The 54241-nt window shown below is 66.4% G+C and carries 57 protein-coding genes (2 of these 57 cut by a window edge); 19 read left to right on the top strand and 38 right to left on the bottom strand.

All coding sequences use genetic code 11. From position 1 onward, the window contains the following. The 5 genes from AC5Y4D_RS02855 to AC5Y4D_RS02835 all read right to left on the bottom strand — a co-directional run. Window positions 1-235: the beginning of a zinc-binding dehydrogenase gene (locus AC5Y4D_RS02855; RefSeq protein WP_499946311.1), read on the bottom strand. 734 nt of this gene lie to the left of the window's left edge; only the first 235 of its 969 coding nucleotides appear in the window; the start codon lies at window positions 233-235; the stop codon falls past the left edge of the window. Window position 236: 1 nt separating this feature from the next. Then, window positions 237-1448 carry a cytochrome P450 gene (locus AC5Y4D_RS02850; RefSeq protein ID WP_500036285.1) on the bottom strand — a complete coding sequence of 404 codons (1212 nt, stop codon included), beginning with the start codon at window positions 1446-1448 and terminating at the stop codon, window positions 237-239. Further along, window positions 1445-2149 (bottom strand): NIPSNAP family protein, encoded by a 705-nt coding sequence (locus tag AC5Y4D_RS02845; RefSeq protein WP_500036284.1) that lies wholly within the window; start codon window positions 2147-2149, stop codon window positions 1445-1447. The genes AC5Y4D_RS02850 and AC5Y4D_RS02845 overlap by 4 nt, the downstream gene beginning before the upstream one ends. A gap of 10 nt (window positions 2150-2159) precedes the next feature. Continuing rightward, complete coding sequence (locus tag AC5Y4D_RS02840; protein WP_500036283.1) at window positions 2160-2690, bottom strand: hypothetical protein; 531 nt, start codon at window positions 2688-2690, stop codon at window positions 2160-2162. A gap of 80 nt (window positions 2691-2770) precedes the next feature. Further along, entirely contained in the window at window positions 2771-3934 is a 1164-nt protein-coding gene (locus AC5Y4D_RS02835; protein WP_500036282.1) for a CaiB/BaiF CoA transferase family protein, read from the bottom strand. Between the two features lie 103 nt (window positions 3935-4037). Between AC5Y4D_RS02835 and AC5Y4D_RS02830 the strand changes: the two genes are divergently transcribed. Beyond that, window positions 4038-4712: a DUF427 domain-containing protein gene (locus AC5Y4D_RS02830; RefSeq protein WP_500036281.1), complete on the top strand. Its 675-nt coding sequence runs from the start codon at window positions 4038-4040 to the stop codon at window positions 4710-4712. 13 nt (window positions 4713-4725) lie between these two features. On the opposite strand, the gene glsA is transcribed toward AC5Y4D_RS02830, so the two are convergent. The 4 genes from glsA to AC5Y4D_RS02810 are packed head-to-tail and all read right to left on the bottom strand — an operon-like array spanning window position 4726 to window position 9017. Continuing rightward, window positions 4726-6006, bottom strand: coding sequence for a glutaminase A (gene glsA / locus AC5Y4D_RS02825; RefSeq protein ID WP_500036280.1), 1281 nt, complete (start codon window positions 6004-6006; stop codon window positions 4726-4728). A 56-nt stretch (window positions 6007-6062) separates the two neighbouring features. Further along, window positions 6063-7211 (bottom strand): acyl-CoA dehydrogenase family protein, encoded by a 1149-nt coding sequence (locus AC5Y4D_RS02820; protein WP_500036279.1) that lies wholly within the window; start codon window positions 7209-7211, stop codon window positions 6063-6065. Between the two features lies 1 nt (window position 7212). Further along, on the bottom strand, window positions 7213-8127 hold the full coding sequence (locus AC5Y4D_RS02815; RefSeq protein ID WP_500036278.1) for an LLM class F420-dependent oxidoreductase: 915 nt from the start codon (window positions 8125-8127) through the stop codon (window positions 7213-7215). Between the two features lie 5 nt (window positions 8128-8132). Further along, a complete protein-coding gene (locus AC5Y4D_RS02810) occupies window positions 8133-9017 on the bottom strand; it encodes an acyl-CoA thioesterase (RefSeq protein WP_500036277.1) in 885 nt (294 codons plus the stop codon). A gap of 147 nt (window positions 9018-9164) precedes the next feature. Between AC5Y4D_RS02810 and AC5Y4D_RS02805 the strand changes: the two genes are divergently transcribed. From AC5Y4D_RS02805 to AC5Y4D_RS02795, 3 genes are read left to right on the top strand one after another with little or no spacing between them, the layout of a single operon-like run. Further along, a complete protein-coding gene (locus AC5Y4D_RS02805; protein WP_500036296.1) occupies window positions 9165-9977 on the top strand; it encodes an SMP-30/gluconolactonase/LRE family protein in 813 nt (270 codons plus the stop codon). A gap of 35 nt (window positions 9978-10012) precedes the next feature. After that, window positions 10013-10840 carry a thioesterase family protein gene (locus AC5Y4D_RS02800; protein WP_499946321.1) on the top strand — a complete coding sequence of 276 codons (828 nt, stop codon included), beginning with the start codon at window positions 10013-10015 and terminating at the stop codon, window positions 10838-10840. Further along, entirely contained in the window at window positions 10837-11379 is a 543-nt protein-coding gene (locus AC5Y4D_RS02795; RefSeq protein ID WP_499946322.1) for a TetR/AcrR family transcriptional regulator, read from the top strand. The genes AC5Y4D_RS02800 and AC5Y4D_RS02795 overlap by 4 nt, the downstream gene beginning before the upstream one ends. Before the next feature lie 51 nt (window positions 11380-11430). Here AC5Y4D_RS02795 and AC5Y4D_RS02790 read toward each other — a convergent pair whose 3' ends face one another. The 3 genes from AC5Y4D_RS02790 to AC5Y4D_RS02780 are packed head-to-tail and all read right to left on the bottom strand — an operon-like array spanning window position 11431 to window position 14665. Beyond that, a complete protein-coding gene (locus tag AC5Y4D_RS02790) occupies window positions 11431-12792 on the bottom strand; it encodes an FAD-binding oxidoreductase (protein ID WP_500036276.1) in 1362 nt (453 codons plus the stop codon). Next, the gene (locus AC5Y4D_RS02785; RefSeq protein WP_499946323.1) at window positions 12789-13547 is read right to left on the bottom strand and encodes a glucose 1-dehydrogenase; all 759 of its coding nucleotides are present in this window, start codon (window positions 13545-13547) and stop codon (window positions 12789-12791) included. The genes AC5Y4D_RS02790 and AC5Y4D_RS02785 overlap by 4 nt, the downstream gene beginning before the upstream one ends. Beyond that, complete coding sequence (locus tag AC5Y4D_RS02780) at window positions 13547-14665, bottom strand: NAD(P)H-dependent amine dehydrogenase family protein (RefSeq protein ID WP_500036275.1); 1119 nt, start codon at window positions 14663-14665, stop codon at window positions 13547-13549. The genes AC5Y4D_RS02785 and AC5Y4D_RS02780 overlap by 1 nt, the downstream gene beginning before the upstream one ends. A gap of 157 nt (window positions 14666-14822) precedes the next feature. Between AC5Y4D_RS02780 and AC5Y4D_RS02775 the strand changes: the two genes are divergently transcribed. Next, a complete protein-coding gene (locus tag AC5Y4D_RS02775; RefSeq protein WP_499946325.1) occupies window positions 14823-16238 on the top strand; it encodes a PE family protein in 1416 nt (471 codons plus the stop codon). Here the strand turns inward: AC5Y4D_RS02775 and AC5Y4D_RS02770 are convergent. Beyond that, complete coding sequence (locus AC5Y4D_RS02770) at window positions 16179-16862, bottom strand: TetR/AcrR family transcriptional regulator (RefSeq protein WP_499946326.1); 684 nt, start codon at window positions 16860-16862, stop codon at window positions 16179-16181. The genes AC5Y4D_RS02775 and AC5Y4D_RS02770 overlap by 60 nt on opposite strands. A 162-nt stretch (window positions 16863-17024) precedes the next feature. Here AC5Y4D_RS02770 and AC5Y4D_RS02765 point away from each other — a divergent pair, with 162 nt between their 5' ends. Beyond that, entirely contained in the window at window positions 17025-17150 is a 126-nt protein-coding gene (locus AC5Y4D_RS02765; RefSeq protein WP_499946327.1) for a hypothetical protein, read from the top strand. On the opposite strand, the gene AC5Y4D_RS02760 is transcribed toward AC5Y4D_RS02765, so the two are convergent. From AC5Y4D_RS02760 to AC5Y4D_RS02745, 4 genes are all read right to left on the bottom strand, one after another. Further along, window positions 17147-18571: an NAD(P)(+) transhydrogenase (Re/Si-specific) subunit beta gene (locus AC5Y4D_RS02760; RefSeq protein ID WP_499946328.1), complete on the bottom strand. Its 1425-nt coding sequence runs from the start codon at window positions 18569-18571 to the stop codon at window positions 17147-17149. The two genes, AC5Y4D_RS02765 and AC5Y4D_RS02760, sit on opposite strands and share 4 nt — an antisense overlap. Continuing rightward, on the bottom strand, window positions 18568-18897 hold the full coding sequence (locus AC5Y4D_RS02755; protein WP_499946329.1) for an NAD(P) transhydrogenase subunit alpha part 2: 330 nt from the start codon (window positions 18895-18897) through the stop codon (window positions 18568-18570). The genes AC5Y4D_RS02760 and AC5Y4D_RS02755 overlap by 4 nt, the downstream gene beginning before the upstream one ends. After that, window positions 18898-20004, bottom strand: a complete 1107-nt coding sequence (locus AC5Y4D_RS02750) for a Re/Si-specific NAD(P)(+) transhydrogenase subunit alpha (RefSeq protein WP_499946330.1) — start codon at window positions 20002-20004, stop codon at window positions 18898-18900. It lies immediately after the preceding gene. A gap of 116 nt (window positions 20005-20120) precedes the next feature. Next, window positions 20121-20570, bottom strand: a complete 450-nt coding sequence (locus AC5Y4D_RS02745) for a nuclear transport factor 2 family protein (RefSeq protein WP_499946331.1) — start codon at window positions 20568-20570, stop codon at window positions 20121-20123. A gap of 137 nt (window positions 20571-20707) precedes the next feature. Here AC5Y4D_RS02745 and AC5Y4D_RS02740 point away from each other — a divergent pair, with 137 nt between their 5' ends. The 6 genes from AC5Y4D_RS02740 to AC5Y4D_RS02715 all read left to right on the top strand — a co-directional run bounded on the left by AC5Y4D_RS02740 (window position 20708) and on the right by AC5Y4D_RS02715 (window position 30033). Next, window positions 20708-21928, top strand: coding sequence for an acyl-CoA dehydrogenase family protein (locus AC5Y4D_RS02740; RefSeq protein WP_499946349.1), 1221 nt, complete (start codon window positions 20708-20710; stop codon window positions 21926-21928). Continuing rightward, complete coding sequence (locus AC5Y4D_RS02735; RefSeq protein ID WP_499946332.1) at window positions 21921-22769, top strand: tyrosine-protein phosphatase; 849 nt, start codon at window positions 21921-21923, stop codon at window positions 22767-22769. The genes AC5Y4D_RS02740 and AC5Y4D_RS02735 overlap by 8 nt, the downstream gene beginning before the upstream one ends. A gap of 75 nt (window positions 22770-22844) precedes the next feature. Then, window positions 22845-24488 carry a PE family protein gene (locus AC5Y4D_RS02730; protein ID WP_499946333.1) on the top strand — a complete coding sequence of 548 codons (1644 nt, stop codon included), beginning with the start codon at window positions 22845-22847 and terminating at the stop codon, window positions 24486-24488. A gap of 121 nt (window positions 24489-24609) precedes the next feature. Beyond that, window positions 24610-26250, top strand: a complete 1641-nt coding sequence (locus tag AC5Y4D_RS02725; protein ID WP_499946334.1) for a PE family protein — start codon at window positions 24610-24612, stop codon at window positions 26248-26250. A gap of 140 nt (window positions 26251-26390) precedes the next feature. Further along, complete coding sequence (locus tag AC5Y4D_RS02720) at window positions 26391-28226, top strand: PE-PPE domain-containing protein (RefSeq protein ID WP_499946335.1); 1836 nt, start codon at window positions 26391-26393, stop codon at window positions 28224-28226. Window positions 28227-28317: 91 nt separating this feature from the next. Continuing rightward, window positions 28318-30033, top strand: a complete 1716-nt coding sequence (locus AC5Y4D_RS02715; RefSeq protein ID WP_499946336.1) for a PE family protein — start codon at window positions 28318-28320, stop codon at window positions 30031-30033. On the opposite strand, the gene AC5Y4D_RS02710 is transcribed toward AC5Y4D_RS02715, so the two are convergent. The 9 genes from AC5Y4D_RS02710 to AC5Y4D_RS02670 form a co-directional block, all read right to left on the bottom strand. Further along, entirely contained in the window at window positions 30030-30998 is a 969-nt protein-coding gene (locus AC5Y4D_RS02710) for an NADPH:quinone oxidoreductase family protein (protein WP_499946337.1), read from the bottom strand. The two genes, AC5Y4D_RS02715 and AC5Y4D_RS02710, sit on opposite strands and share 4 nt — an antisense overlap. A gap of 28 nt (window positions 30999-31026) precedes the next feature. Further along, window positions 31027-31887, bottom strand: coding sequence for an SDR family NAD(P)-dependent oxidoreductase (locus AC5Y4D_RS02705; RefSeq protein ID WP_499946338.1), 861 nt, complete (start codon window positions 31885-31887; stop codon window positions 31027-31029). Window positions 31888-31926: 39 nt separating this feature from the next. After that, window positions 31927-33357, bottom strand: coding sequence for an aldehyde dehydrogenase family protein (locus AC5Y4D_RS02700; protein ID WP_499946339.1), 1431 nt, complete (start codon window positions 33355-33357; stop codon window positions 31927-31929). 104 nt (window positions 33358-33461) lie between these two features. Next, a complete protein-coding gene (locus AC5Y4D_RS02695; RefSeq protein ID WP_499946340.1) occupies window positions 33462-34403 on the bottom strand; it encodes a class I SAM-dependent methyltransferase in 942 nt (313 codons plus the stop codon). Next, a complete protein-coding gene (locus AC5Y4D_RS02690) occupies window positions 34400-35332 on the bottom strand; it encodes a class I SAM-dependent methyltransferase (RefSeq protein ID WP_499946341.1) in 933 nt (310 codons plus the stop codon). The genes AC5Y4D_RS02695 and AC5Y4D_RS02690 overlap by 4 nt, the downstream gene beginning before the upstream one ends. Window positions 35333-35385: 53 nt before the next feature. Further along, complete coding sequence (locus AC5Y4D_RS02685) at window positions 35386-36030, bottom strand: TetR/AcrR family transcriptional regulator (RefSeq protein ID WP_499946342.1); 645 nt, start codon at window positions 36028-36030, stop codon at window positions 35386-35388. Window positions 36031-36032: 2 nt separating this feature from the next. Further along, window positions 36033-37001, bottom strand: a complete 969-nt coding sequence (locus tag AC5Y4D_RS02680) for a pirin family protein (RefSeq protein WP_499946343.1) — start codon at window positions 36999-37001, stop codon at window positions 36033-36035. 502 nt (window positions 37002-37503) lie between these two features. Beyond that, window positions 37504-38049: a Dps family protein gene (locus tag AC5Y4D_RS02675; RefSeq protein ID WP_499943907.1), complete on the bottom strand. Its 546-nt coding sequence runs from the start codon at window positions 38047-38049 to the stop codon at window positions 37504-37506. A gap of 76 nt (window positions 38050-38125) precedes the next feature. Then, complete coding sequence (locus AC5Y4D_RS02670) at window positions 38126-39037, bottom strand: DNA-3-methyladenine glycosylase family protein (protein WP_499991321.1); 912 nt, start codon at window positions 39035-39037, stop codon at window positions 38126-38128. 98 nt (window positions 39038-39135) lie between these two features. Between AC5Y4D_RS02670 and AC5Y4D_RS02665 the strand changes: the two genes are divergently transcribed. Beyond that, window positions 39136-39480, top strand: coding sequence for a nuclear transport factor 2 family protein (locus AC5Y4D_RS02665; RefSeq protein WP_499943921.1), 345 nt, complete (start codon window positions 39136-39138; stop codon window positions 39478-39480). On the opposite strand, the gene AC5Y4D_RS02660 is transcribed toward AC5Y4D_RS02665, so the two are convergent. From AC5Y4D_RS02660 to AC5Y4D_RS02650, 3 genes are all read right to left on the bottom strand, one after another. After that, window positions 39477-39851 carry a DUF427 domain-containing protein gene (locus AC5Y4D_RS02660; protein ID WP_499991323.1) on the bottom strand — a complete coding sequence of 125 codons (375 nt, stop codon included), beginning with the start codon at window positions 39849-39851 and terminating at the stop codon, window positions 39477-39479. The genes AC5Y4D_RS02665 and AC5Y4D_RS02660 overlap by 4 nt on opposite strands. Window positions 39852-39942: 91 nt before the next feature. After that, on the bottom strand, window positions 39943-40968 hold the full coding sequence (locus AC5Y4D_RS02655; RefSeq protein WP_499991325.1) for an NAD-dependent epimerase/dehydratase family protein: 1026 nt from the start codon (window positions 40966-40968) through the stop codon (window positions 39943-39945). Further along, window positions 40965-41471 carry a nuclear transport factor 2 family protein gene (locus AC5Y4D_RS02650; protein WP_499991327.1) on the bottom strand — a complete coding sequence of 169 codons (507 nt, stop codon included), beginning with the start codon at window positions 41469-41471 and terminating at the stop codon, window positions 40965-40967. Before AC5Y4D_RS02650 ends, AC5Y4D_RS02655 begins: the two co-directional genes overlap by 4 nt. An 82-nt stretch (window positions 41472-41553) precedes the next feature. Here AC5Y4D_RS02650 and msrA point away from each other — a divergent pair, with 82 nt between their 5' ends. Further along, window positions 41554-42069 carry a peptide-methionine (S)-S-oxide reductase MsrA gene (gene msrA / locus AC5Y4D_RS02645; protein ID WP_499943902.1) on the top strand — a complete coding sequence of 172 codons (516 nt, stop codon included), beginning with the start codon at window positions 41554-41556 and terminating at the stop codon, window positions 42067-42069. Here the strand turns inward: msrA and AC5Y4D_RS02640 are convergent. After that, complete coding sequence (locus tag AC5Y4D_RS02640; RefSeq protein ID WP_499991328.1) at window positions 42066-43394, bottom strand: cytochrome P450; 1329 nt, start codon at window positions 43392-43394, stop codon at window positions 42066-42068. The genes msrA and AC5Y4D_RS02640 overlap by 4 nt on opposite strands. Window positions 43395-43519: 125 nt before the next feature. Here AC5Y4D_RS02640 and AC5Y4D_RS02635 point away from each other — a divergent pair, with 125 nt between their 5' ends. Beyond that, window positions 43520-44125, top strand: a complete 606-nt coding sequence (locus AC5Y4D_RS02635; RefSeq protein ID WP_499943900.1) for a TetR/AcrR family transcriptional regulator — start codon at window positions 43520-43522, stop codon at window positions 44123-44125. Here AC5Y4D_RS02635 and AC5Y4D_RS02630 read toward each other — a convergent pair. Then, a complete protein-coding gene (locus tag AC5Y4D_RS02630) occupies window positions 44122-45012 on the bottom strand; it encodes an alpha/beta fold hydrolase (protein ID WP_499991333.1) in 891 nt (296 codons plus the stop codon). The two genes, AC5Y4D_RS02635 and AC5Y4D_RS02630, sit on opposite strands and share 4 nt — an antisense overlap. A gap of 10 nt (window positions 45013-45022) precedes the next feature. After that, window positions 45023-46186 (bottom strand): sulfotransferase family protein, encoded by a 1164-nt coding sequence (locus AC5Y4D_RS02625; protein ID WP_499991334.1) that lies wholly within the window; start codon window positions 46184-46186, stop codon window positions 45023-45025. A gap of 112 nt (window positions 46187-46298) precedes the next feature. Between AC5Y4D_RS02625 and AC5Y4D_RS02620 the strand changes: the two genes are divergently transcribed. Together AC5Y4D_RS02620 and AC5Y4D_RS02615 are read left to right on the top strand one after the other, a co-directional pair. Beyond that, entirely contained in the window at window positions 46299-46874 is a 576-nt protein-coding gene (locus AC5Y4D_RS02620; RefSeq protein WP_499991336.1) for a TetR/AcrR family transcriptional regulator, read from the top strand. Continuing rightward, complete coding sequence (locus tag AC5Y4D_RS02615; protein WP_500036274.1) at window positions 46871-47989, top strand: DUF1214 domain-containing protein; 1119 nt, start codon at window positions 46871-46873, stop codon at window positions 47987-47989. Before AC5Y4D_RS02620 ends, AC5Y4D_RS02615 begins: the two co-directional genes overlap by 4 nt. A gap of 63 nt (window positions 47990-48052) precedes the next feature. Here AC5Y4D_RS02615 and AC5Y4D_RS02610 read toward each other — a convergent pair whose 3' ends face one another. From AC5Y4D_RS02610 to AC5Y4D_RS02595, 4 genes are all read right to left on the bottom strand, one after another. Then, window positions 48053-49093, bottom strand: a complete 1041-nt coding sequence (locus tag AC5Y4D_RS02610) for an LLM class flavin-dependent oxidoreductase (protein WP_500036273.1) — start codon at window positions 49091-49093, stop codon at window positions 48053-48055. Then, a complete protein-coding gene (locus tag AC5Y4D_RS02605; RefSeq protein WP_499943895.1) occupies window positions 49093-49608 on the bottom strand; it encodes an SRPBCC family protein in 516 nt (171 codons plus the stop codon). The genes AC5Y4D_RS02610 and AC5Y4D_RS02605 overlap by 1 nt, the downstream gene beginning before the upstream one ends. A gap of 110 nt (window positions 49609-49718) precedes the next feature. After that, window positions 49719-50831 carry a fatty acid desaturase family protein gene (locus AC5Y4D_RS02600; RefSeq protein ID WP_499943894.1) on the bottom strand — a complete coding sequence of 371 codons (1113 nt, stop codon included), beginning with the start codon at window positions 50829-50831 and terminating at the stop codon, window positions 49719-49721. Window positions 50832-50860: 29 nt separating this feature from the next. Next, window positions 50861-51958 (bottom strand): flavin reductase family protein, encoded by a 1098-nt coding sequence (locus AC5Y4D_RS02595; protein WP_500036272.1) that lies wholly within the window; start codon window positions 51956-51958, stop codon window positions 50861-50863. A gap of 70 nt (window positions 51959-52028) precedes the next feature. Between AC5Y4D_RS02595 and AC5Y4D_RS02590 the strand changes: the two genes are divergently transcribed. Then, complete coding sequence (locus AC5Y4D_RS02590; RefSeq protein WP_499943892.1) at window positions 52029-52727, top strand: TetR family transcriptional regulator; 699 nt, start codon at window positions 52029-52031, stop codon at window positions 52725-52727. A 1-nt stretch (window position 52728) separates the two neighbouring features. On the opposite strand, the gene AC5Y4D_RS02585 is transcribed toward AC5Y4D_RS02590, so the two are convergent. Together AC5Y4D_RS02585 and AC5Y4D_RS02580 are read right to left on the bottom strand one after the other, a co-directional pair. Continuing rightward, window positions 52729-53058, bottom strand: coding sequence for a hypothetical protein (locus AC5Y4D_RS02585; protein ID WP_499943891.1), 330 nt, complete (start codon window positions 53056-53058; stop codon window positions 52729-52731). Between the two features lie 109 nt (window positions 53059-53167). Further along, window positions 53168-53773 carry a GNAT family N-acetyltransferase gene (locus AC5Y4D_RS02580; protein WP_500036271.1) on the bottom strand — a complete coding sequence of 202 codons (606 nt, stop codon included), beginning with the start codon at window positions 53771-53773 and terminating at the stop codon, window positions 53168-53170. A 137-nt stretch (window positions 53774-53910) separates the two neighbouring features. Here AC5Y4D_RS02580 and AC5Y4D_RS02575 point away from each other — a divergent pair, with 137 nt between their 5' ends. Beyond that, window positions 53911-54241 carry the beginning of a GAF and ANTAR domain-containing protein gene (locus AC5Y4D_RS02575; RefSeq protein ID WP_500036270.1) on the top strand. 374 nt of this gene lie beyond the right edge of the window, so only the first 331 of its 705 coding nucleotides appear in the window; its start codon is at window positions 53911-53913; its stop codon lies off the right edge, out of view.

Genomic DNA, 54241 nt, shown 5'->3' with positions numbered 1-54241 from the left:
CGATCACCTCACCGGCGACCTCGTGGATCGGAAAGCCGTCCTTTTCCGGCCCGCTGCGCCCGTCGTCACCGGGCAGGCGGCCCCGGGACCCGCGGAACGCAGGCAGGTCGCTGCCGCAGACTCCCGCGGCCGAAAAGCCGAGCAGCACTTGCCCATCCGTGAGGCCCTCGGACGTCTTTTCCGCGATGTCGGTCCGTTCGAACAGAAAGGGGGCGATGATCCGGTAGGACCACACGTCAGACCTCCACCGGGATGTTGTTCCAGCCCCACTGGAAGCTCGACGGCAGCCGGGTTGCCCGGTCGCCGCGGATCGCGAAGTCCGGCACTCTTTTCAGCCATTCCTGCAGTAGCACAGCGACTTCCAGTCGGGCGAGGTGGAAGCCGAGGCAGAAATGCTGGCCGCGGCCGAAGACCAGGGAACGCTTTATCGGCCTGTCCCAGATGAACTCGTCGGGATCGGGGTATTCCCGCTCGTCCCGGTTGGCCGAGGCGAGCAGCGTGATGACGCGCTGTCCCGGTTGGATCGTCTGGCCGTGAATGGTGAAGGGTTTGCGGGCGGTGCGGGCAAACCATTGCGCCGGCGCGCAATACCGCAGTATCTCCTCGCGGGCGATTTGCACGTTTCGGGCGAGATCGGCTCGTACCGCTGCCATCTGGTCGGGTCGTTGGCTGAGCTCCCACAGGCCCGTCGCCACGATCTTGGGTACGGTCTCGGTGCCGCCGATGAAGACGCACAGCATCTGGGTGGCGACCTCGGTGTCGCTGAGCGCGCTGCCGTCCGGCAGGTGGTAACCGAGCAGCCCGTCGACTATCGGAAGCGCATCGCCCTGACCGGCCCGGTGCCGTTCCACCACCGGAATCAAAAATTGCAGATAGTTGGGCCGGGACTCGGCGGTGTCGACGCCTTCACCGGGCTGGGCGAGACTACCGGCATTGACGGCGGCCAGCACCTGCGGCGCGAGATCGACTGATATGCCGAGCAGTTCGCACACCATCGATGCCGCGACGATGCCGCCGTACTCCTGGGTCAGGTCGAATTCGCCGCGCGGCAACAGCAGGTCCAGGCGTTCGTTGGCCAGCTCGCGGATTCTGGCTTCCAGTGCGGTAACCGAACGTGGCCGGAACGGTTGGGAGTGCGCGCGGCGGATCTCGCCATACAGGTCCGCGTCGAACACCGCGTGAAACGGCAAGGGGTGCAACGGCGGATCGGCGACCGGGCCGTCGTTGTGCTTGGCCAGCACCGACGCCGGTGGCAACGTGCCTTCGGATGCCACAAAGGTTCCGTCGTTGACCTCCAGCACCCGCCAGATGTCCTCGAATCGGGAAAGCGCGAACGTATCCCACTGCGGCAGGTAATACACCGGATGTTCGTCGCGCAGGATGCGGTAGTACGCCGGCGGGTTCGCCATCACCTCCGGATCGAATGGATCGTAGGAGAATTCGCTCATTGCAACGGCGACGGCGGTAACGCCTGCAGGATGGAGTCCTCCCAGCCGTCGCGCAGTGCCGGCGCAACGCTCATCCAGGTGACGATCTCGGCCGGCGGGCTGTCCTTCCAGGACGGGTAGTGATTGGCGAAGCACTCCCAGCCACCTTCGAGCGCCCAGTAGTGGATCACCTCGTTGAATCGGAAGGTGGTGGTGAACGAGCCAAGCCAGTATTTTCCGGTGCTTTCCGACCACGGCACGTAGAGCCGCTCCAGTTCGCGGATGTAGTCGTCCTGCCGGCCGGGCTTGGTCTGCATGATCTCCTGAATCACCAGCGGCGCAGCGAAATTGGCTTCCCGCAGTTGAGCCAGCGTCCTGTTGCTGGGGCCGGGGTACATGATCCGGCCCTCCCCGGAGGCGCCGATACCGGCCAGGAATTCCTGCCACTGGGCGGCCGCGGTCTCGTGGCTGCCGCCGGGAGCCTGCGCGGCACCGATTCGGGCGTAGTCGGCGAAGGCGTCGATCTCCCAGATGACGGTGACCTGGGGCCAGTGGCCGTTGTAGGGGGTGGACTCCCAGATCGCGAAGAGCCGGGCGCCGAGGTCTTCCATCATCGGTTGGTAGGTGGCGGTGAAGACTTCGGTGAAGCGGTCGCTGCGCCCGGAGCCAAGGTCGATGGTTTCGTGCAGGTACAGCAGCGTGTGGCGGTAGTACTTCTTCATCGTGTCCCGGTCACCCGAGCCGAGCCGAGTCGGTGAACATCGTTTCGGTGGGATCGATTGACCGATACGGGATTTCGGCTGCGCGCAGCGCCTGCCCCTTGAAGGCTCGGGCGGCGGCACTCAGGGTGTAGTCGGTCCTGGTCATCCCGCGCGCCATTCCCAGCGGCCACTGCCGGCCCCACAGCGCGACTTCGGTCAACCGATCGTCGACGGCCCTGCGTACCCATTCGCGGACGCAGTCGTGGGCGGTGAGGGCTTCGACGCTGACCGCCAGGGCGTCACTCATCGGGGCCGACATGTCCAGCTCGTCGAGTTCCAGCACCTGGGCACCCAGGATCCGCAGCGGCCGGGCGGCGCAACCGCGCGGCAGCAGGACGTTGACCGCCCAACCCGCCATCACCCGGTCGAACAGCCATCCGCCGGCCGTCAGGACAACGTCGCCGGTGTCGGTGGCGAGGACGTCGAGCCGATGCTGCAACGCTTGACCGTCTTCGCGGCTTCGTCGCGCCGCGCCCGTCATATGGAACGTCGAAGTGACCATCAATCCGTGCCTGTCGCGCTTGTCATGGGCTGGTGGACAGCGTGACACTTTTGCGTAGTTTTGTAAAGTTCCGCCGCTGCCTATAACTGGCGGCGGGCTGCCAATTCGGCGAGTACTTCCTTGGTGTGCTGGCCCAGGTCGGGGGCCGTTGAACGAGGTGACCAGGGCGTTCCGTGGAAATCCGCGGGCGTGGCCACCATCGGTACGTCGCCGTCGGGGTTCGGCACGTCCACGATGCCGCCGGACGCGTGGAACTGTTCGTCGGCCACGATGTCCTCGAGCGTGTTGATCGGCGACCAGAAGAAGTCCGGTTCGGCGGCGAACAGCTCGGCCCATTCGTCGAGCGAGCGGGTCGCGAAGATCTCGTCCAGCGCGGCGATCAGCGGCACCGCGTTGACGGCGCGGGCCCGGGCGTCCGGATATTGCGTCAGCCACTCGGGACGGCCGACCACCCGGCACAGTGCCGGCCAGTGCCGGTCGACCTCCAGGCCGACGATCCAGAATCGGCGACCGTCGCCCGCGGCGTAGTTGTTCATGCACGGGTTGCCCATCGTTGCGCGTTGCCCGATCGCGATCGGCTGGCCGGTGAGCAGGTAGGTGTTCAGGTCGAAGCTGACCGTGTAGGCGCCCTGCCGGTACAGCGACGTGGTCACCAGTTGGCCCTCCCCGGTACGTTCGCGGGCCAGCAGCGCCGCGCACACGGCGGCCGCCAGCGTCATGCCCGCCGAGTGATCACCCATCCCGCCGCGCTGGAACGGCGGCGTGTCGCCGGGCCGGGTGAGCAGGTGGGCGATGCCGCCGCGCGACCAGAATGCGGCGACGTCGTACGCAGCGCGGTCGGCGTCGGGGCCGGCTTCGCCGTAGCCGGTGATCAGGCCGTAGACCAATCTCGGATTGCGTGCGGCGACTTGCTCGTAGTCCAGCCCCAGCCGTTGCAGCGCCCCGGGTCGCACATTCGTGACGAAAACGTCTGCGTCATCGAGCAATTCGAGCGCGGTCTCGCGTCCGGCTTCGGTGGTGAGGTCCAGCACGACGCTGCGCTTGGACCGGTTGTCCATCTCGAAAGGCGGGTTCACGCCGAGGTCGCAACCCAACATCCGGCCGAACAACCGCCCGGGATCACCGGTCGGCGGTTCGATCTTGACGACGTCGGCACCCCAGTCCGCCAGGATGCCTCCGGTCGCCGGCCCGGCGACCCACACCCCGAGTTCGACGACCTTGATGCCTTCCACCGGTCCCGCCATGGGTGGAACACTAACCAGCCGGGCTAGAACGGCGGGTCGTCGGGCAGGGGTTCGAAGGGAAAGATAGGGGTCCGACAATAGAGCCCGACATCGGAGGAACACCATGAGCCTGGTAACCGGCCGCGGTCCGTTGAGCAGTCATCCTGCCGGGCGCTTCGTTCCCCCGATACCGCCCGACCTGACCGGGAAAGTCGTCTACATCGAGCCGCATCCGCGCCGCATCCAGGCATACAAGGACGGGCGCCTCGTCATCGACACCGAGAAGGCACTCTTGATCCACCGGCCGGACCGGACGCTCAGCTACGCATTTCCCACCGACGCGGCATCCGAGCTGCCGAACGAAGCTGAACCAGAGGCACCCGGCTACCTGTCCGTGCCGTGGGACGCCGTCGACGCGTGGTTCGAGGAGGGCCGCAAGCTGGTTCATTACCCGCCGAACCCGTATCACCGCGTCGACTGCCGACCGACCAGACGACGTCTCAGCGTAAGCGTCGACGGCACCACGCTGGTCGACACCGACGACACCGTAATCGTCTTCGAGACTGCCTTGCCGCCAAGGCTTTACGTCAAACCCGAGCATGTGCGCACCGATCTGCTACACAAGACCGACACCACGAGCTACTGCAACTACAAGGGCTACGCGACGTATTGGGCCGCCGCCGAGGCAGACGTCGCGTGGACCTACGAGGACCCGCTGCCCGAAACACTGCCCATCAGAGGCTATTTCAGCTTCGACGCCGCTCACGCCGACGTGATTGCCGAACTGCCCGAGCCCTGAGCGGGCTGCTGAACTAGTTGCCGCGTTCCTTCTCCGCTTCGCTGACGGCCTCGTCGATCGTGGGATAAACGACGGCGCCCTCGCTACTGCGGCCGGTCAACATCACCCGCCGATCGGGGTCGACCAGGACGATCGACTTGCCTGCTTTCGTCAACGACTCACGCATCCTGGCCAGCATCGTGCGGGCGATCTCACTGATGTCACCAACCCGCGACAATTCCAGAATCGCGACATCGAATAGGTCGCACTCATTTTCCACGGTGCGCATGACCTGCTCGGCCCCGACGAACAGGAGATCTCCGTGCAGCTCGAAAACGCGAATTCCTGCGACGACGTCGTGGGTGTCCCGAATGATCGATCGGCTTTCTCGGGTCACCGACAGAAAGTGCAGACCGAGCTGCGCCGACAGACTGCGACAGATGCGGCTGCCGCGCACACTGTTGCCATGCCCGTCGAGCAGCGGAGAATAAACGCCGATGCCTAGTTGGCTCGGCAGTACCGCGAGGATGCCGCCGGCCACCCCGCTTTTTGCCGGCATCCCCACGGCACTTACCCAGTCGCCTGCGGAGTCATACATTCCGCACGTCATCATCACACTGAGCGTGCGCTGGACGACTGCCGCGGACATTATCCCTGTCCGACTCCGCGGATTCACCCCGCCATGGGCGAGCGTAGAGGCCATGTGGGCTAGATCAGTGCTGCTGACCTTGATCGAGCATTGTCGAAGATAGACGTCGAGGACCTCATCGGGATCGTCATCGAGGACGCCGAAACTTTGCAGCATATAGGCGATCGCACGGTTTCGACTGCCGCTCGCCTTTTCGGAGCGGTAGACGTTTTCGTCGACATCGAGGTGGTGACCGGCGCATGCTGAGTAGAAATCCAAGATCTGCGTAAATCGCTGTTGCGGAGTCCCGGCAGGTAACAGCGACACTGCGGCAATGGCACCGGCATTGATCATCGGGTTTTTCGGCGTTTTGGTACGGTCGTCGACGCTGATCATGTTGTACGGCTCGCCCGATGGCTCTAGGCCGATTTTCGCATCTACCGCTTGATGGCCGATCAATTCGAGTGCCAGAGCATAGGTGAAAGGTTTCGAGATCGATTGGATTGTGAATTCGGTGGCCGAATCCCCGGACTTGTAGAGATAACCGTCGATCAACTCGAGTGTCAGTCCGCATTTCGAAGTATCGACACGGGCAAGTTCGGGAATGTAATCGGCTACCGCTCCTTCGGTGACGCCTGCGTGTTCAGCAACGATCTGATCGAGATATCGCTGTACCAGCTCCGCCACACCGGCAGCTTAACGGGAAATGGATCGACAGCCGGGTCCGCTACCCGAAACTCGCTTCAGCTTCCGTAAGCCGGTCGCCCCAGCCGCAATTCGTGCTGGGCGATCATATTGCGGAACACCTCCAGCGAGCCGCCGTAGATACCCAACGGCACCGCCAGGCGGGAGACATGTTCCGTCGCACCATCATCGGGCGAGCCTCTCGTCTCGGCCGGCAGCACCGAGGCCGGACCCAGGATGTCCATCAAGTCCCCGGAGATGTCCCGCATCGTCTGAGCGATGGCGACGCGCCCGTACATGCCCGGCGTGGACAGCGCCGCCTCCATCCGCGCGCAACTGCGCCCGAGCCGGTACATCGAGTAGTCGTCGTCGGCGTCCGCCAGACCGGCAACCCCGTCCAGCGCTTCGGCCATCAGCATGCCCTGCATCACCATCGCGGCAACATCATGCAAGCCGGGATCGTCCCGCTCATCCAACCCGTGCTCGGAGTCCAGCGCCGCCCGCATCACCGTCCAGCCGCCGTTGACCTCACCGATGCGGTAGAGGTCGTCGACCCGCACGTCGGTGTAGTAGACGATGTTGGTGCGATCACCGTCCAGGGTGCGAATGCCCTGAATCTCGATACCCGGTGAATCCAGCGGCACCAGGAACATGGTCAGGTTCTTGTGTTTCGGCCGTTGCGGATCGCTGTTGGTGAGCAGGAAGACGTACTTGGCGTTCTGCGCATTCGACGTGAACATCTTGGAGCCGTTGATGATCCAGCCGTCCCCGTCACGTACCGAGCGGGTCTTACAGGTGGCGACGTCCGAGCCGCCTTCGGGCTCGGTGTAACCCAGGCACAGCCGGATGTGCCCGGAAAGCACACCGGGCAGCACCTTTTCGGCGAGTTCCGGCGCGCCGAACTGCTGCACCAGCCGCGCGACCACGGACGTGGTGCCCCAGTGATACCAGGGCGTGTGCGCCCGCGCGATCTCCAGGTTGAAGATCCGACGGCGCACCGGGCTGAACCCACCGTCGGACTCCAGTTTCCAATCGGCGGCGAGGTATCCCGCCTCGCCCAACGCCAAATGCACTTCCTCGTCGAAGTTTTCGCCGAATTCCCGATTCCGTCTCAGCACGTCGTCGGTGACGTGCTCTGCCACGAACGCGCGTGTGCGATCCTGGTAAGCCTGGTCCTCGGCGCAGAGTTCCACCCGCGAAAAGTCCATGTCAGATCGCGTCGATCACCGAGGTGCGGAACCGGTCGACGGTTTCCAGGATGTGCGTCAGGCTGTCGCCGGGCAGGTGCACCGATACCCAGGTAACCCCCAGTGCCGCAAGCTTTTCCAAGCCATCAAGGTAGGCGTCGGCGTTGAAGTCGTCGGTCGCCGGGCTGCCGCCGTCGAAGTTGGTGAACGTCACGTCGAGAGCTGACCAGTCACGTCCCAGGGAGTCACACCGGCGTCGCAGGTCGTCGATGCCGGCGGCGAGTTTGTCCAGCGAGTCGATGGACGCGGTTCCCGCGGTGCGCGCCAAGCCTGCCGGCGCGGGGAACGGGCACCACCCGTCGCCGTACTGCGCCACCCTTTGCCGGGCCGAAGTCGTGTTACCGCCTACCCAGATCGGCGGCGGACTTACCGGACGCGGATGTGCCGTGATGCCGCGGGCGGTGAAATGCTTTCCCTCATAGGCGATGTCATCGGAGGTCCAGACCAACCGGATGACTTCCAGCGCCTCCTCGAACAACTCGGCGCGCTCGTCGTAGTCCACCCCCACCGCGGCGAACTCCTTGCGCAGGTAGCCCACACCCACGGCCAGCGTGAAGCGGCCTTCGGACAGCACGTCCAACGTGGCCCCGGACTTGGCCACCACGAACGGATTCCGGTAGGGCAGCACCACAATGTTGGGAATCAGCCGCAGTGTCGTGGTCCGTGCCGCCGCATACCCCAGCGCCACAAAGGGATCCAGCGCGTCATGACCACCCGCTTCCAGCCATCGCTGCGACGGCGCCGGGTGGTCGGTGAAGCCGAACCCGTGCAGGCCCGCCTGTTCGACCGCCGCCGCCACCGTCGCGATACCTGTCCCGGAGATCAGCTCAGGGTTGTAGGGATGACTGTGCATCGGGTGGGTGACGGTGAAACGCATGGGATTCAGAACCGCGCCCGGGCGTCGATCGAGGTGTCGCTGGTGCGCAGCGGCCGGATCAGCGCCTCCTGGGCGAACGAACACAGCAGCTCACCGGCTTCGGTGTGCACGGTGCCGCGCACGTAGGACATCCCGGCGCCGACTTGGGTGCTCTCGTGGGTGTAGAGCAGCCAGCCGTCCCAGCGCACCGGCTCGTGGAACGAGACGAAGATCGACATCGGCGCGGTGGACACCGTCAGGTGCGCTTGGGCGGTGCCGATGCCTTCGTGGGCGCGCATGGTCGTCGAAATGCCAAGGTGGCCGGTGAAATACGCGAGTAGCGCCTTGCCCAGGTCGTCCCGGGAAGGAATGGGGTCGTAGTGCAGCCAGGCATACAACTCCGGCGGGCCCACCTCGTCGGGACTGTTGACGTCGACCACGTCGACGAGCCGCAACTCCCGTCCGGTCATCGGCATTTCCGAGACGTTGGCGTCCGCGGGCGCGGCCACCTCGGGTCGCGGCAGGTGGTGGCGGATGACATCTTCGGTCGGGACATCGGTCAACACCGTCAGGGTCACGCAGCGTTTGCCGTTCTGCACCACGGAGACGACGGCGGTCGCCGTGGACCTGCCCTCGTTCAATACGTCGAGGGCGAGTTCGATCGGGGGACCTACCGCGATCGCACGCGCGAACACCGCGTGTACCGACCGCACCGACTTGCCCGCAAATCGCTGAGCCACTGCCACGATGGCCTGGGCCACCACCTGAGTGCCTTCCACCACCTGCCGGCCGTCCTGCCCAGGCAAGCCGGTCTCGGCGGTGTACCGGTCGGGTGCGTCGGCGGCTTGGACTTCGAAGAGTTCCAGCAGACTCTCCACCGACCACTGGACCTGTTCAGATTCTGTCGTCACGCGCTCACTCCTTGCTCCGGCAGCTCACGGCTCAGCGTGACACTTTGCGTATTGTTTGTAAAGCTAGGCAATCGGCACCGGCGATGCGATGCGTTGACAGCGATACCCGCGGTGCATGACACTTCTGCAGTGATTTGTAAAGGCTCGATGGTGCCGACCCCGCTGGCCCACGGCTTTTGCTTTGGCGAGGGCCCGCGCTGGTTCGAAGGACTGCTGTGGTTCTCCGACATGCTCGGCGAAGCCGTCCACACCTCGGACCTCCGCGGCTCCCTGACCACGCTGCCGTTGCCGGGTCACGCCCCTGCCGGCCTGGGGTTCCGGCCCGACGGCACCCTGTTGATCGTGTCGACCGAGGCTCGACTCGTGCTCGGCTATGACGGGGAAACCACCGACCCGATCGCCGACCTGTCCGAGCTCGCCACGGCCAGCCTCGGCGACATGGTCGTCGACCGGGCCGGCCGCGCTTACATCGGATCACAGGCATTCGAAGGCGGAAACATCATCCGTCTCGACCCCGATGGCCGCGCCGCCGTCGTCGCCGAGGATCTCGACTTCCCCAACGGCATGGTCATCACCGAAGACGGGAGGACGATGATCGTCGCCGAGTCCGTCGGCCGGCGACTGACCGCGTTCAGCATCGACGACGACGGCGCGCTGCACGACCGGCGGATCTTCGCCGACAATCTGGACGGGCCGCCGGACGGCATCGCGCTCGACGCCCAAGGCGGGGTGTGGGCGGCCATGACGCTGGCGCACCAGTTCGAGCGGATCACCGACGGCGGGGAGGTGACCGACCGCATCGACATGGGCGACCGGGTGGCAATCGCCTGCGCGCTGGGCGGCCCGGAGCGGCGCACGCTGTTTCTGCTGTCGAGCACCGATGCTTATCCCAAGCGTCTGGTGGGCACCCGGCTGTCGCGGCTGGACGCCGTGCGGGTCGAGGTGCCCGGCCTGCCCTGAACGTAAGGTCTGCCCTGACACGAAAAGGTGGATGCATGTCCGACTCGTACTACGAGCTGATCGACCCGGCCGACGGGCCCGGCGAGAAGTTCCGGGCCACCGACCTGGCCCGAGGCACGTGGTCGGCCGCCATCCAGCACGGTGGTCCGGTGTCGGGGCTGCTGGTGCGCGGGCTGGAGCGCTGCGAGGTGCGCGACGACACCCGCCTGAGCCGGGTCGTCATCGACCTGCTCGGCCCGGTGCCCGCTGATGGCGATTTGTGGATGCGGTCGCGAATCGAACGCGGCGGCAAGCAGATCGAGCTGGTGACCGCCGAAATGCTTGCGCCGGGTCCCGACGGGCAGCCCCGGCCGGTCGCCCGCGCCAGCGGCTGGCGGCTGCAACAACTCGACACGCAAGCCGTCGCGCACGCGTCGACGCCGCTGCCCCGCCCGCGCTCCGAAGCCCGCGAACGCAACATGAAGGCCCTGGGCTGGGACCGCAACTACGTGCACAGCTTGGAGTGGCTGTGGTTGACCGAACCGCTGTCCCCCGGTGGCGGCGAATCCTGGATCAAACCAATCACCGATCTGGTCGCGGGCGAAACGATGACACCGCTGGAGCGGTTGTTCGCGGTGGCCGACTGCGCCAACGGCATCGGCAGCACGCTGGACATCAGCAAGTGGACTTTCCTCAACACCGACCTGGCGGTGCACGTCTTCCGGGTGCCCGACGGGGATTGGATCGGCATACGCGCCGAAACCAGTTACGGGCCCGACGGTATCGGCACGACGATCGGGACGCTGTTCGACGAACACGGCGCCGTCGGCGCCATCCAGCAATCGGTCTTGGTGCGGCCCCGACCACCGAAGGTGAAGTCATGAGTGAAGCTGCGGTAGACACTTTCGAATCCGACAGCTCCACCCGCCAACGCATCCTGGCCGCCACCGCGGAGGTCTTGGCACGCAGCGGCAAGACCAAGCTCAGCCTTTCCGAGGTCGCCACCCAGGCCGGGGTGTCGCGGCCTACCCTTTATCGGTGGTTCGCCTCCAAAGAGGAACTGATGTCGGCGTTCTCGCGATACGAACGCGAAGTCTTCGAAATCGGCCTGGCCAAGGCCACCGCCGGGTTGAAGGGCGCCGAAAGGCTCGATGCCGCACTGAGATTCATCGTCGACTATCAGTATTCCTACTCGGGGGTGCGCATGGTCGACATCGAGCCCGAGCATGTCATCGCGCAGATGTCGGGGGTGATCCCGGAGATGCGCGCCGGTTTGCAACGCTTGCTGCCGGGACCCAACGCCGCGGTGAAGGCGGCGACGGTGATCCGAATTGCGATCTCGCACTACGTGGTTCGCAGTGACGACGCCGACGAGTTCCTCGCGCAGCTACGGCACGCGGTCGGCATCAAAAACAGCGACTAACCGCCGCGAGCAGACGCAAAAGCCCCCCAAAAGGACGCCTTTTGGGGGCTTTTACGTCTGCTCGCGCGAGAACAGCACCGCGGCATTCAGGTAGCCCGTGGGGTCCAACGCCGTCTTGAGCGCCCGCATCGTCGCGATGTCGGCCGCCTCGCGGGACATGCCAAGGTAGGGCCGCTTGCGACTGCCGACGCCGTGCTCAGAGCTGACGTTGCCGCCGCTACCGGCGATCAGGTCCATCATCTCCGCGTACAACGCCGGCTCGCGTTCGACCGGGAAGCGCAGCACGTTCAGATGCAGGTTGCCCTCGCCGATGTGCCCGAACAGCACCGGCAGCGCATCATCGACGTGCCGGTGCACCAAATCCACCGCGTCGCGGGCGAACACGGGGATCGCCGGCAGGGGCAGCGACACGTCGAACTTCAACGGCGGCCCGTACACACCCAACACCTCGGCCAGCGCCTCCCGAACACGCCACAACCGTTGCTGCGCAACCACATCCACACCTACCGCCGGCTCCGAGCCGACACCGTCGAGCAGCTCGGCCAGCCGCTCGGTCTGGTCGTGGTCGGCGGCCAGCTCCACCAGCAGCAACCAGTCGCCGTCCACCGGCGGGCGGAAACCCAGCTCGGCCTCGATCAACGCGGCTCCCCGCCCGTCGACCAATTCCAGTGCGGCGATCCCGTCCACCTCGGCGAACATCCGACCGGCCGCGACCAATTCCTCGAGGTCGTCGAACCCGCAGACCGCGGTCACGCGGTGTGACGGGGTGGGGTGCAGGCGCAGGTCCAGCGCGGTGATCACGCCGAGGGTGCCTTCGGCGCCGACGAACAGCGACGGCAGGTCGTAGCCGGTGTTGTCGCGTCGCACCCGGCTGTGCCGGTGCAGCACCGAACCGTCGGGCAGCGCCACGTCCAGGCCGATCACCTGCTCGCCCATGTTGCCGTAGCGCACCGTGCGCAGGCCGCCGGCGTTAGTGGACGCCATGCCGCCGACGGTCGCGGTGTCGCGGGCCGCCAGGTCCACCCCGAACACCAGGCCGGCCGCGGAAGCGGCCCGTTGCACGGCCGTCAGCGTCGCGCCGGCTCCGGCGACCACGCGGCGCTCCAACGTGTCGACATCGCTTATCGCCGAAAGTCTTTCGGTGGACAGCAGCACATCGTCGTGCTCGGGAACGGTGCCGGCCACCAACGAGGTGCGGCCGCCCTGCACGGTCACGAAGGCACCGGCGTCGCGGCATATCCGCAGCACCTCGGCCACCTCGTCCCCGGAACCCGGGCGTACCAGCACACTGGCCTGCCCCCGGTACCGCCCGGTGTGGTCGACACTGCGACCGGCCAGGACGTCAGGGTCGGTGACGACGTGATTCGAGCCGACGACCCCACCCAGGGAGGCGGCCAGGCCCGCGAGGATCATCCAGCGCTGAAATCTTTGTGGTTCACATCGGTGACCAGCCCGCCGTCCATGATGAACTCGCTGCCGGTGGCATAAGAGGCTTCGTCGCTGGCCAGAAACACGACAAACGTTGCGACTTCGCGTGATTCGGCGGGACGGCCGAGCGGGATGGTGACCATGTCCTCGGGCAGGTGCGCGGTCATCGGGGTCCGGATGAACCCGGGGTGCAGCGAGTTCACCCGGATATTCAGCGGCGCCAGTTCCAGTGCCGCCGATTTGGTGACCCCGCGCACCGCCCACTTCGACGCGACATACGGATGCACGAACGGCGCCCCGCGGATCCCCTCGATCGAGGACACGTTGATGATGGAGCCGCCACCGGCCTCGGTCATCGGATCCACCACCGACCGCATGCCCAGGAAGGTGCCGGTCAGGTTGACGTCGATCACCTGCTGCCACTTGTCCATCCGAAATTCCCGCAGCGGACCGGCCGCGACGATGCCGGCGTTGTTCACCAGCACGTTCAACTTGCCGAATTCCCCGATTGCCGTCTGCACCGCGGCTTCCCACTGGTCCTGCTGGGTGACGTCGAGGTGGACGTAGCGCGCCGAGTCGCCGATCTCGGCGGCCAGCGCTTTGCCCTCGTCGTCGCGGACGTCGCCGATCACCACTTTGGCGCCCTCCTCGACCAGCAGCCGCGCGTCTTCGGCGCCCATCCCGCGGGCACCGCCGCTGATCAGGGCGACCTTGCCCGCTACCCGTCCTTCTCGTCCCATCAGCGGGAACTCCTTTCGGTTCTAGGGATCAGATCGTTCGGTGCGAAGAGTCCTTTGCCGGTGACCAGCGGCAGGTCCAGCGTGCTCCGGATGCCGGGCGGGGCCGCGATCACGTCCGGGATGGCGTTGACGATGCGGCCCGCGGCACCGGCGATCGCCGCGTGGTTGTGGTCGCCCTTGCGGCTGGTCGGCACGATGTCCACGGCATAGGAAGGCTCGCCGGTGATCTCGACGCGGTAGGAGCCGGTGCCGGCGGCGGGCTGACGCAGATCGGGCCGCAGGTTGGGACGCAACCGGGTGATGTGTTCGATGACGATGGCGGGGTGACCGTTGACCATGCCCCGAATCTCGAACTGCAGCACCGCCACCGTGCCCTTGGCCACGTGTCCGACGGCGATGTCGAAGTCCTCGGGCGCCGGCTCACGTTGGTAGGACTCGGTGATCTCGTCCACCTCGATGCCCAGGCCGGCCGCCAGCTGCCTGATCGCGGTACCCCAGGCGATGCTCAGCACACCCGGCTGCAGCAGCATCGGAATGTGGTCCATGGGCTGGGCGAACCCCATGTAGTGCATCACCTCGGCGCCGTCGTAGCTGGCGTAGTCGTGGATCTCCATGCACCGCACCTGTTCGATGCGCTGGCAGGTTCCGGCCAGCGCGAACGGAATCAGGTCATTGGCGAAGCCGGGGTCGACTCCGGTGATGAAGATGCTCGACTTCCCTTGCTGCGCAGCGGCTTCCACCCGATCGATGTACTTGTCGGGCATGACACCCCACGGGTACTGCAACAGCCCGGGCGACGATCCGACGACGTCGATGCCGGCGACGAGTATGCGCATCACGTCGCCCATCGCGTCGGGCAGCCGGGTGTCACCCATGGCGCAGTAGACGACGCAGTCGGGACCGGTGGCCAACAACGCGTCGAGGTCGTTCACGGCTCGGATGCCGGTCTGCGTCGGGGCGTCCAGACCGAGACCACACAGTTCGCCGGCATCCCTGCCCACCTTCTCCGGCGTGGACACACATACCCCGGTGAGTTCGAAGCGCGGATCGGTGATGAGTTCGGCCAGCGCCAGCCCGCCGACATTTCCGGTGCCGACGTGGGCGACACGAATCGCCATGAGCGTCCTTCCGTGGAACTGAGCAAGATCCGAACTTTTCTAGACAGTAGTCCATAATTTTTCGCGCGCGAAACGCCGGAATTCGGGGCGACGCCGCTCTACCCTCTGTTCATTACCTCATACCCGCGGTTACGAATTGGCGGGGAAGGACGGGGAGATGTCGCACGTAATAACGGTTCCAGAGACGCTCGTGGCGGCGGCTGTCGACGTCGACGGCATTGCCGCGGCCGTCCGAGCGGCCAACGCCGCTGCGGTCGTCCCGACGTCGAGTGTGCTGGCGGCGGCCGGTGACGAGGTGTCGGAGGCCATCACCGCACTGTTCAACGCCTACGGTCAGGAATACCAGGCGGTGGTGCGGCAGGCGGCGGCGTTCCAATCCCAGTTCACCCAAACGCTTTCCAACGCGGCCGCGGCCTACACCCAGGCCGAATCCGCGGCCGCTGCGACGCTGACATCCCTGCTCGCACCCGGCCCGGCGGCACCGGCGGCCGCCAACATCGCGCTGATCATGGGCGGCACCGGCAACCCGCTGCCCTTCGCCAAGTACATCGCGGACATCAACACGAACTGGATCCAGAAGCTCTTCCCCGGCTATATCCCCACGGGTCTGACCACACCCGAACAGTTCTGGCCGATCACTCCCGACCTCGGCGACATGACCTACAACCAGTCCGTCACCAAGGGCGTGGCAGCGCTGAACAGCGCAATTCACAACCAGATCGCCGCTGGCAACAAGGTGGTCGCCTTCGGTTATTCGCAGAGCGCCTCGATCATCCACAACGAGATCGTGGCTCTGATGGCGGCCGGATCGCCCTACCAAGGCGGCGACCTGTCCTTCATCATGGCTGCCGCCGGCAACAACCCCAACGGCGGCTTGTTGTCACGCTTCCCGGGTCTCTACATTCCGATCCTGGACGTGCCGTTCAACGGTGCCACCCCGGCCAGCAACCCGTACCCGACGCAGATCTTCACCGCCCAGTACGACGGCGTGGCCCACGCTCCGCAGTACCCGCTGAACATCCTGGCGGACGTCAACGCGCTCATGGGCTACTTCTACGTGCACGGTAACTACCCGACGTTGTCAGCGCTGGATGCCATCCCACTGCCGACGTCGCCCGGCTACAACGGCGCCACTGAGTACTACATGTTCTTGACGCAGGATCTGCCGCTGCTGCAGCCGATCCGCGACATCCCCTACGCCGGACCGGTCATCGCCGACATCTTCCAACCGGCCCTGCGCGTGATGGTCGACCTGGGCTACTCGGATTACGGGTACGCAGACCTGCCCACCCCGGCCGGCCTGATCAACATCCCCAACCCGATCAACGTCGCCTACTACCTGGGCCAGAGCCTGTGGCAGGGACCGTATGGCGCGGCGGTGGAGATCGGCGTGCAGGCGGGCCTATGGGGACCCGAGCACTTCCCGGACGCCTACCCGTGGGTCCCGTCGACCAATCCGGGGCTGAACCTCTACCTGGGCCCGACGCTCAGCCAGCCTCCGGTGACGGCGATATCACTGCTGAGCGGCGCTCTCGGGGACGTGCTGCACGTCATTCCGCCGATTTTCAACTGATCCAGCACCCAGCGGTGTCTGGGTACGGATCGCCTCGTCCCGGATCAACCCGCGCAGCAGCGCCGTGCTGAACTCGGCCGCGATCTCCTTGGCCGTGCGTCGTCCGCTGGGCCGCAACCACCGGTAGGCGCCCAGCGTCATCCCGATGTAGCCGAGCGCCAGCACGTGCGAGTCGCACGGGTAGAACTCGCCGCTGGCGATGCCCCGGTCGATCAGGCCGTGCACGTGCTCGTAGACCTGCACTTCCTTGGCGCGAACCTCGGCCACCTGTTCACTGGTGAACCATTCGGTGATGTAGGGCTGCTCCTGGAAGTACACCGCGGCCCGTTCCGGGTTGGCGGCGATCCCGGTCAGCAACCGAACGGTGTACTGGTACAGGGCTTCGCGGGCGGTCCAGTCCGGGTCATCGTGCACCGCGGCCAGCGTGCCCTCGGCGGCCTGGCGATAGATGTCGAACAGGATCAGCGACTTACTGGCGTAGTAGTGGTAGACCGTCGCCTTGTTCAGCCCGATCACGTCGGCGACGTCGTCCATCCGGGTGCCGTGATAGCCGCGGGCCGCGAACAACTTGGTCGCGACGGCAAGCAATTCCTCGCGGCGCGAAAGTCCATTTTCGGACGGCATCGATACTCACTCTTCGTCGCTGCCGAGCTGGGCCGACGGCTCCGGACGCGGCATTTACCAATCAACTGGTTGGACAGTTTACGACCGGTGCCACCTGTTGCCGCGACGTGGATGGGACTAGACTCGCCGGAGAACCTCAGTCGCGATCAGAAAGGCGGAGTAATGGACCCGAGTCCTGACTACGACGGAAGCGACGAGATCGAGTTCTTCTTCAGCTATCTCACCTGGGGTCTGCGCGGTGTGGAGTCCGGCAACGGCTATCCGCCGCCGGCCTACCCACCGGTTTAGAGAGCCTTTAACTCCTCGGCGACCGCGGTCACCGACTTCTTGGCGTCCCCGAACAGCATGCTGGTGCCCTCGCCGTAGAACAGCGGGTTGTCGATACCGGCGAATCCCGAATTCATCGACCGCTTCAGCACGATCACCGACTTGGCCTTGTCGACGTTGAGGATCGGCATGCCGAAGATCGGGCTGGACGAGTCGTTGCGCGCCGCCGGATTGGTGACGTCGTTGGCGCCGATGACGATCGCGACGTCGGTACGGCCGAATTCGTCGTTGATGTCGTCCATGTCCTTCATCGCGTCGTAGTCGACTTCGGCCTCGGCAAGCAACACGTTCATGTGCCCCGGCATCCGGCCGGCGACCGGGTGGATCGCGTACTTGACCTCGACGCCCTTGCCCTCCAGCAGCGCCGCCATGTCCTTGACGGCGTGCTGTGCCTGCGCCACGGCCAGCCCATAGCCCGGCACCACGATCACCTGGTTGGCGTAGGCCATCTGGATGGCAGCATCCGCGGCCGAGGTGGCCTTGACGGTCTTCTCGCCGCCGTCACCACCGCTGGGCGCGATACCGCCGCCGCCGAAGCCACCCGCGACGATGGCCGGGATCGACCGGTTCATCGCCTTGGCCATCAGGTTGGTCAGGATGGATCCGGACGCGCCGACGATCATGCCGGCGACGATCATCGCGGTGTTGTTCAGCGCCAGTCCCGCCGCCGCGGCCGACAGCCCGGTCATGGCGTTGAGCAGGGAGATCACCACCGGCATGTCGGCGCCGCCGATCGGCAGCACCACCATCAGACCCAGCACACCGGCCGCGGCCAGCAGGCCGATCATCCACCACAACGACGCTCCGGGGAGGTCGGGATGCGCGTTCAGACCGATGACCACCGCGGCGCCGACGGCCCCGAGCAGCAGCAACAGGTTGATCGGTTGCTGCGCTCTGCCGAAGCCGATCGGTGCGCCCGAAATGATCTCCTGCAGCTTGCCGAACGCGATGATCGAGCCCCAGAACGAGATCGAGCCGATGATCGCGGCGAACAGCGAAGCCACCACGATGTGGACGGTCGGCGACTCACCGTGCTTGAAGTCGGAGAAACCGGACGTCTGAATGAACTCCGAGAGCGCGATGAGAGCGACAGTGCCGCCGCCCACGCCGTTGAAGAACGCCACCAGCTGCGGCATCGCGGTCATCTTGGTCAACCGTGCCGGCGGCACGCCGAGCACCACGCCCACGACCAGCCCGGCGATGATCAGCGGCCACTGGCTGGTGTGCCGGATCATCACCAATGTCGCCGCCACCGCCAGCGTCATGCCGACAGCGGCGATCAGGTTGCCGCGCACCGCGGTCTTAGGGCCGGTCAGGCCCATCAAGCCGTAGATGAACAGCGAGAACGAGATGATGTAGAGGACGATCACGAGGTAGTTCATTTGGCGGCCTCCTCCGACTTGGCAGCGGGAAGCGCCTTCTTCTTGCCCTTGAACATGCCCAGCATCCGGTCGGTGACGATGAAGCCGCCGATCACGTTGAGCGTGCCGAACACCACCGCCACGAACAGGATGATCTGCACCGCGATCGACGGGTTCTCCACCCTGCCGAACACCACCAGCGCGCCGAGCACGACGATGCCGTGGATGGCGTTGGTGCCCGACATCAGCGGGGTGTGCAGGGTGTTGGGCACCTTGGAGATCACCGCGAACCCGACGAACCCGGACAGCACCAGGATCGCCAGGTTGGCCAATAGTTCGTCGTACATCTAGGAGTCCTTCTGTCGTTCGCGGGTCACACACGAGTCCGCGATGACCTCGTCGTCGAAGTCCGGCGCGAGTTGGCCGTCCTTGATCAACAGGTCCAGCAGCGCGGTGATGTTCTTGCTGTACAGCTCGCTGGCGTGCTCGGGCATGGTGGCGGGCAGGTTGAGCGGCGACGCGATGGTCACGTCGTGCTTGACGACGACCTGGCCGGGCTCGGTGAGCTCGCAGTTGCCGCCGGTCTCCCCGGCCAGGTCCACCACCACGCTGCCCGGCTTCATCGCCTCCACCGCGGCGGCGGTGACCAGGCGCGGCGCCGGACGGCCCGGCACCAGCGCGGTCGTGATCACGACGTCGAAGCCGCTGATCGCCTTTTCCAGGGCCTTCTGCTGCTGGGCGCGTTCCTCGTCGGTCAGCTCTCGGGCGTACCCGCCCTCACCGGCCGCGTCGATACCGATGTCGAGCCATTGCGCGCCCACCGAACGCACCTGGTCGGCGACCTCGGGGCGCACGTCGTACCCCGTCGTCCGGGCACCCAGGCGCTTGGCCGTGGCCAAAGCCTGCAGGCCGGCCACGCCGACACCGAGCACCAGCACGGTGGCCGGCTTCACGGTGCCCGCCGCGGTGGTGAGCATCGGGAAGAACCGGGTCGACTCGGACGCGGCCAGTAGCACGGCCTTGTACCCGGCGACGTTGGCCTGCGACGACAGGGCGTCCATCACCTGTGCCCGCGAAATACGCGGAATGGCTTCGAGCGCGAACGCTTGCACGCCGGCCTGCTTGAGTGCGCCGATCGAGTTGTCGGCGTTGCGGGGAGCCAGGAATCCGATGAGCGTCTGGCCGCTGCGCAGCTTGCCTACCTCGTCGGCGGTCGGGGGAGCCACCTTGACCACGATGTCGGCTCCCCAGGCGTCGCCGATGGTGGCCCCGGCCTGGGTGTAGAGGTCGTCGGGCAGCAGCGCCCGCTCGCCCGCGCCGGACTCGACCACCACGGCCACGCCACTGTTCACCAGCCCCGCGACCGCCTTGGGTACCAGCGCGACGCGCCGCTCGTCGGCTCCGGATTCGGCGACAACCCCGACCTTTACGAGCCCTGTCTGCGCTTCTGTCATGGCGCGTGCATCAACTTTCTCACTGTCTCACTGGCTTTGGGAGCGGTCTGTGGACCCGGCCCCGATCTGATTGCTCAGACACCCTACGGGACTATCGGCCTGCTCAAATAACGCGACTACCAGAGCGGTATTTCCTGGCTGCGCTCGTTTTGTGGCCGCGGGCCGAAGATTCGCCGCTGCGATTCGGCGATCGGGACGTCGTTGATGCTGGCTTCGCGCCGGGCCATCAGACCCTCGTCGTCGAACTCCCAGAGCTCGTTGCCGTAACTGCGGAACCACTGGCCGGTGCGGTCGCGGCATTCGTACTGGAATCGCACCGCGATGCGGTTGTCATGGAAGCTCCAGAGGCTCTTGCGTAGCGCATAGTCGAGTTCGCGCCGCCATTTCCGGGTCAGGAATTCGACGATCTGCGCGCGGCCGGTCAGGTGCTCGTCGCGGTTCCGCCAGACCGAGTCGACGGTGTAGGCCAGGCTGACCCGTTCCGGGTCGCAGGTGTTCCAGGCGTCCTCGGCGGCTTGCACCTTCTGCAGCGCGGTCTCGAGAGTGAACGGGCGCATGGGCTCCATTTCTACCCGCGAGCTGGGTCACCTCGCGCTGCGGGCACCTCCCGCGAGAAGACACAGAATCGCACTAATTCGGCCTCCCGGATGCGATTCTGTGTCTGCTCGCGCCCGGCTATATCGTGGCGGTCATGGACTTCGCGATGTCGGCCAAAGCCAGCGACTACCACAAGAAATTGACCGACTTCATGACGGAGTTCGTTTTCCCAGCCGAAGCCGAATACGAGAAGTACCGGCACGAGGCCGGGCCCGACGACCACACCGTGCCGCCGATCGTCGAGGACCTCAAGATCAAGGCCCGGGAGCGCGGTCTGTGGAACCTGTTCCTGCCGGCCGAGTCGGGACTGACCAACCTGGACTACGCGCCGCTGGCCGAGCTGTCCGGCTGGAGTTTGGAGATAGCCCCCGAAGCGCTCAACTGCGCGGCACCCGACACCGGCAACATGGAGACGCTGCACCTGTTCGCCACCGAGCAGCAGCGCAAGGACTGGCTGGAGCCGCTGCTCAACGGCGAGATCCGCAGTGCCTTCTCCATGACCGAACCGGCGGTCGCCAGCAGCGACGCCCGCAACATCGAGACCTCGATCGTGCGCGACGGCGCCGACTACGTGATCAACGGCCGCAAGTGGTGGACCTCGGGCGCGGCGGACCCGCGCTGCAAGATCCTGATCGTGATGGGCCGCACCAACCCCGAGGCGGCCAGCCACCAGCAGCAGTCCATGGTGCTGGTCCCGATCGACACCCCCGGTGTGACCGTGGTCCGCTCGACCGGTGTGTTCGGCTGGCAGGACCAGCACGGGCACTGCGAGGTCGTCTACGACAACGTGCGGGTCCCGGCCAGCAATCTGCTGGGCGAGGAGGGCTCCGGGTTCGCGATCGCCCAGGCGCGGCTGGGACCGGGCCGCATCCATCACTGCATGCGTGCGCTCGGCGGTGCCGAACGGGCGTTGGCGCTCATGGTGCACCGGGCCAACAGCCGCATCGCCTTCGGCAAGCCGCTGGCCGACCAGGGGCTGGTGCAGCACGCAATTGCCAAGTCGCGCAACGAGATCGACCAGGCCCGGCTGTTGTGCGAGAAGGCGGCATGGACCATCGACCAGCACGGCAACAAAGCGGCGCACCTGTTGGTGTCCCAGATCAAGGCGGTGGCCCCGCAGGTCGCCTGCGACGTCATCGACCGCGCGATCCAGGTGCACGGCGCCGCCGGCATCTGCGACGACACCCCGCTGGCCCGGCTGTACGGGTGGCACCGGGCGATGCGGATCTTCGACGGCCCCGACGAGGTCCACATGCGCACCATCGCGCGCAAAGAGCTCGGCGGGGAGCAGTCCGCGCTCGCCGCGGCGGTCACCGGCCATGCCTGACGGTCTGCGAAATCTGCCGGGCGCGTGGAACTTTCGTGATGTCGCGGACATCGTGCCGGGTCTGCGTCCGGGCCGGCTGTTCCGGTCCAGTGAGCTGAGCAGCCTGGACGACGACGGCCGCGCGGTGCTGCGGCAGTTGCGCATCACCGATGTCGCCGACCTGCGCGCGGCCCGTGAGGTGGCCCGCCGCGGTCCGGGGCGCGTTCCCGACGGGATCGACGTCCACCTGCTGCCGTTCCCGGATCTCGCCGACGACGACAAGTCCGACGGCGGCACCGACGACGAGGCGCCGCACGAGTCCGCGTTCAAGCGCCTGATGATCGAAGGTGCCAACGGCGAAGCGGACGAAACAGACGAAGCCATCGAGGCCAAAGCGGTCAAGTACATGACCGACGAATACCGCCAATTCCCAACGCGTAACGGGGCGCAACGGGCGGTGCACCGGGTGTTCACCCTGTTGGCCGACGGACGACCCGTGCTGACGCACTGCTTCGCCGGCAAGGATCGCACCGGTTTCGTGGTCGCCACGGTGCTCGAGGCCGTCGGGCTGGACCGCGACCTCATCGTCACCGACTACCTGCGCAGCAACCACGCGGTAGCCCAACTGCGCGACCGCATCACCGAGATGATCCAGCAGCGCGCCGACGTCGAACTGACTCCCGAGGTCGAGACGTTCACCAAAGCGCGGCTGTCCGACGGGGTGCTGGGTGTGCGCGCCGAATATCTGACCGCCGCCTGGCAATCGATCGACGAGACGCACGGATCGCTGCAGGGCTACCTGCGCGACGCGGGCATCTCCGACGACCACGTGACGCGGCTGCGCAGGGCACTGCTCGACTGAGTCTCACTATGAGCTCGGCCAAAGGCCAGACAGCCCGGTGTGATCGCTCTACCCTCGACGCAGGAGGGATAGAGCTTGTCGTATGTTTTCGCGCAGCCGCCCGTATTGGCAGCGGCGGCAACCGAGTTGGCGGGTATCGGTTCGGTCATCGGTGCGGCGGCCACCGCCGCGGCCGTGCCGACGACCGGTATCGCGATGGCCGCCGCGGACGAGGTGTCGGTTGCGATCGCGAACTTCTTCGGCGGCTTCGGCTCCGAATTCCAAGCTGTCAGTAGCAATCTCGGGTTGCTCTACGACGGGTTGGTGCAGCGGCTGACCGCCACCGTGGAGTACTACGCCAACGCCGAAGCGATCAACACCGCTCAATTGATCCAGGCCGCGACGGCCGGGCTCACCATACCGACATCGGCGGCGCCGTTCAGTCCCACTGGCGTGGCAATCATCATGGGCGGCACCGGAACACCCATACCGGGCGCGGCGTACCTCAACGCCATCAACACCCTGTTCGTCCAACCACTTGCGCCGGGCGCGATCGTGTCGGCGCTGAACACCCCCGAGCAGCTGTATCCGATCACCGGGGTGCGATCCCTGCCGTTGGCCACCTCGGTGCAGCAGGGACTGCAAATCCTCAACACCGCGGTGTGGGAGCAAATCAACGGCGGTAACAACGTCACCGTTTTCGGCTACTCGCAGAGCGCCATCATTTCCTCGCTGTTGATGCAGCACTACATCTCGCTGGGCCCGCTGGCTCCGGACCCGTCGCAGCTCAGCTTCATCTTGACCGGCAACGAGATGAACCCCAACGGCGGCATCCTGGCGCGCATCCCCGGACTGAACATCTCCACGCTGGGTCTGCCGTTCTACGGGGCCACCCCGGACGGGCCGTACCCGACCACCACTTACACGCTCGAATACGACGGGTTCGCCGACTTCCCGCGCTATCCGCTCAACATCCTGTCCGACCTCAACGCGGTTTTCGGCATCATCACGGTGCACACCACCTACGCCGACCTGACTCCCGCGCAGATCGCGTCGGCCATCGAGTTGCCGACGGACGGCACCACCAGCAACAAGTACTACCTCATCCCGCACCCGGACCTACCGCTGCTGGATCCGGTGCGGGCCATACCGGTCATCGGCGAACCCATCGCGGCGCTGGTGCAACCGAATCTGAAGGTGCTCGTCAACCTCGGCTACGGCGACCCCAACTTCGGCTACTCCACCGGCCCGGCCAACGTGCCCACCCCGTTCGGGCTGTTCCCGGAGATTCCGCCCGACGTCGTCGTCAACGCCCTGATCGCCGGAACCAATCAGGGCATCAACGATTTCCTGGCGGTGGCGCCGAGCGCGCTGACGACCCCGCCGGTGATTCCCACGCCCGCGTTCCCGCCGCTGATCCAGGCATATCTGCCTGCGTCGCCGCCCCCGGTGCCGGCGACCCCGGTCAACATCGCCAACACGTTGGCGTCGGTCGTGTCCACCGGCTATTCGGTGCTACTGCCGACGGCCGACCTGGCGACGGCTTTCGCCACCACGCTGCCCGCCTACAACACGACCTTGTTCTTGAGCCAGCTTGCTCAGGGCGACATCAGGGGGGCGATCGAACTCCCCCTCGCCGCCACCGCCGGTTTGGCAGCGCTGGGCGGCATGATCGAATTCATCGCGGTCGTGGAAGCAGCCGCGGAAATAGCTCAGGACTTGCAGAGCCTTTCCTTCTGATCGGAGCGACGGCTCCTGTTTCGGTAGCGAAAACGCTTGTCGCTAAACGCCAGACAGCCCCGCCCGGTCCCCTTACGCTTGCGTCAACGCCGCGCCGGGCCGCGGGGAAGGGACATCGGGAATGTCGTTCTTGTTGACTGAGCCGCACACACTGACGGCGGCGGCGGTGGATCTCGAAGGGATCGGGGCGGCGATCAGAGCGGCCAGCGCGGCGGCGGCCGCACCCACCTCGTCTGTGCTGGCGGCGGCCGGCGACGAGGTGTCGGCAGCGGTCGCGAATTTCTTCGGCGCGTTGGGCCTGGAGTACCAGGATGTGCTTGGTCGGGTGGCGGGCTTCCAGGGGCAGTTCCAGCAGTCGCTGGCCGCGGCGGCGAACGCCTACGCCAACGCCGAATCGGCCGCCGCCGCCGCGCTGGGCGGGCTGCTGGCGCCGACTCAGGCCGCCAGCGCGGCTTCGGTATCGCTGTTCTTGAGCGGCACCGGAGTGCCCATCGTCACGCCCACGTTCATCGAGAAGGCCAACGACCTGTACGTCCGTACGGGCCTGGCCAAGATCGGCCTGAACACCCCCGAGGAGCTCTACCCGCTCACCGGCGTGCGCAGCATGTATTTCAACAGATCGGTCGGCGTCGGGCTGAGTATCCTCGACACCGCCGTCTACAACCAGATCAACAACCTCGGCGAAACCGTGACGGTGTTCGGGATTTCGCAGAGCGCGGTCATCTCCTCGCTGTACATGCGCAACCTCGCGGCCGGTCTGTCGAGTTTCGGTGCGGCCCCACCGCTCGCCAACCAACTCAGCTTCGTGTTGACCGGCAACGAGATGAACCCCAACGGCGGTCTGCTGTCGCGGTTTCCGGGTCTGTCGATGCCGTCGCTGGGGCTGGACTTCTACGGCTCCACACCGTCGGACATCATCTACCCGACGAAGATCTACACGCTGGAATACGACGGCTTCGCCGACTTCCCGAAGTATCCGCTCAACATCATCTCCGACCTGAACGCGATCGCGGGCATCATCTACGTTCATCCGACATACCTGTCGCTGACCCCAGCGCAGATCGACAACGCCATCCCGCTGACACCGTCGCCGGGCTACACCGGCAACACCGAGTACTACATCATCCCGACCGAGCACCTGCCGCTGCTGCAGCCGCTGCGGGCGATACCGGTCATCGGCAATCCGCTGGCCAACCTGCTCGAGCCGAGCACGAGGGTGCTCGTCAACCTCGGCTACGGTGACCCGGCCTACGGCTACTCCACCAGTCCCCCGGATATCCCGACGCCGTTCGGACTGTTCCCCGACCTGACGGGTGCGGCTTCCCCGGTCAACGTGTTCAACGCACTCGCGACCGGCACCCAGCAGGGTGTCCAGAACTTCGCCACCGACCTGCAGGCGATCGCCGCGCAACCGGTCACCGCCCCGACGCTGACGCTGCCGTCGCCGTCCGATATCGCCCTGAAGGCGGCCGCCTTCCCGTCCCCGACCAAGATCGTCAACACGGTCGCCTCGATCATCTCGACCAACTACGCCGTGCTACTTCCCACCGCGGACATCGGCCTGTCGATCTTCACGTCGCTACCCGCCTACAACGTGCAGCTGTTCACCGAACAGCTCGCGCAAGGCAACCTGATCAACGCGATCGGCTACCCGATCGCCGCCGACATCGGGTTGGCGTCGGTGGCCGGCGGGGTCGAATTCCTCGTGATCACCGAGGCCCTCGCCGCAACCATCAAAGACATCCAGTCGCTGATCCCGTAGATATTTAGTCGGCAAAAGCACTATGCGGTCGACGCGGCCGTTCTAGTCTGACAGGTGCCGGGCTCGATGATGACCCTCAGCGCCGGGTCAGCGAGCTCCGTCGAGTATCGAAATACCTTGGCCGTGAAGGGAATTCGCCGATGTCATATCTAGCGACGCAACCGCAGCTGATGGCCGCCGCCGCCGAGAATCTGGCCGGCCTCCAGACGGCCCTGGCCGAGATCAACTCAGCGGTGGCCGGCCCCACCACAGGTTTGGCGGCCGCTGCCGCCGACGAGGTGTCCGAAGCCGCGGCCCGCCTGTTCGGTGTGTTCGGCCTGGAGTACCAGCAGGTCGTCGGTCAAACGGCGGCGTTTCACGCGGAATTCACCCGGGCATTGACGACGGCCAGCCTCGCCTACGCCGAAGCCGAAATCGCCGGGGCGGCAGCGCTGGCCGCGGCATCGCCACTCGACGCGCTACTGGCGCCGCTGCAGCCGCTGCTGGCACCGATCCAGGCGTTGTTCGCGCCGCCCGCCATATCCGGCGGCACACCGGTCAATACGCCGCTTCCGACGATCTTGCCGACCACCGACGTGGCATTGATCATGACCGGCAGCGGCACGCCGATACCGTCGCTGGCCTACATGGCTGCGGTGCGGCCGTGGATCCAGTTCCATGTGACCGATCCGCTGTCGATCCCGCTGAACACTCCCGAAGGGCTGTATCCGCTCACCGCCATCAAGGATCTGACGCTCAACGTCTCGGTCCAGCGGGGCGTCGAAATGTTGCACAATGCGCTCTTCTCGCCGACCGGATTGATGGCAGGACCGAACCCACAGAGCGTTTCGGTACTGGGCTACTCGCAGAGTGCGGTCCTCTCCTCGATCGAGTTGCGCAATCTGGTCGCCTCGGGAATAACCTACGACCCGCTGAATCCACTGACCTTCACGCTGCTGGGCAACCCGATGGCGCCCAACGGCGGTCTGCTGTCGCGATTCCCCGGCCTGTCCCTGCCGGCGCTGGGTCTGGACTTCTTCGGCCCGACGCCGTCGAACACGGGCTATCCGCTCAACATGTTCTCGTTGCAGTACGACGGGTACACGCAGTTCCCGAGGTATCCGATCAACTTCCTGGCCGACCTCAACGCATTCCTCGGTATCCAGACCGTGCACGGCGATTATCCGAGCATCATCGGAGCGAACGGCGCACTGGCCCCCGGCTACAGCATGGTCGAATTGCCGGTGTCCCCGGGCAATCTCACCGACCACTACTACGTGATCACCTACGACGGCCTGCCACTCGTCCAGCCGTTCCGCTCGATCCCGGTGTTCGGCAATGCAATCGCGGACCTGATCGAACCGAACCTGACCTACCTGGTCAACTGGGGCTACGGCGACCCGCACTACGGCTACTCGACCGGCTATGCCGACGTGCACACCCCGTTTGGCCTGATCCCGCCAATCCCGGCGAACTTCATCGGCGACCAGATCGTCCTGGCCAACCAGGGCTGGAATGCCTTCGTGGGCGACATCCAGGGCATGGTCCCGACGACGCTGCCGTCGCTGACCGACCTGGTGCCGACCGGCGGGGGCGGCGGCGGAGGCGGCGGGTTGCCGTTCGAGGTGCCGTCGCTGACCGGCTTCTCCGTCAACGGCGTCTTCGACGCGCTCAAGGCGGCGAACACAAACATCACCACCGCCATCACCGCGTCCGCCGCCGACGGCTACGCGGCGCTGCTACCGACCGCCGACATCGCGAACAGCCTGCTCACCACCCTGCCGTCCTACAACCTCAACCTGTTCCTGGACGGCATCCAGCAGGCCCTCAACGGCGACCCGATGGGGCTGGTGAACGCGTTCGGCAACCCGATCGCCGCGGACGTCGCGTTGTTCACCCTGTCGGGAGGGTTCCAGCTGATCGTGACGATCGACACGGTCACCTCGATCATCGACAACCTCACCGGTGCACTGATTCCGACCGACGTGATCTCGTAGCGGAGGCTTTCTCAGAAAGTCGTATGCGGCACCGTCAGTCGGCCTAAGCTGATCTCTGGCAGGGGGGCCTCGTCATTCGAAGGATGGGCTCATGTCGTACCTGGCCGTTCAGCCGGACTTGATCGCAACTGCCGCAGCCGATCTGGAACAACTTCGCACCGCGATCGGCGCAGCGACCCCGGCGACGGGTGTGTTGGCCGCGGCCGCCGACGAGGTTTCGGTCGCGTTCGCGCAACTGATGAACGACTTCGCCGCGGAGTACCAGGGTGCCGCGCGGCAGGCGACCGCGTTCCAGGAGCAGTTCGCCCGCATCCTGACCGGCGGCGGATTGGCTTACGTACAAACCGAATTGGCCAACGCCGTCGGCAACGCACTCAATCCGGTTCTGTCGCCGATCCGGTCGCTGCTCGGTAATGTCGCCGCAGCCCCTGCCGCCGGTGTCTTCACGCTGGTGATGGGCGCCAGCGGATATCCGATCCCGATCGAGGACTACATCCAGGGCATTCCCCTTGCCTATATCGACCCGATCTGGGGCGGCGGAATCAACCTCGGCATCAACACCCCCGAGGGTTTGTATCCCCTTACCGGCATCAAGGACCTGACGTTCGACGTGTCGGCGGCGCGCGGCTTGACCATCTTGGACAACGCGATTCGGGACGCCTTCGGCAAACTCACCGCTACTCAGGTCAACGTGTTCGGCTACTCCCAGAGCGCGGTCATCGCCTCGATGGAGATGATCGCGCTCAACCCCACCAACACGCCGGTGCCGGCGGGCGGCCCGTTCGAGCATCTGAACTTCACGTTGGTCGGCAATCCGAGCAATCCGAACGGCGGTCTGCTGGCGCGCTTTCCGGGGCTCGCATTACCGAGCCTGGGTCTGGACGTGTTCGGCGTGGCGACCCCGGACAACTCGTTCCCGTCGCGCATCTACACCATCGAGTACGACGGATTCGGCGGCTTCCCGCAATACCCGCTCAACGTGGTGTCCGACATCAACGCATTCCTGGGCATCATCGAGCTACACGGCCGCTATCCGTTCCTGTCGGACATAACGCTGGCCAACGCGATCCAGCTGACGAACACCACCCACCCAACCCTGACCGAGTACTTCATGGTTCCCACCGAGAACCTGCCGATCCTGTCCCCGCTGCGGGCCATCCCGATCATCGGTCACCCGCTCGCCGCGCTCGTCGAGCCCTGCACCGAAGTCATCGTGAACCTGGGGTATGGCAGCACCACCAACGGCTGGTCACCGGATCCGCCGAACGTCGCCACCGGGTTCGGCGTGATCCCACCGGTGCCGCCCGGCGAGATCATCTCCGCGCTGGCCGCCGGAGTCCAGCAGGGGATCGCCGACTTCGGCCACGAAGTCTCGCTGATCGGCCCGTCGGACTTCGTCGAGCTGATCCCGACGGTCGACACGGCGGGACTCAGCAACAAGATCCTGGCCGGCGCGCAGTACTCACTGTCGTCGCCGCAGAACTTCGTCCAGTCGGCACTGAACGCGAACCTCAAGATCGGTTACACCGCATCGGCCGTTGCCGCGTCGGCTTACTCGACTGTGCTGCCCACCACCGACATCCTCAATGCCGCCGTGACCGCCCTCCCGGCCTACAACATCAGCCTGTTCGGCGACGGAATACTGCAGGCGCTCAACGGAGATCCGGTCAACGGACTGATCAACGCGTTCGGCAAGCCGGCCGCCGCGACCGTGGGGTTGGGAGTCCTGATGGCCGGGTTCGAAGTGCGGGTCTTCCAGCACGCGGCCAGTGACATCGTCGCCGAGATCAACAGCCTGTTCGCCTAAGGCTCCAGCACGACCTTGCCGAGCACGCCGCCGTCGTCCAGGCTCTGCAGCGCGGCTCGCGCTTCGGACAGCGGATAGCGTTGTGGTGGAGGCGGTTTCAGGCCCAACGAAACCAGTTGGTTGAGCCCCGACGAGAACAGCACCGCCGAGCCCGGAACCTTGTTGAGGTATTCGCCCCAGGCCACGCCCAGCACGCCGACGTTGCGCAGCAACAACCGGTTGACCGTCAGGGTGGGGATGCTGCCCGCGGCGAACCCGATCACCAGCAGTTTGCCGTCGATCGCCAGCGCGCGGATCGCGTCGTCGAAAGTCTTGCCACCGATCGGGTCGACGACGATGTCCACCCCCTGGCCGTTGGTGTGCGCGAGCACCCGCTCGACCCAGCCTTCGCTCAGGTGCAGCACCTGGTCGGCACCCAGGGCCTTGACGTAGGCCATGGCCGCTTCGCGGTGCACCACGCCGATCACCTGGCTGGCGCCCATCGCCTTGGCGATCTGGACGGCGGCGGTGCCCACCCCGCCGGCCGCGCCCAGCACCAGCACCGTCTGACCGGGCCGCATCACCGCGCGCCGGGACAGCGCGAAATACATGGTGTTGTAGTTGACCAACAACGACACCGATTCGGCGTCGTCGAGTTCGGCCGGGCTGCGAATCACGTGCGACACCGGGACGGCCACCTGCTCGGCATAACAGCCGAGCACACCGAATGCCGAAACCCGTTCGCCCACACGGAAACCCGAGTCCACCGGCGCCGACCGCACCACACCGGCCGTCTCCATCCCGGGCACGAACGGGGGCGGCAACTTCAGCTGGTACTTGCCCTTGGTCAGCAGCAGGTCGGGGAAGCACACCCCGGCGGCGCGTACCTCGATGACGATGTTGCCACCGCCATCGGATACGTCCTCGACATCGGTGTAGACAAGGCCGGACGGACCGGAAAGCTCTTGTACTACCGAAGCTTTCATGAAGCGCGAGGTGCTTTCGCCGGATCGGTCAGAGCTTGAATCCAGCTTTTTGCGCGGCCGACAGATCGGTGATCTGGCCCCACTCGTCCGCCACATCCTGCACCGTCGGCGGCTTGTCGAAGTTCACCCCGTCGTTCTGGAACAGCGCAACCCGCTGCACCTTGCCGCCCCCGACGACGAACACCGAGCCGTTGTCCGGGTTCTCCTCGGTGCACAGGTAGGCCACCACCGGCGCGACGAACTCCGGGGTCAGCTTCTCCAGCACCTCCTTGGGCATGATGTCCTCGGTCATCCGGGTGGCCGCGATCGGGGCGACCGCGTTGGCGTGGATGTTGTACTTGGCGCCCTCGAGTGCCAGCGTGTTGATCAGACCCACCAGGCCCAATTTCGCTGCGCCGTAATTGGTCTGGCCGAAGTTGCCGAACAACCCGCTGGTCGAGGTGGCCACCACGACGCGTCCGTAGCTCTGCTCGCGGAAGTGCGGCCAGGCCGCGCGGATCACGTTGTAGCCGCCGTACAGGTGCACCTTGAGCACGGCGTCCCAGTTCTCCGACGTCATCTTGTGGAAGGTGCCGTCGCGCAGGATCCCGGCGTTGCTCACCACACCATGCACGGCGCCGAACTCGTCGAGCGCGGTCTTGATGATGTTGGCCGCACCGTCGGCTTCGGCGACGCTGTCGTAGTTGGCGACCGCGCGGCCCCCGGCGTCCCGAATCTCGGTGACGACCTGATCGGCCATCGCCGACCCGCCACCGGTGCCGTCGCGGGCACCACCGAGGTCGTTGACCACGACGCTGGCGCCCTCCCGGGCGAGGTTCAGGGCGTATTCACGACCCAATCCCCCGCCGGCGCCGGTTACTACGACGACACGATCCTGCACTCCGGGCATCAGTTTCCTCTCTGCAACGCAATAAGTGGACGGCTCAGGCTAGAACAGCCTGCGGGCCAGCTTGAAAGCCCGATCGGTGTACGGCGGGTAGATCATCTTGGAGAAGTCGGGGCGGGTCGGCTTCGTCAGCACCGACTTGCGGTGGCTGAACTCGTCGAAACCCCACTTCCCGTGGTAGGCGCCCATGCCGGAGGAGCCGACGCCACCGAACGGCAGCTTGGCCGTCGACACCTGGAAGGCGAGGTGGTTGATCAGCATGCCGCCGGCCGTCACCTCCTTGATCACCCGCTCGCGGGTTCCCTTCGTCTTGGTGAACAGGTAGGCCGACAGCGGCTTGGGCCGGGCATTGACGAAATTGATCGCCTCGTCCAGCGACGTGACCGTGATGACCGGCAGGATCGGGCCGAAGATCTCGTTCTGCATCAACGGTCCGTCCACATCCGGGTCCACGACGACGGTCGGCTGGATGCGCAGGCTGGACGCGTCGGACTTGCCGCCGACCGCGACCTTCCCCTTGCCGTCCGCTTCAGCCGCGTCGATGTACCCGGTCAACCGGTCGAACTGGCGCTCGTTGACGATGCGCATACCGGCCTGGTTGTCGTTGGCCCGGAACTTGGTCAGCGCGGAACCGATCTTGTCGACGAGCTCGTCGCGGATCGTGGCGTCGGCCAGCACGTAGTCGGGCGCGACGCAGGTCTGCCCGGAGTTCATGATCTTGATCCAGGCGATCCGCTTGGCCGCGACGTCCACGTCGGCGTCCGCGGCCACGATCACCGGGCTCTTGCCGCCCAGTTCGAGGGTGACCGGGGTCAGGTGCTTGGCGGCGCCCTCGTAGACCTTGCGGCCGATCTCGGTGCCGCCGGTGAACAGCACGCGGTCCAGGCCCTGCCCGATCAGCTCCTGCGTGACGGACCCGTCACCCTCGATCACCGCGACCGCGTCGGTGTCCAGGTACTTGGGCACCAGCTCGGCCATCAGGCGCGACGACGCCGGGGCGATCTCGGAGGGTTTGAGGATGACGGCGTTGCCGGCGGCCAGCGCGCCGACCGCGGGACCGAGGGTCAAATAGAACGGGTAGTTCCACGCGCCGATGATCAGCACGGTGCCGTACGGCTCGTACTCCACCCAACCGCGGCCGGGCAGCTGCGGCGCCTCCAGCAGCAGGTACTTGCGGCGCATCCATCTCTTCAGCTTCTTGGCCGCGTACTTGGCTTCACCGGCGGTGGTGGCGATGTCGGCGATGAACGCTTCGACCTGATTGCGGTCCAGGTCCTCGGCCAGCGCGGCGGCGATGGCCGGTTCGTTGTCCTCGACCAGCTTGGCCAGCTGCAGCAACTGGTGCTTGCGCCACTCGTAACTGCGGGTGCGTCCGGAAGCGAACGTCCGGCGCAGGCGGTCGACGGTTCCGGCGATGTCGACGTCTTCGGCAGCTTGCGACTGCGGGGGGGCGGGCGGGGATTCGGTGGTCATCGTTGTCCTTCCTTCCCGAGGTGCCCGCAGCCGTCGGCCAGCGGTCGCTCGTGGGTGATAACTCCCGATCCTAGTCACCCGGAAGGAATGGACAGAAGGCGCCGCTACAGCCGCTCGCCCATCACGAAGTCGGAGAACGCGTCCTTGTCGTCGGCCATGGGCACGTCGACCACCCAGCGGTCCAGTCGCTGCATCTCGTCGGGGGAGCTCACGGCGACAGCCCGCCAGCCGTGACTGTTCAACCACTCGTCGACCGGTGCCCGGTGCTCGTCGCGATACATCAGCTCGCCGACGTCGATGGTCTCTTCCAGCCCGATCTCCTCGGCGACCTTCTTGAACCGTTCGCGCATCTGCTGGCGGCGGTCGTCGGCGTGCGCGGGTGCGGTTTCGGCAGCGATGCGGCTGCCTGGCGCGCTCAACTCGCTGACCTGGGTGAACAGCTTGTCCTGCGCCTCGGCGGGCAGGTACATCAGCAGCCCTTCGGCCAGCCACGCCGTCGGTGCGGTGGGGTCGAAGCCGGCGTCGCGCAGCGCGCCCGGCCAGTCCTGGCGCAGGTCGATCGCCACCGCCCGGCGGTCGGCCGACGGCGTCACCTCGTTCTCGGACAGGGTCGTCGACTTGTACTCCAGGACCTGCGGCTGGTCGATCTCGAAGACGGTGGTCCCGGCCGGCCAGTCCAGTCGATACGCCCGTGAATCCAGGCCCGACGCCAGGATGACGACCTGCCGGATCCCGGTGGCGACGGCGTCGCGGAAGAAGGTGTCGAAGAAGTGGGTCCGCACCGCCTGGTAACCGCGCATGTGCCGGACCATGGCCGCGGCTTCGGCGTCCATCGCTTCCACCTTGGCCGCGACGGCGGGGTCGAGCATGGCCTCCCACAGCACTCCGGCGTTGGCGTTGGTCACCAGGAGTTTTGCGTAGGGGTCCCGGATCAGGGCGTCGGGTTGTTCGGTTTCCACCGCCCGCGCCGCGGCGACCATCACGGCCGTGGTGCCGACGCTGGTCCTGATGTCCCAGGTGTCGTCGTGGCTGCGTAATCCGCTCATTTCTGCACTCCTGCCAGGTGGCCCCACATCAGCGTGGCGGTGATGGCCTCGTCGACCAGATCTTCGGGTACCGGACGGCCCAGCCGGGCCATTTCCTGGTGATTGTCCACGCTGTGGACCTGCCAGCCGTGGTCGGTGAGCCATTGTGCTGGATCCGAACGCTCCGGCTCGTGGTAGGTGAGCGCGCCGATGTTGACGTCCAGACCGAGCCGGTCCCGCATCCGGTCCCAGCGCTGCCGGTTGCCGTCGACGACCATGGTGAATGCCTCGACGGCGAGACGACTGCCCGGCGCGCTCAGTGCGGTGCACAGCTGGAACAGCCGGTCCTGGGCGTCGCTGGGCAGATACGCCAGCAACCCCTCGGCCAGCCAGGCGGTGGGGCGCGACGGGTCGAACCCGGCCTCGATCAGCGCCGCCGGCCAGTCCTCACGCAGGTCCACCGCGACGGCATGCCGGGTTGCCGACGGGACCGCACCGTGGGAACCGAGCACCTCGGATTTGTACTCCAGCACCTTGGGCTGGTCGATCTCGTATAGCTGGGTCCCGGTCGGCCACTGCAACCGGTATGCCCGCGAGTCCAGGCCGGCGGCCAGGATCACCACCTGCCCGATACCGTCCCGCACGGCGCTGCCGAAGTACTCGTCGAAGTAGCGGGTGCGCACCGCCTGGTAGTCGCAACCCACCCGGTGCAGGCGTCTGCCGTGTTCGTCGCCGTCGAGCCAGGCGATGCTCGGGTCGGCGAGCCTGGCCCACGCCGGTCCGGCCGTGGCGACCAGCACCTGTGCGAACTCGTCGCGGATCAGCGGGTCCGGCCCGGCCGTCTCCACCGCGCGCGATGCGGCTACTGCCAACGCGGTGGCGCCGACGCTTTCGGTGATGAGCCAGCTGTCGCCGGCGGTACGCAACGAGGGCGTGTGGAGATCCGTCATGACCATCCATGCTACCTAATAACTTAGGTAAACTATACGCTTCGTGGGTCAGGTCACTGCCGGCTGGCGGCGGGGCTCCACAAATTCCCCCCGATCAGCTGGCCCAGCGTCCCGAGGATGTTCTCCACCTCCTGGAAGCTGCCGACGAAGCCCGCGTAGAAACCCACCCCGCACAGCATCAGCAGCAAAGCCTCCGCCAGTCGGTCGCCGTCGATGCCGGGGGCGAGTTCCCCGCCCTCGCGGGCCTCGTCGACGGCCCAGATCAGGAATTCTCGGGTGATCCGCACCGTGTCGTTCTCGGTCCGTCGCAGCTCCGGATGCCGCTGCGACTCCAGCACGGCAGTAGCTAAAAATGCTGCGGTACAAGGGTTTTCGGTGTCAGCCTCGATCGCTGTGGTGACGAAGGCTCCCACCCGGCCCAACAGCGTCTGCTCGCCCCGCGCCCGTTCGATGCCGGCGTTGACCACCAGGTCGGTAGTCCGATCGGAGACTTCGGTGTACAGCACCCGCTTGCTGGCGAAGTAATGGTTGATCGCGGGACGGGTCAGGTCGGCGCGGATCGCGATGGCCTGGAACGTCGCGCCGTCGTAGCCACGTTCGCTGAACACTTGACGGGCCGCCCGCACGATGCGTTTACGCGTCTCGTCGGCTTTTGCAGCGGGGGGGCGCCCGGGCCCGCGACTTGCCACATGCGGCATTACTAGAGTGTGCCACCGCCTCGCCGCGGCGTTAGCGCGTTCGCCGGGATACTTCCGAACTTGCCCGATTGGTAGTCCTCCAGGGCCTCGATCACCTCGGCCTTGGAGTTCATCACGAACGGGCCGTAGTGGAATACCGGCTCCCGAAGCGGTTGCCCGCCCAGCAGCAACACGTCCATGGGGTTCCGGCCCAGCCGGGCGGCCACGGTGATGCGATCACCCGGACCGAGGACCGCCAGCTGACCCTGCCTGATCGGGCGGCCCGCCGCACCGACCGTCCCCTCCCCGGACAGCACGTAGACCAGCGCGTTGAAGTCGGGGCGCCACGGGATGTTCAGTCGCGCACCGCTTTCGATGGTCGCGTGCGCCAAGGTGATCGGTGTGTGGGTGACTCCGGGACCGTGGTGGCCCGACACGTCGCCGGCGATGATGCGCAGCAGCGAGCCGCCGTCCTCGGATGCCAGCAGCTTGACGTCGCCGCCCTCGATGGCCTGGTAACGCGGCGGAGCGAACTTGTCCCGCTTGGGCAGATTCACCCACAGCTGGATGCCGTGGAAGACCCCGCCGCTGTCCACCATCTCGGCGGGTGGGGTCTCGATGTGCAGGATTCCCGACCCGGCCGTCATCCACTGGGTGGCGCCGTCGCCGATCAATCCGCCGCCACCGTGCGAATCCTGGTGGGCGAATTTGCCGTCGATCAGGTATGTCACGGTTTCGAAGCCGCGGTGCGGGTGCCAGTCGGTGCCGCGCGGCTCGCCCGGCTGATAGTCCACCTCGCCCAGCTGGTCCATGTGCACGAACGGGTCCAGCGCGGCGGGGCTGACTCCGGCGAAAGCCCGGACCACCGGGAATCCCAGGCCCTCATACCCCCGAGGCCCGGTGGTGACGGATCGGACCGGACGCTCGGCGTCGGCGGGTCCGGCCGGTGCCACCCTCGGCAACGTCAACGTGTCTGCGGTGATCGCGGGCATAGGTACCTCCTGAGTCGGTGATACCCAGTACAACCGGACTCGGGTCCGTTTATTCCTGGCTGCGCTCTGGTCGAGGCGTCGCCAGGCAAGCCGGGTAGGCCTCACGCTTTTGAGCGTGAAAGCTTGGCGTTGAGCGTGAAAGCTTGGCGTTGAGCGGGTAACCAGGGCGGAATTTCCGACGATTTCCCACCCAGGCTTCACTCCGAACGCCCAGGCTTCACACTCAACGCCCAGGCTTCACTCCCCACGCCCGGGCTTCGCACTCAACGCCAGACTTCACTCCGAACGCCCAGGCTTCACACTCAACACCCGGGCTTCACTCCCAAAACGCCGGGCTTCACTCCCAACGCCCAGGCTTCACACTCAACGCCCAGGCTTCACTCCCAACGCCTGGCTTCACTCCCAACGCCCAGGCTTCACTCCCAACGCCGGGCTTCACACTCAGCGCCGACCTTCACTCCCAACACCCAGGCTTCACTCCCAACGCCCAGGCTTCACACCCTCAGCTCCCGCGGGCAGACTCCGCCGCGTCCTTCTCAGTCGACGCGCCCTGGTGAGCCAACTGTCCGCCGGCGCTTTCCAGGTGCGCCCGGACGAACCACTGGAACTTCTCCAACGGACCGGCCTGTCCGATCAGCAGGTCCTGGGTCACCTGATCGAGTTCGTCCGTCTCCTCGATGGCTTTGCGGATGTCTTCGATCACACCGCTGTAAACCAGGTCCAGTGCCGCCAGGTGCGCCTGCACGGTGTCGCGGCCGACGGAGTAGTCGTCCCAGTCCCGGTCCTCGATGATGGCGCTCGGAGTGCCCTTCGGCGAGGAGCCCAGCGCGGCGATGCGCTCGGCCACGTCGTCGGCGAAACCCCGGACCGCATCGACCTGCGGGTCGATCATCTCGTGTACGCCAATGAAGTTGGGGCCCACCACATTCCAGTGGATGTGCTTGAGCGTCAAGTGCAGGTCGTTGTATGTGCTCAACTGCCGCTGCAGGATCTCGGTCAGTCGCGCTGCCTCTTTGTCGCCCAAGCCCGGAATGGTGAACTGCGTCATCGGTTTCTCCCTGAAAAACTCGCCTACGTCTTTTCCCGGACCGAATACCCGATGGCCACGGCCTTAACCATCGCCACTACAGCGTATGGATTTGCTGCACCGGCAGTCGCGGCCCCCGGCGCGGCTCGTAGGCCAGCCCGCTGACCTCCAAAAGGCGCACCACCCGGTGCCGATGCGGACGCATCGGTTCGAGCAGTTCGACCATGCCGGCGTCGTCGATCGGATAGCCCAGCAGCGTCCAGCCGATCATCTTGCAGACGTGGTAGTCGCCGACCGACAAGGCGTCGGCGTCACCGAACGCCCGTTGCGCGGTCTCGGCGGCGGTCCACACCCCGACGCCCGGTAGCGACATCAGCGCTTCGCGGGCCTGGGCCGCCGGTTGCGACGTCAGGCGCTCCAGCGACGAGGCCACCCGCGCACACCGCACCACGGTCTGGGCCCGCCCGGGGTCGACGTTGGCGCGGTGGAACTCCCAGGACGGGATGTACCGCCACGCGTCCGCCGAGGGCCGCACCCGCATTCCCTCCGGCGCCGGACCGGGCGCCGGGGTGCCGTACTTGGTGACCAGCACCCGCCAGGACCGGAACGCGTCGGCTCCGGGGACGCGTTGCTCGATGACCGCCGGGATCAGGGCTTCCAGCACCTGTCCGGTGCGTCCCAGACGCAGGTGCGGAACCATGCGGTGAGCGCGGGCCACCGTCGGATGGTGCGGCACGAAGTCGGAGGTGTCGTCGTCGGCGCCCAGCATCGCCGGGAACAACTCGGCGAACTCCGCGGCACCGTCGCCCCACGCCTCACACCGGGCGGTGTCGCGGCTCACGCGGCTGATGCGCGCCGTCACCGGTCCGCTCGGCAGCAGGCTGGTGCGCCAGATCGTTCCGTCACCCGGGGCGCGGAAGCACGGGTCGCCGTGGCCGCGCCGGTGCGGCGCCAAGGCGGGCCCGAAGCCGCCGGCTCCGGGGAACGTCACGGTTCGCGCGATCTGCATCGTGACCAGTCTGCGCTTGATTGACCGCAAACAGTCAGTCGAGACAGGATGACGGTGTGACGACGCCCTTCGACGACCCGCAGGCCGAGCTGGCCTGGATGTTCCTGCAGAGCATGTGCGAGGGCGGGGATACCGACGAGGGCTTCACGCTGCTCAGCGACGACTTCACCTACTGGAGCATCGTCACCCGGGTGGAATACGACAAGCAGGAGTTGCGGGACGCCTTCGAGCGGCGCCGCAAGGTCTTCGAGTGCAACATCGACCTGCTCCGCTGCGTCAACGAGGGCGAGACGGTGGTCGTGGAGGGCCAGGTGGACGGCACCACAGCGGACGGCCTCCAATACGAAAGCCCGTTCGTCTGCATCTTCGACACCCGCGACGGGTTGATCGTGTCGGTGCGCGAGTACACCGACACGCAGTCGCTGGCGAAGGTGTTCCCCTAACTGACCTCGATCTCGGCCTTGTTCGGGTAGAAGGCGACGTGCCCGGCGATCGCCGCGACCGCCGGATACGGGTTCTCGTAGGTCCAGATCGCGTCCGCGACGGTCTCGCCGGACGTCGTCGTCACGCTGTAGTAGCTGGCTTCGCCCTTGAACGGGCAGTAGCTGGCGGTGTCGGAGCGGGTAAGCCGGTCCTGAACCACGTCAGCCAGCGGAATGTATTGCACCAGAGGCAAAGTGGCCTCCTGCAGTCCCAGGGCCGCGGTCGTGTCGGCGACGAGCTCGCCGCGGACGCGGACCTGAACCCGGCCGGCGGTCGGTTCGATCGTGATCGGGTGCCCGGCGCTGGGTTCCTTGATTTCCGGGTGGCTCATGTTGCACCTCTTTCGTCGCTGACCGATTTCAACGCGACCCCGGAATCGGCCATTCCCGCCCGGTCCAGGTACGGCACCGGTGCCCGGACAATCAGTCCGGCTTGAACAGGTCGCGCGCCGCCTGTGGCTTGCGCATGTCCGCCCAGAACCGGGCCGCCTCCCGGATCGATTCCTCGACCGGGCGTGGCTGCCAGCCCAATTCCCGCACCGCCTTGCCGTGGTCCACGTGGGCTTCGGCCCGCATCATCCGCACCGACTCCAGGCTGAGTTCGGCGTCCTTGCCGGTGAGTTTGGCCCGCAGGCTGCCCAGGCCGCCGAGGGCGTAGAGCACCGGCACCGGGATCGAGCGTTGCGGCGGTGGCACACCGGCCTCGTCGGCGGCGATGCGGATCACCTCGGTCAACGGGATCATCTTCTCCGAGATCAGATACTTCTCACCGTTTCGGCCGTGCTCGGCGGCCAGGATCATCGCCCGCGCGGCGTCCTGCACACCGACGACCTCGAGTTGGATGTCCTTCATCAGGAACGGCAGCTTGCCGAACACCGCGCCGGCGATGAAGGCGCCGTGCGGGGTGCCGCCCCAGTCGCCGGTGCCGTACGTCGTGGAGACGCACATCGCGACCGCCGGCAGGTTGCGCTCGGCGACGTAGCGCATCACCAGGTCTTCGGCCTGCACCCGGGACTGCACGTACGGGCTCACCCGGCGATCCGGCGGGATCCGGTCGGATTCGGTCGCGACGTGCCCGTGCCGGCGATCCACCGTCGCGTACGTGCTGGTGAACACAAACCGGTGCAGCGCAACGTCTTTCGCGACGTCGAGCACGTTGCGCAGGCCCTCGACGTTGGTTCGGAACAACGGCGCCGGGTCGCGCAGCCAGGCGCGGGTGTCGACGACGCAGTAGTACACGTCGTCACAGCCGTCCATCGCCTCGCGCACGGTGGCGGTGTCGAACACGTCGCCGTGAAAGCGGGTGACCGACAGGTCGTCGATGGAACGGGTGTTGGCGCCCGCGCGCACCATGGCCCGCACCTCGTGACCGTCCCCGACCAGTAGCCGGGTGACGTGCGAACCGAGAAACCCGTTGGCGCCGATGACCAGTTTGGGTTTGGCACTCACTGCGCGCCGCCGTACTGCTGGAGGAACCGCGCGGCGTCCTCGTCCAGGTTGCCGAACTCCTGGGCTTTACGGCACCACTTGAGCGCGGCCTGCACGAAGCGCAGCGGGTTGTAGATGTCTTCCTGACGGCGCCACAGGCCGTCGCCGGCGTAGGTGATGATCGAGATGTTGGTCGCGGTGATCACGCTGCCGTCGCCGGGGTCGCGCATCGGGTTGTCCAGCTCCATGATGATCCGGCCGGTGGGTTCGTCGATCACCGACCACAACGACGGGAACTCGACCATGTGGCTGCCTGGAAAGGCGGTCATCGTCCGCTGGATCCAGGTGCGCACCTCGTCGCGACCGCGCATGGTGCCGGCCGCGTGCTCGACGTACTCGACGTCGGGTGTGTAGTGCTCGACCCAGGCGTCCCAGTCGTGCGTCTCGGCGGCACGGGCCACCGTCTGCTCGAATTTCTCGAAGGCCGCGGCCAATTCGCTGCGGGGGAATTCCGGGCTGCTCACGCGCCGTTACACCTCACGGGCGGAGTGTAGCCTGGGGCGTTGCGGCGGCGAGCCGGTCCCCGGGCCGGTTAGGAGGACAGAAATGACGAGCACGCAACGAGCGGTCCTTGCGGGCGGCTGTTTCTGGGGCATGCAGGATCTGATCCGCAGACAGCCCGGGGTGGTGTCCACCCGGGTCGGTTACAGCGGCGGCGAGGTGCCGAACGCGACCTACCGCAACCACGGCAGGCACGCCGAGGCCGTCGAGATCATCTTCGACCCGTCGGCCACCGACTTCCGCACCCTGCTGGAGTTCTTCTTCCAGATCCACGATCCGACCACCAAGGACCGGCAGGGCAACGACCGCGGACCCAGCTACCGGTCGGCCATCTACTACGTCGATGACGAGCAGAAGCGCATCGCGCTGGACACCATCGCCGACGTCGACGCGTCGGGCCTGTGGCCCGGCAAGGTGGTGACCGAGGTGAGCCCGGTCGGTGATTTCTGGGAGGCCGAACCCGAGCACCAGGACTATCTGCTGCGCTACCCGCACGGGTACACCTGTCACTTCGTGCGGCCCGGCTGGAAGCTGCCGCGGCGGGCTGACGCGCAGCGCTAGCGGCGCCGGCGCACGACCACGCGCCCGCCGTCCTTGGGCGTGAACGCGACCCCGCGGCAGTGGCGACGTTCATCGGGTGCCGTCGTGGATTCGATGACGAACTGGCGCAACACCGTTCGCAGCACCACGTCCATCTCCATGTTCGCGAATGCGGCGCCGACGCAGCGACGGGTGCCGCCGCCGAACGGGATCCAGGCGAACGTCGAGGGCTTGCCGCCGATGTAGCGCTGAGGGTCGAAGCGCTCCGGATCGGGAAAGACTTCCGGATTCTCGTGGATCTGCCCGATGTTGACGACGATCGATTCGCCGCGCTGAACCGCCCAGTCGCCGAGTTGGTAGACCTCGGGATAGACGTGCCGGCCGGACAGATCGATGACCGTCCGGGAGCGTTGGACTTCGAGGATGGTCGCTTGGCGTAGTTCGCCGCCACCGTTGTCGGCCTCTTCGACCAACTCCGCCAACACCTTTGGGTGACGGGTGATCCGTTCGAAGGCCCAGGCCAACGTGGAAGCGGTGGTTTCGTGGCCGGCGGCCAGCAGCGCCAGTAACTCGTCGCCAATGTCCTTGCGCGACATGACCGAACCATCCTCATAGGTGCTGCGCAACATCAGCGCGAGCACGTCGTTGCGGTCGGCGAAGTTCGGGTCCGCCCGTTCGCCGTCGATCAGCTTGTCGATCACCAGGTCGTACCGGCGGCGGTATTCGGCCAGCCGGCCCCACGGACTGAACCGGCCGAAAGCGCGCCGCGGCATGGGCACAGCTGCCAGCCGCGAGCCCAGGGTGACCCAGGGCGGAATGATCCGGCGCAACTCGTCGAGTTCGGCACCTTCGGCTCCGAACACCGCGCGCAGGATGGCATTGAGGGTGATGTGCATCATCGACGGCAGCGTCGCGAACGCCTGGCCTTCGGGCCAATCAGCGGTCTCGCGCAGGGTCTCTTCCTCGATGATCGTCTCGTAGTTCTTCATGCTCTTGCCGTGGAACGGCGGTGCCAACAGCCGGCGCCGTCTCCGGTGATTTTCGCCCTCGAGGCCGAACACCGATCCCGAGCCGAACATGCGACTCAGGTTGGGCTGGATATTGCCCAACACGTCGGGACTGGTGGTGAAAACCTGTTTGGCCAGTCGTGGATCCGAGACGACCAGCATGCGACCGTACATCGGGATGTGCAGGGTGAACGCAGTGCCGAGACGCCGGGTGAAGCTCTGCAGCATCCGTCGCCGTACCAACGCAAAACCCATACCCTGCAACAGCTTCGGCAGTCGGGCCGCCGGTGGCGCCTTGCCGGCCGGTAGGACTGGGGCGTCGGTCACTGCTTGGCTCATCGAGCGCGACTTCCTTCCTCGAACCCCGAGAACGGGGGTTGGTACTGCGATGTACCACCGGCCTTTCCTGGTACGGTACTCGGTGGTACCACGCATGACAAGCGGGATCGGGAGGAGTTCGTTACGTGACGGCGGTTGTCGACGACGCGGTGTCGGCCGAACCCGACCCGTTCCGGCTTCGGCTGCTCGACGGTCTCGACGCGTCGATCCGCGAGCGGGGATACCGCGCGACCACCGTCGCCGACATCGTCCGCCACGCGCGCACCTCCAAGCGCACTTTCTATGACCAATTCCCGAGCAAGGAACAGTGTTTCCTGGAACTGCTGCGGTTGGAGGTCCAGATCATGGCGGCCGACATCCGCGGCGCGGTGGACCCAGAGGCCGACTGGCACAACCAGATTCGCCAGGCCGTCGAAGGTTATGTCGGCAGCATCGAATCCCGGCCGGCCATTGCACTGAGTTGGATCCGGGAGCTGCCGTACCTGGGTGACATCGCTCGCCCCGTGCAGCGGCAAGGGCTGGAATTGTTGACCAACCTGCTGATCGACCTGAGCGGCAGCCCCGGTTTCCGGCGCGCCGGCTTGCCGCCACTGACGCCGCCGTTGGCGGTCATCCTGGTGGGCGGCCTGCGGGAACTCGTCGCGCTGGCCGTCGAGGACGGTAAGCCCGCGCGTGACATCGTCGAGCCGGCGGTGGATGCGTCCATCGCGTTACTCGGGCCGCGGCACTAGGGCTGAAGACGCAGGAACGCGCGAACTCGGTCCAGCACCAGGTCTGGGCGCTGATGGACGATCCAGTGCCCCACCCCGGGAACCAGCTCGACCTCGAAATCCGTGATGTGCTCGGCATATCCGTCGGCCAGATCCGGGGTGATCACCGGGTCTTCGGTACCGGTCAGCCAGCGCACCGGCACCTCGACTCGAGCCGAGTCGTATTCGCCGCGCATCCAGCTCAGCATTTCCCCGGCCTGGAACGAGCGGTACCACCGCGAGCCGGCCTCGGCGTGGCCGGGCTGCCGCATCCGCTCGATGTAGACAGCGATGTCTTCGTCGGCGAGGTTGAAGCCGCCGCCGACCCAGGAACCCAGTGCGCGGGCGAACCGGGCCTTGCGATCGCGCAGCAGTCGCGGACCGAGCACCGGCACCGCAATCGGGATCTGATACCAGAGCCGCCAGCTGTTGCGGATCGACCCCAGGTCACGTTTGACCCAGGGCGCCACGGTGTTCATCCCGAAGAATCCGGTCACCTTCTCGGGATGGCGCAGCATCATGATGAAGGCCGCCGGTCCACCCCAGTCGTGTGCGACGAGTTTCACCGTGTCGATGCCGAGATGGTCCAGGACGCCGGCCAGATCCTCGGCCATCTCGCTCTTGAGATACCGCGACGGCGGCGCCGAGCTCCAGCCCGCGCCGCGCAGGTCCGGGCACAACACCCGGTACCCGTCGGCGGCGAGCGGTCCGATCAGCTCGTGCCATTCCCACCAGTTCTCCGGGAACCCGTGCACCAGCATCACCACCGGACCGTCGGCCGGGCCGGCCTCCGCGACGTGGATGGTGAGCCCGTCGCCGAGGTCCACGTAGCGGTGTTCGACGCCGTCCAACTCGGGCATGGTGGTCATGCCCGAAAAACTACTGCAAGAACCGCTCTACGTAGGGGGCGAAGCGTTTCCGCAGATCGGCTTCGTCCAGCCCGAACATCTCGAACGAGGTCTCGACGCTGCCCAGCCGGCCGCGCTGGTGGCCGTCCAGATAGTCACCGACGGCGGTACGCACCTCGTCGGTGAAGGGTTCGCCGGCCAGCGCGTACACGCGTTCGGCGACGCCGAGTTCGTCGGCCATGAAGTCGTCGAAGCGAACGTCGACCGAACGGTCCGGGCCGATGGTGTCGCGGTCGCGGACCAACGCGGTCAGCATGTACTCCAACCGGTCGATCCAGTAGTCGGCGATCTGCCGGACCGGCACCGGGGAGCGGTGCATCCGCGCCGAGTAGGTGATCATCGCGATCATCGACAGCGCCACCGGCACGGGGTCGCGGTGGGTGAAGATCACGATGCTGTCGCCGAAGACGCGGTTCAGCACGGGAACCTGTTCGAGGTGCTGGGGGGATTTGAGCAGCCAGCGCCTACCGCCGCGCAGGAACTGCATCGCCTTGAGTTGCCGGGCCAGGTGGACATAGTGCGGCGTCTGGTCGTGGGTCTGGTAGTAGTCCCGCCAGCGGGGCACGTCGCCGAGCGTCTCGAACAGCATCGTGGAGAAGTCGTTGGCCAGCAGCTGGATTTCTTCGTGGACGTGGTCGGTGGTCATCTCGTGCATGAGCGCGAAATGCGGCATCACCAGGTTGATCACGTTGACCGCGACGTCCATGCGGGCGCGGCGCGGGTCCGGATCGATGCCGTGTTCAGCCGGTAGCGGGAACGGCTCGTTGCTCTCCCAGTACGGCATGGTGCGGAAGGTGGGCGGTGCGGCCAGCAGATTGTGCAGGTGGGTGGTGCCGGTGCGGGGCAACCCGGCGATCACCACCGGCGCACGCAGCTCGATATCGTCGATCTCCGGATGGCGGCGCTGCAGATCGGTCAACAGCAACCGGTTCTTGAGCAGCTGCAGCAGCTGGCCGAAGAAGTTGACCACCCCGGCCTCATGCAGGCCGTCGATCTCGCGCAGCGCAGCGAGGTAGACGTCGAGCCGTTCGCGGTAGTCGTCGGCGCCGAAATCGGTCAGGCCGGTGTCCTCGCTGGCCCGGGCGTGCAATGCGTCGGATTGCAGCGGGCACTGCGGGGCCATCGCGGCCATCATGTCCAGGATCGGCTGGGCCTCGGCGCTGAACCGGGGCTGGCCCAGGTCGTCGAGCTGGACGGGCTGGCGAGCGGGATCGGTCACGGCGAGTTATGTTACTCTGAGTTTCGTAATGGTAGTAGATCTGGGCCGGCCTCGGGATCCGCGTATCGACGCGGCAGTACTGCGCGCCACGGTCGAGCTGCTCGCCGAAACCGGGTACCCGGGCCTGTTGGTCTCTGCGATCGCCGAACGGGCCGGCACCAGCAAGCCCGCGATCTACCGTCGCTGGCCCAGCAAGGCTCACCTGGTGCACGAGGCGGTGTTCCCGATCAACGCCGCGACCGAGATCCCCGACAGCGGGTCGCTGCCCGACGATCTCCGGGAGATGGTCCGGCGTACCACCGCCGTGCTGACCACGCCCGCGGCCAAAGCGGCGCTGCCCGGCCTGGTCGCCGAGATGGCCGCCGACCCGAGCCTGCATTCGGCGTTGCTGGAACGGTTCGCCGGGATCTTCGCCGGCGGGCTGGCCGAACGCCTCCGCGGCGCCGCGGCCAGCGGCCAGGTCCGGCCCGACGTGAGCGCCTCCGAGCTGGCCGAGGCCATCGCCGGTCTGACGTTGATCGCGCTACTCACCCGCATCAGCGAACTCGACGACGCCTGGGTCGAACGCACCACCACATTGCTGCTGAAAGGAATCGGCGCATGACACACGAATCGACCGGCGCCTGGCAGGAACTCCTGACGACCCTCGGGGAACTGGACCGCTCGTTCCTCGAAGGCGACAAAGCCGTCACCGACGACCGCCACGTCGCCGACGGCTACCGGATGCTGGCCACCACCCTGGGCGTCGGCTTCGACACCTACCTGTTCCCCGAGCCCGGTCGGCCCCAGTTCGTCGCGGTCAACACGCCGTCCCGGCGCGACCGGCGGTGGGGCGGTGACAACACCGACGCCTACTACTTCGTCTGCCCGGTCGATCCGCAGCGGCGCTACCGCATCAGCGGCAACAAGGGCGACAGCGTGTACTTCTCGTTGACCGCTTACAACGAACCTTCGCCCGGCGTCTGGTCCGACCGGGTGGTCGCGATCGTCCGCGACACCGACCTCGACGTCGATGCCGACGGCAACTTCACGTTCGAGTTCCCGCCGACACCCGATGCCGCGGTGCTCATGACGCGCGACTACCAGGCCGACCCGGTCACCGGGCGGCCCGTCAGTTGGCACATCGAAGCGCTCGACGAGCCGGACCCGATCCGGCACGGCGACGCCGAGACCGCGGCCAGGTTGCGCGCGATCGCCACCTGGATGCGCACCATGTTCGCCATCGTTCCGCTGGCCGTGGGCGTACGCACTCAGGACGGGCACGCACTCGGGCACGAAGTCGCTTACAGCGCAAACCAATTCGCCGATCCCTACCAGGTGCCCGATGCCAACTTCGGCTGGTCGGCTCGTGACGCCTGCTACGCCTACGGCAGTTTCGTGCTCGAGGACGACGAGGCGCTGGTCATCACACACCGGCCACCGCCGTGCAGGTTCTGGAATCTGGTGGTGTGGAACCAGTTCATGGCCACCTACGGCGCCGAAGACGGCCGGTGCTCGGTCAACTGCCGTAGCGCGGTTCCCAACGCTGACGGCTCGGTCACGGTCGTGTTGTCCAACGGCACGACGGCGCACCCGAATTCGCTGACGACGCTGGGCTATCCGCGCGGGAACCTGGCGTTTCGCTGGTTCCTGGCCGACGAGGTGCCGGCGCGGCCCGAAGTGCAACTGGTGAAGCTCTCGGAGGCACCTACGAAGGTGGCGTCATCACCGAGCGTGTAGCCACCGCGAAAAAATCGCACGATTTTGACAGTAGCTACACGTTCGATGACGGCGCCGCGATCGCTAAGTCTCCCGGACCAGCTCGATGGCACGCCCCAACGTCGCGAGCTTGGCGTCCAGGCTCTCACCGGCGGGATACAGCCGCACGGTGTCGACCCCGGCGTCGCGCCAATCCGCAAGGCGCGCACGGACCATGTCCTCGGTCCCGATCAGCGTGGTGGCCAACACCATCTCATCGGTGACCAGTGCCGCCGCACCGGCCCGGTCGCCGCGCTGCCATGCCTCGTGCACCGCAGCGGCGACATCGGCCCAGCCCTGCCGGCTGTAGGCCTGGTTGTAGTAGTTCGTGCTGGCCGATCCCATGCCGCCGAGACTGAACGCCAGTTCCGTTTTGCGCGCCCCGACCATGGTGCGCAGTTCGTCCTCGTCGCGGGCGAACGCGACCTCGGCACCCTGACAGATGTCGAGGTCGGCGCGGGTCCGGCCGGCAGCGGTCAGGCCCGCGTCGAGATGGGCGAAATAGGCCTCGTCGGCGCCTTCCGGAACGAAACTGGTGCCCAGCCAGCCGTCGGCGACCCGCCCGGTCAACCGCAGCATGGCCGGTGACAAGCTGGCCAGATAGATCGGAATCGGGTGTTCGGCGCGGGTCGACAGTCGCATCGGCTTCGCCTCGCCGCCCGGTCGAGGAATGCGGAACTCGTTGCCGGAGTAGGAGATTCTGCCACCTGCGAACACCTGCCGGACGATGTCGACGGTCTCGCGGACCCGGGCCAGCGGCGCCTCGAAGCCGACGCCGTGCAAGCCTTCGATCACCTGCGGTCCGGAGGCGCCGAGCCCGAGCAGGAAACGCCCGGCGGACAGGTTGGCCAGGGTGATGGCCGTCTGCGCCACCAGCACCGGGGAGCGGGTGCCGACCTGCAGCACGCCGGAACCGAGCAGCATCCGCCGGGTGCGGGCGGCGAGATATCCCAGCGCGGACGGCGCATCCGTTCCCCACGCCTCGGCGACCCAGCACACGTCCAGGCCCAGCTTCTCGGCCTCGACCACGAAGTCGACGGTCTCGGCCGCGGCCACCGACAACTCGACGGTCGTCGCGGTCCGCATCAGCGGACCCCGTGTTCGGCCAACCTCTTGATCGCGCCCAGCGTCTTGTCGATCGCGGCCTCGAATTCACGCAGCCGCACGAACACGATCTTCTGCTCTTTGTCGGGCATCGCGTCGATGGCATTGGACAGTCCCGAACGGCCCGGGCCCAGCTGGGTCCAGAACGACAGCGCGGTGCCACCGTCGCGGGGAGTCAGGCGAAACCGCCAGGTCGCCGCGGGGTCGGCGGGTTCGCCTACCGCCCAAGCGAATTCGCGCGGTTGGTCGTAGGAGACGATCCGCGACGTGGTGCTCCACTCGCCGAATGCGTCGTGTTGGTTGTGCCCGACGAAGCGGGCGTCGAGCCGCGCAGCGGTGGCTCCGTCCAGCCACTCGACGGCCTGCAGCTCGTTGGACAGGGTCGGCATCAACTCGATGTCGGAGACCAGACTCCAGACCCGCTCCGGGTCGGCGTCGATCCAGGTCGTGGCTTCTACTGTCGGCTTGTCCGAATATCGCGCCCCGGTCCACTCCATCGATCCATTGTCCCCCAGATGAAACGCTTCGAGACTGCGGCCAGGGTGACCCGATGTCGTGAACGACACACCCTGGCCGCAGTCTCGGCGCCACCAGCTAGTGATGGGAGTTATGCGGCGATCAGCTCCTGCCCGACAGGCTCCTCGGCCTTGCTGCGCGACCGGAATTTCCACGAGTCGGGGAACGTCAGCCGCACGATCTTGCGCACGACGGTGCCGAACTGCCGCAGCAGCGGACCCTTGTTGTAGGGAATCCCGTAACGCTCGCAGATCTCCTGCACCTCCGGCGCGATCTGCGGGTATCGACGGGCGGGCATGTCCGGGAACAGGTGGTGCTCGATCTGGTGCGAGAGGTTGCCGGACAGCACGTGGAAGATGTCGCCCCCGGTCAGGTTCGCCGAACCCAGCACCTGGCGGAAGTACCACTGGCCGCGGGTCTCGTCCTTGGTCTCCTCGACGGTGAATTCCTGAGTGCCGTCCGGGAAGTGGCCGCAGAAGATGATCATGTACGACCACACGTTGCGCATCAGGTTGGCCGTCAGGTTGCCGGTGAAGACGAACGGCGCGAACGGGCCGGCCAACAGCGGGAAGGCGACGTAGTCCTTCAGCGACTGCCGGCGGGTCTTCTTCCAGATTTCCTTCAGGGTGTCGCGCTTGTCCCGCACGCTGATCTCCCCGGAGCGGATCCGCTCGGTTTCCAGCTCGTGCAGGGCGACGCCGTACTGGAACAGCACCATCAGCAGAAACGCATAGACCGGGTTGCCCAGGAAGTACGGCTCCCACGGCTGGTCCTCGCTCATCCGGAGGATGCCGTAGCCGATGTCGCGGTCCATCCCGACGATGTTGGTGTGGGTGTGGTGCATGTAGTTGTGCGAGTGCCGCCACTGGTCGGCCGGGCAGGCGGTGTCCCACTCGAAGTCACGGCCGGAGATGGTCGGGTCACGCATCCAGTCGTACTGGCCGTGCATGATGTTGTGGCCGATCTCCATGTTGTCCATGATTTTCGCGACGCCCAGCATGCCGGTGCCGAACAGCCAGAACGGTGGCAGGAACAGCAGGGCGCGCCCGCCGACCTCCAGGCCGCGCTGGATCTTGATCATCCGGCGGATGTAGTCGGCGTCCTCTTCGCCGAGGTCGGCCATCACGCGTTCGCGGATGGCGTCGAGCTCGCGGCCGAAGGCGTCGGCCTGCTCTTTGGTGAGGGAGATCTTGTTCTGTGACATGACTTTTCCTCCTTGAGTTCGTTGGTGGGCTAGAGGTCTATCTCGACGTCACCGACGGGGACGGTGACGCAAATCTGTACTTTTTCGTCGGGCTGGGTGGAGATTGCGCCGGTGACCAGGTTGCGCACGGTGCCGGAGGTCTTGCGGCGCGTGCAGGTGTGGCAGATCCCCATCCGGCACCCGTTCTGCGGTTGCAGGCCGGCCCCTTCGGCCTGTTCCAGGATCGAACGACCGTCGTCGACGACGTCGACCTGGCTGTCCGCGAAGGCCAGCCGGCCGCCGGTCGGTTCGGCCGGTGCGTCGATCACCGGGGGCACGAAGCTTTCGGTGAACACGTTTTCACAGACCGCCTTGACGGCATCCACCAAAGCGGTTGGCCCGCAGACGAACACCGCGTCGGGTTCGGGCATCGCCGCCGCCAGGTGTGCTGCTCCGAAACGGCCGTCCAGGTCGCCGGAACCGGACCGGGTGTAGCCGTGCAGCACTCGTACGCCGGGCATCTGGGCCAGCTCGGCGCGGTAGCAGGCTTCGGCGGCGGAGCGCGCGTAGTGCACGAATGCGATGTCGTGACCCGACTTCCGCAGATGTCCTTCGGCGACCAGGGTGCGCAACATCGCCAGCACGGGCGTGATTCCGCTGCCGCCGGAGACGAACAGGATTCGGCGCGGCCGTTGCGCCGGCAACACGAAGTCGCCGCCGACACCGTCCAGCCCGACCACCATGCCGCGGCGGGCCTGCTCATACAGGTACGTCGAGACCAACCCGCCGTCGTGCAGGCCGATCGTCAGCTCCAGGTGCGTGCTGCCCTCGACGTTGGCCGGGGAGTAGCAGCGCGAGTGCATGCGCCCGTCGATCTCGACCGTGACGTTGACGAACTGTCCGGCCTTGACGGGGTAGCGCTCGGTGAATGCGGCGTTGGGGACCAGCACCAGGGTGACGCTGCGCGGCGTCGTCCGCCGCACCTCGACCACCTTGGCGCGGGCCTCTGCCGACGTCCAGGTGGGCGTCACGAGCTCGGTGTATCGGTCGACGCCGTGGGGACCGGTGAGCAGGTCGACCAGGTCGGAACCCAGGACCCGCTTACCGAAATTCCGGGCGAACGTCCGAGTGAAAGTTTGAGTGAACATGTGTACACCGTGACATCAATACCCGCTGGTGGTCAAGGGTTTTCCACGGTCCTGTGTTACGGTTCACATAGTGAACAGTCGTACTCCTAGCTCACATTCGCGGCGCAGCGTCCAGGATCGGCCCCGGGACAGAAGCCGCGACGGTGGCCGTGACACGCCCTCCCGCGAGGAACGCAAGGAGGCGACCCGGCGCGCCATCATCGCCGCGGCCCTGAAGGCGCTCAACGACCGCAGTTTCAGCGGTCTGAGCCTGCGCGAGGTCACCCGGGAAGCCGGAATCGTGCCTGCGGCGTTCTACCGCCACTTCGAGTCGATGGAGGCACTCGGGCTGGTTCTGATCGACGAATCGTTCCGCAGCCTGCGCGATACGCTGCGCGGCGCGCGCGCCGGGAAACTCGACCCGAACCGGGTCATCGAGTCGTCGGTCGAGATCCTGATCGGCAGTGTCGCCGAGAAGCGCGAGCACTGGCGCTTCATCTCCCGGGAACGCTCCACCGGAGTTTCGGTGCTGCGCTATGCGATTCGCACCGAGATCCGGTTGATCACCTCGGAGCTGGCTACCGACCTGGCCCGGTTCCCCCGGCTCAACGAATGGAGCACCGAGGATCTCAACGTGCTGGCCAGCCTGTTCGTCAACGCGATGATCGTCACCGCCGAGGCGATCGAGGACGCCCAGAGTAACGAGGCGCTACAGGAGATTCACCGGATCGCCGTCAAGCAGCTGCGCATGATCGCCATCGGGGTGGCGGGCTGGAAATCCAGCCCCTGAGTCACTCCTCGACGACGGTGTACAGCGAATCGCCGTCCTCGGGAGTGCCGTCCACCTGACCGCGGTGCACGCCACCGGGTAGCGCGTCCTCGATGCTCGGTCCCGGCGCGGGACGGAGCACATCGGGCTCTTCGGCGGCCAGCTTCTGGTCGAGTGATTCCCCTTCGCGCTCTTCACGCGGTGTCATGCCGTACTTGTCGGCCTCGCTCCACTGCTCAGGCGGGTCGACGACGGTGTCGCCGTCGTCGTTGCGGAGTTCGTCGGAATCGGTTGACTCTTGTGGTCTCAGGGTGTCGCCGGGGCCGCCTTCCATAGCCGACTGGTTGCCCATGTCCGCGTGGGCTAAACCCGCATGCCGCAAACCCTTCGAGAACCACGGATCGTCGTGACGTGAGCCTCGTGACCGAACTGAGGTCAGATCGCTTGGCGAGCAACGGATGTCATCGCGGTTCTCGCCACATGGGCCACAGCGTCGGTCCCCCGCCGGGGACTTTGATCTCACCTGTGACGGTGAACCCGAAACGTTCGTAGTACGGGATGTTTTCGGGCTTGGACGATTCCAGGTAGGCCGGACAGTATTCGGCGTCGCAGCGCTCCAGCCGCGACCGCATCAACACCTGGCCGAACCCTTTGCCGCGCACCGCCGGGTCGCTTCCGATGACGGCCAGATACCAGTGCGGCTCTTCGGGATGGGCCCGCTTCATCAATTCCACCAGTTGACGGGCCGGACCCGAACGAAAGCCGAACACCCGCAAGAACATCGGGATCTGCGCCAGCTCCGCCCGGCGCGATTCGCGCCACCGGTTCGGCGGGTCCCACAGTGCCGCCGCACCGATGCCCGGGCCGTCGACCGCCACCTCCACACCGCCGTGAGCCAGGTGGTGATGGCGCGTCGTCGTGGCGAACACGCGATGCAGTTGCCTGCGCCGCACGTCGTCGTCGGGTAGCAGGTACATCGCGACCGGATCGTCGAAGAACGCGCGGCCCAGAGTGCGTCCCAGAGCGCGGACATCGCTCCTTTGCGCGGGGCGCACGTACGGGGTCACCGCAGTCACGTTAGGCGAACAGGTATCGCGGCAGCTAGTGCACGCCTGGGTCCGTCCCGGCCAGGACCCTTCGAGGTCCGGTGGGCGTAGAGTCTAACCGGCCCTCGCGCGCGAGGACTTTGACCGAGGGGACGGCCGTGGCAGAAGGTTTTGCGCAACTCCACCAGCGCATTGCGGGGCTGGCGCGCGAACTGCACAATCGGCCGGGCGTCTACAGCCAAGATGTCATCGACCAGTTGGTCGTCGAAGCCGCCCAGACGATTCCCGGCGCGCAGTATGGCGGTCTGACCGTCACCAACCCACGAGCCGGAATCACCACCCCGGCCAGCACCCATCGATACCCGATCGTGCTTGACGAGATTCAACAGCGCTACGGGGAGGGTCCGTGCCTGATGGCCGCCTGGGAGCACCACATGGTGCTCGTCGATGATCTGTCGACCGAGACCCGGTGGCCGAAGTACAGATGCG

This window comes from Mycobacterium sp. NGS67 (assembly GCF_059812185.1).
Note: the sequence above shows the minus strand (reverse complement) of the source record. Positions and strands in the feature narration are given on the sequence as shown.

Bases quoted from the DNA above. Each gene is read 5' to 3' on its own strand.
- msrA (WP_499943902.1), top strand. From the start codon at position 41,554: ATGACGAGCACGCAACGAGCGGTCCTTGCGGGCGGCTGTTTCTGGGGC.
- AC5Y4D_RS02785 (WP_499946323.1), bottom strand. From the start codon at position 13,547: ATGGGACGAGAAGGACGGGTAGCGGGCAAGGTCGCCCTGATCAGCGGC.
- AC5Y4D_RS02725 (WP_499946334.1), top strand. From the start codon at position 24,610: ATGTCGTTCTTGTTGACTGAGCCGCACACACTGACGGCGGCGGCGGTG.
- AC5Y4D_RS02630 (WP_499991333.1), bottom strand. From the start codon at position 45,012: ATGACCACCATGCCCGAGTTGGACGGCGTCGAACACCGCTACGTGGAC.
- AC5Y4D_RS02755 (WP_499946329.1), bottom strand. From the start codon at position 18,897: ATGTACGACGAACTATTGGCCAACCTGGCGATCCTGGTGCTGTCCGGG.
- AC5Y4D_RS02625 (WP_499991334.1), bottom strand. From the start codon at position 46,186: ATGATGGCCGCGATGGCCCCGCAGTGCCCGCTGCAATCCGACGCATTG.
- AC5Y4D_RS02705 (WP_499946338.1), bottom strand. From the start codon at position 31,887: ATGCCCGGAGTGCAGGATCGTGTCGTCGTAGTAACCGGCGCCGGCGGG.
- AC5Y4D_RS02815 (WP_500036278.1), bottom strand. From the start codon at position 8,127: ATGCGTTTCACCGTCACCCACCCGATGCACAGTCATCCCTACAACCCT.
- AC5Y4D_RS02850 (WP_500036285.1), bottom strand. From the start codon at position 1,448: ATGAGCGAATTCTCCTACGATCCATTCGATCCGGAGGTGATGGCGAAC.
- AC5Y4D_RS02845 (WP_500036284.1), bottom strand. From the start codon at position 2,149: ATGAAGAAGTACTACCGCCACACGCTGCTGTACCTGCACGAAACCATC.
- AC5Y4D_RS02820 (WP_500036279.1), bottom strand. From the start codon at position 7,211: ATGGACTTTTCGCGGGTGGAACTCTGCGCCGAGGACCAGGCTTACCAG.
- AC5Y4D_RS02680 (WP_499946343.1), bottom strand. From the start codon at position 37,001: ATGCCCGCGATCACCGCAGACACGTTGACGTTGCCGAGGGTGGCACCG.
- AC5Y4D_RS02735 (WP_499946332.1), top strand. From the start codon at position 21,921: ATGCCTGACGGTCTGCGAAATCTGCCGGGCGCGTGGAACTTTCGTGAT.
- AC5Y4D_RS02700 (WP_499946339.1), bottom strand. From the start codon at position 33,357: ATGACCACCGAATCCCCGCCCGCCCCCCCGCAGTCGCAAGCTGCCGAA.
- AC5Y4D_RS02690 (WP_499946341.1), bottom strand. From the start codon at position 35,332: ATGACGGATCTCCACACGCCCTCGTTGCGTACCGCCGGCGACAGCTGG.
- AC5Y4D_RS02840 (WP_500036283.1), bottom strand. From the start codon at position 2,690: ATGGTCACTTCGACGTTCCATATGACGGGCGCGGCGCGACGAAGCCGC.
- AC5Y4D_RS02600 (WP_499943894.1), bottom strand. From the start codon at position 50,831: ATGTCACAGAACAAGATCTCCCTCACCAAAGAGCAGGCCGACGCCTTC.
- AC5Y4D_RS02715 (WP_499946336.1), top strand. From the start codon at position 28,318: ATGTCGTACCTGGCCGTTCAGCCGGACTTGATCGCAACTGCCGCAGCC.
- AC5Y4D_RS02830 (WP_500036281.1), top strand. From the start codon at position 4,038: ATGAGCCTGGTAACCGGCCGCGGTCCGTTGAGCAGTCATCCTGCCGGG.
- AC5Y4D_RS02800 (WP_499946321.1), top strand. From the start codon at position 10,013: ATGTCCGACTCGTACTACGAGCTGATCGACCCGGCCGACGGGCCCGGC.
- AC5Y4D_RS02740 (WP_499946349.1), top strand. From the start codon at position 20,708: ATGTCGGCCAAAGCCAGCGACTACCACAAGAAATTGACCGACTTCATG.
- AC5Y4D_RS02685 (WP_499946342.1), bottom strand. From the start codon at position 36,030: ATGCCGCATGTGGCAAGTCGCGGGCCCGGGCGCCCCCCCGCTGCAAAA.
- AC5Y4D_RS02795 (WP_499946322.1), top strand. From the start codon at position 10,837: ATGAGTGAAGCTGCGGTAGACACTTTCGAATCCGACAGCTCCACCCGC.
- AC5Y4D_RS02765 (WP_499946327.1), top strand. From the start codon at position 17,025: ATGGACCCGAGTCCTGACTACGACGGAAGCGACGAGATCGAGTTCTTC.
- AC5Y4D_RS02615 (WP_500036274.1), top strand. From the start codon at position 46,871: ATGACACACGAATCGACCGGCGCCTGGCAGGAACTCCTGACGACCCTC.
- AC5Y4D_RS02745 (WP_499946331.1), bottom strand. From the start codon at position 20,570: ATGGAGCCCATGCGCCCGTTCACTCTCGAGACCGCGCTGCAGAAGGTG.
- AC5Y4D_RS02695 (WP_499946340.1), bottom strand. From the start codon at position 34,403: ATGAGCGGATTACGCAGCCACGACGACACCTGGGACATCAGGACCAGC.
- AC5Y4D_RS02640 (WP_499991328.1), bottom strand. From the start codon at position 43,394: ATGAGCCAAGCAGTGACCGACGCCCCAGTCCTACCGGCCGGCAAGGCG.
- AC5Y4D_RS02770 (WP_499946326.1), bottom strand. From the start codon at position 16,862: ATGCCGTCCGAAAATGGACTTTCGCGCCGCGAGGAATTGCTTGCCGTC.
- AC5Y4D_RS02780 (WP_500036275.1), bottom strand. From the start codon at position 14,665: ATGGCGATTCGTGTCGCCCACGTCGGCACCGGAAATGTCGGCGGGCTG.
- AC5Y4D_RS02760 (WP_499946328.1), bottom strand. From the start codon at position 18,571: ATGAACTACCTCGTGATCGTCCTCTACATCATCTCGTTCTCGCTGTTC.
- AC5Y4D_RS02660 (WP_499991323.1), bottom strand. From the start codon at position 39,851: ATGAGCCACCCGGAAATCAAGGAACCCAGCGCCGGGCACCCGATCACG.
- AC5Y4D_RS02670 (WP_499991321.1), bottom strand. From the start codon at position 39,037: ATGCAGATCGCGCGAACCGTGACGTTCCCCGGAGCCGGCGGCTTCGGG.
- AC5Y4D_RS02710 (WP_499946337.1), bottom strand. From the start codon at position 30,998: ATGAAAGCTTCGGTAGTACAAGAGCTTTCCGGTCCGTCCGGCCTTGTC.
- AC5Y4D_RS02790 (WP_500036276.1), bottom strand. From the start codon at position 12,792: ATGATCCTCGCGGGCCTGGCCGCCTCCCTGGGTGGGGTCGTCGGCTCG.
- AC5Y4D_RS02665 (WP_499943921.1), top strand. From the start codon at position 39,136: ATGTTCCTGCAGAGCATGTGCGAGGGCGGGGATACCGACGAGGGCTTC.
- AC5Y4D_RS02585 (WP_499943891.1), bottom strand. From the start codon at position 53,058: ATGGGCAACCAGTCGGCTATGGAAGGCGGCCCCGGCGACACCCTGAGA.
- AC5Y4D_RS02605 (WP_499943895.1), bottom strand. From the start codon at position 49,608: ATGGAGTGGACCGGGGCGCGATATTCGGACAAGCCGACAGTAGAAGCC.
- AC5Y4D_RS02835 (WP_500036282.1), bottom strand. From the start codon at position 3,934: ATGGCGGGACCGGTGGAAGGCATCAAGGTCGTCGAACTCGGGGTGTGG.
- AC5Y4D_RS02620 (WP_499991336.1), top strand. From the start codon at position 46,299: ATGGTAGTAGATCTGGGCCGGCCTCGGGATCCGCGTATCGACGCGGCA.
- AC5Y4D_RS02595 (WP_500036272.1), bottom strand. From the start codon at position 51,958: ATGTTCACTCAAACTTTCACTCGGACGTTCGCCCGGAATTTCGGTAAG.
- AC5Y4D_RS02675 (WP_499943907.1), bottom strand. From the start codon at position 38,049: ATGACGCAGTTCACCATTCCGGGCTTGGGCGACAAAGAGGCAGCGCGA.
- AC5Y4D_RS02805 (WP_500036296.1), top strand. From the start codon at position 9,165: ATGGTGCCGACCCCGCTGGCCCACGGCTTTTGCTTTGGCGAGGGCCCG.
- AC5Y4D_RS02750 (WP_499946330.1), bottom strand. From the start codon at position 20,004: ATGACAGAAGCGCAGACAGGGCTCGTAAAGGTCGGGGTTGTCGCCGAA.
- AC5Y4D_RS02720 (WP_499946335.1), top strand. From the start codon at position 26,391: ATGTCATATCTAGCGACGCAACCGCAGCTGATGGCCGCCGCCGCCGAG.
- AC5Y4D_RS02775 (WP_499946325.1), top strand. From the start codon at position 14,823: ATGTCGCACGTAATAACGGTTCCAGAGACGCTCGTGGCGGCGGCTGTC.
- AC5Y4D_RS02610 (WP_500036273.1), bottom strand. From the start codon at position 49,093: ATGCGGACCGCGACGACCGTCGAGTTGTCGGTGGCCGCGGCCGAGACC.